Origin of the sequence: Okeania sp. SIO2C9, from assembly GCF_010672455.1 — a bacterium.
Lineage (GTDB): Bacteria > Cyanobacteriota > Cyanobacteriia > Cyanobacteriales > Microcoleaceae > Okeania.
The window spans coordinates 47,986-105,656 of sequence record NZ_JAAHGO010000010.1; the positions used below are offsets into that span (position 1 = coordinate 47,986).

55 protein-coding genes and 1 pseudogene are annotated in these 57,671 nt (G+C 37.4%); 23 read left to right on the forward strand and 33 right to left on the reverse strand.

Going from position 1 to position 57,671, the window contains the following annotated elements; genetic code table 11:
• Positions 1-925: 925 nt before the first annotated feature.
• On the reverse strand, positions 926-1,489 hold the full coding sequence (locus F6K23_RS09050) for a hypothetical protein (protein ID WP_293153620.1): 564 nt from the start codon (positions 1,487-1,489) through the stop codon (positions 926-928).
• A gap of 130 nt (positions 1,490-1,619) precedes the next feature.
• Complete coding sequence (locus F6K23_RS09055) at positions 1,620-2,387, reverse strand: DUF429 domain-containing protein (RefSeq protein WP_293153623.1); 768 nt, start codon at positions 2,385-2,387, stop codon at positions 1,620-1,622.
• Between the two features lie 764 nt (positions 2,388-3,151).
• Between F6K23_RS09055 and F6K23_RS09060 the strand changes: the two genes are divergently transcribed.
• Together F6K23_RS09060 and F6K23_RS09065 are read left to right on the forward strand one after the other, a co-directional pair.
• A complete protein-coding gene (locus F6K23_RS09060; protein ID WP_293153626.1) occupies positions 3,152-3,358 on the forward strand; it encodes a hypothetical protein in 207 nt (68 codons plus the stop codon).
• A 40-nt stretch (positions 3,359-3,398) separates the two neighbouring features.
• Entirely contained in the window at positions 3,399-3,521 is a 123-nt protein-coding gene (locus F6K23_RS09065; protein ID WP_293153629.1) for a hypothetical protein, read from the forward strand.
• Positions 3,522-5,097: 1,576 nt separating this feature from the next.
• On the opposite strand, the gene gntT is transcribed toward F6K23_RS09065, so the two are convergent.
• From gntT to F6K23_RS09080, 3 genes are all read right to left on the reverse strand, one after another.
• Positions 5,098-6,471 carry a guanitoxin biosynthesis MATE family efflux transporter GntT gene (gntT, locus tag F6K23_RS09070; RefSeq protein ID WP_293153632.1) on the reverse strand — a complete coding sequence of 458 codons (1,374 nt, stop codon included), beginning with the start codon at positions 6,469-6,471 and terminating at the stop codon, positions 5,098-5,100.
• 549 nt (positions 6,472-7,020) lie between these two features.
• Positions 7,021-8,040: a serine/threonine-protein kinase gene (locus F6K23_RS09075; protein WP_293153635.1), complete on the reverse strand. Its 1,020-nt coding sequence runs from the start codon at positions 8,038-8,040 to the stop codon at positions 7,021-7,023.
• An 81-nt stretch (positions 8,041-8,121) separates the two neighbouring features.
• Positions 8,122-9,255 (reverse strand): hypothetical protein, encoded by a 1,134-nt coding sequence (locus F6K23_RS09080; protein WP_293153638.1) that lies wholly within the window; start codon positions 9,253-9,255, stop codon positions 8,122-8,124.
• 170 nt (positions 9,256-9,425) lie between these two features.
• Between F6K23_RS09080 and infC the strand changes: the two are divergent.
• Positions 9,426-9,809: pseudogene (gene infC, locus F6K23_RS09085) on the forward strand (translation initiation factor IF-3); the annotation flags it as partial.
• A gap of 37 nt (positions 9,810-9,846) precedes the next feature.
• Here the strand turns inward: infC and F6K23_RS09090 are convergent.
• The 6 genes from F6K23_RS09090 to F6K23_RS09120 all read right to left on the reverse strand — a co-directional run bounded on the left by F6K23_RS09090 (position 9,847) and on the right by F6K23_RS09120 (position 13,089).
• Complete coding sequence (locus F6K23_RS09090; RefSeq protein ID WP_293154114.1) at positions 9,847-9,966, reverse strand: photosystem II reaction center protein J; 120 nt, start codon at positions 9,964-9,966, stop codon at positions 9,847-9,849.
• Between the two features lie 37 nt (positions 9,967-10,003).
• Positions 10,004-10,123, reverse strand: coding sequence for a photosystem II reaction center protein L (locus F6K23_RS09095; protein WP_009544126.1), 120 nt, complete (start codon positions 10,121-10,123; stop codon positions 10,004-10,006).
• 9 nt (positions 10,124-10,132) lie between these two features.
• Positions 10,133-10,267 (reverse strand): cytochrome b559 subunit beta, encoded by a 135-nt coding sequence (gene psbF, locus F6K23_RS09100; RefSeq protein WP_293153651.1) that lies wholly within the window; start codon positions 10,265-10,267, stop codon positions 10,133-10,135.
• A 25-nt stretch (positions 10,268-10,292) separates the two neighbouring features.
• A complete protein-coding gene (psbE, locus tag F6K23_RS09105; protein WP_293153654.1) occupies positions 10,293-10,538 on the reverse strand; it encodes a cytochrome b559 subunit alpha in 246 nt (81 codons plus the stop codon).
• 408 nt (positions 10,539-10,946) lie between these two features.
• Entirely contained in the window at positions 10,947-12,062 is a 1,116-nt protein-coding gene (locus F6K23_RS09115) for an aldo/keto reductase (RefSeq protein WP_293153658.1), read from the reverse strand.
• Positions 12,063-12,582: 520 nt separating this feature from the next.
• A complete protein-coding gene (locus tag F6K23_RS09120) occupies positions 12,583-13,089 on the reverse strand; it encodes a bifunctional nuclease family protein (protein ID WP_293153660.1) in 507 nt (168 codons plus the stop codon).
• Positions 13,090-13,508: 419 nt separating this feature from the next.
• Between F6K23_RS09120 and ribE the strand changes: the two genes are divergently transcribed.
• The 5 genes from ribE (at position 13,509) to F6K23_RS09145 (ending at position 18,379) form a co-directional block, all read left to right on the forward strand.
• Positions 13,509-14,222 (forward strand): riboflavin synthase, encoded by a 714-nt coding sequence (gene ribE, locus F6K23_RS09125; RefSeq protein ID WP_293153662.1) that lies wholly within the window; start codon positions 13,509-13,511, stop codon positions 14,220-14,222.
• A gap of 70 nt (positions 14,223-14,292) precedes the next feature.
• Positions 14,293-14,514 (forward strand): hypothetical protein, encoded by a 222-nt coding sequence (locus tag F6K23_RS09130; RefSeq protein WP_293153664.1) that lies wholly within the window; start codon positions 14,293-14,295, stop codon positions 14,512-14,514.
• Positions 14,515-14,721: 207 nt separating this feature from the next.
• Positions 14,722-15,528 (forward strand): hypothetical protein, encoded by an 807-nt coding sequence (locus tag F6K23_RS09135; RefSeq protein WP_293153666.1) that lies wholly within the window; start codon positions 14,722-14,724, stop codon positions 15,526-15,528.
• A gap of 654 nt (positions 15,529-16,182) precedes the next feature.
• Positions 16,183-16,773, forward strand: a complete 591-nt coding sequence (locus tag F6K23_RS09140) for a GNAT family N-acetyltransferase (protein ID WP_293153669.1) — start codon at positions 16,183-16,185, stop codon at positions 16,771-16,773.
• Positions 16,774-17,710: 937 nt separating this feature from the next.
• Positions 17,711-18,379, forward strand: coding sequence for an ester cyclase (locus F6K23_RS09145; protein WP_293153671.1), 669 nt, complete (start codon positions 17,711-17,713; stop codon positions 18,377-18,379).
• 456 nt (positions 18,380-18,835) lie between these two features.
• On the opposite strand, the gene F6K23_RS09150 is transcribed toward F6K23_RS09145, so the two are convergent.
• The 4 genes from F6K23_RS09150 to F6K23_RS09165 all read right to left on the reverse strand — a co-directional run bounded on the left by F6K23_RS09150 (position 18,836) and on the right by F6K23_RS09165 (position 24,662).
• Positions 18,836-19,534, reverse strand: a complete 699-nt coding sequence (locus tag F6K23_RS09150; protein WP_293153674.1) for a sugar transferase — start codon at positions 19,532-19,534, stop codon at positions 18,836-18,838.
• Positions 19,535-20,716: 1,182 nt separating this feature from the next.
• A complete protein-coding gene (locus F6K23_RS09155; RefSeq protein WP_293153677.1) occupies positions 20,717-20,932 on the reverse strand; it encodes a hypothetical protein in 216 nt (71 codons plus the stop codon).
• Positions 20,933-20,967: 35 nt separating this feature from the next.
• Positions 20,968-22,530, reverse strand: coding sequence for a hypothetical protein (locus tag F6K23_RS09160; protein WP_293153680.1), 1,563 nt, complete (start codon positions 22,528-22,530; stop codon positions 20,968-20,970).
• A gap of 401 nt (positions 22,531-22,931) precedes the next feature.
• Positions 22,932-24,662 carry a hypothetical protein gene (locus F6K23_RS09165; RefSeq protein ID WP_293153683.1) on the reverse strand — a complete coding sequence of 577 codons (1,731 nt, stop codon included), beginning with the start codon at positions 24,660-24,662 and terminating at the stop codon, positions 22,932-22,934.
• Between the two features lie 879 nt (positions 24,663-25,541).
• On the opposite strand from F6K23_RS09165, the gene F6K23_RS09170 reads away from it, so the two are divergent.
• The 3 genes from F6K23_RS09170 to cobT all read left to right on the forward strand — a co-directional run bounded on the left by F6K23_RS09170 (position 25,542) and on the right by cobT (position 28,888).
• Positions 25,542-26,246 carry a Crp/Fnr family transcriptional regulator gene (locus F6K23_RS09170; protein WP_293153686.1) on the forward strand — a complete coding sequence of 235 codons (705 nt, stop codon included), beginning with the start codon at positions 25,542-25,544 and terminating at the stop codon, positions 26,244-26,246.
• Positions 26,247-26,681: 435 nt separating this feature from the next.
• Complete coding sequence (locus tag F6K23_RS09175) at positions 26,682-27,341, forward strand: DUF2232 domain-containing protein (RefSeq protein ID WP_293153689.1); 660 nt, start codon at positions 26,682-26,684, stop codon at positions 27,339-27,341.
• A gap of 458 nt (positions 27,342-27,799) precedes the next feature.
• Positions 27,800-28,888 carry a nicotinate mononucleotide-dependent phosphoribosyltransferase CobT gene (gene cobT, locus F6K23_RS09180; RefSeq protein WP_293153692.1) on the forward strand — a complete coding sequence of 363 codons (1,089 nt, stop codon included), beginning with the start codon at positions 27,800-27,802 and terminating at the stop codon, positions 28,886-28,888.
• Positions 28,889-28,912: 24 nt separating this feature from the next.
• On the opposite strand, the gene F6K23_RS09185 is transcribed toward cobT, so the two are convergent.
• The 5 genes from F6K23_RS09185 to F6K23_RS09205 all read right to left on the reverse strand — a co-directional run bounded on the left by F6K23_RS09185 (position 28,913) and on the right by F6K23_RS09205 (position 36,828).
• Complete coding sequence (locus tag F6K23_RS09185; RefSeq protein ID WP_293153695.1) at positions 28,913-29,068, reverse strand: hypothetical protein; 156 nt, start codon at positions 29,066-29,068, stop codon at positions 28,913-28,915.
• The gene (locus tag F6K23_RS09190) at positions 29,038-29,181 is read right to left on the reverse strand and encodes a hypothetical protein (protein WP_293153698.1); all 144 of its coding nucleotides are present in this window, start codon (positions 29,179-29,181) and stop codon (positions 29,038-29,040) included. The genes F6K23_RS09185 and F6K23_RS09190 overlap by 31 nt, the downstream gene beginning before the upstream one ends.
• Before the next feature lie 155 nt (positions 29,182-29,336).
• Positions 29,337-34,967, reverse strand: a complete 5,631-nt coding sequence (locus tag F6K23_RS09195) for a hypothetical protein (protein WP_293153700.1) — start codon at positions 34,965-34,967, stop codon at positions 29,337-29,339.
• Positions 34,945-35,148, reverse strand: coding sequence for a hypothetical protein (locus F6K23_RS09200; protein WP_293153703.1), 204 nt, complete (start codon positions 35,146-35,148; stop codon positions 34,945-34,947). The genes F6K23_RS09195 and F6K23_RS09200 overlap by 23 nt, the downstream gene beginning before the upstream one ends.
• A gap of 255 nt (positions 35,149-35,403) precedes the next feature.
• A complete protein-coding gene (locus tag F6K23_RS09205) occupies positions 35,404-36,828 on the reverse strand; it encodes an ATP-binding protein (RefSeq protein ID WP_293153706.1) in 1,425 nt (474 codons plus the stop codon).
• 270 nt (positions 36,829-37,098) lie between these two features.
• On the opposite strand from F6K23_RS09205, the gene F6K23_RS09210 reads away from it, so the two are divergent.
• Positions 37,099-38,118, forward strand: coding sequence for an ATP-binding cassette domain-containing protein (locus tag F6K23_RS09210; protein WP_293153709.1), 1,020 nt, complete (start codon positions 37,099-37,101; stop codon positions 38,116-38,118).
• Positions 38,115-38,312: a hypothetical protein gene (locus F6K23_RS09215; RefSeq protein WP_293153712.1), complete on the forward strand. Its 198-nt coding sequence runs from the start codon at positions 38,115-38,117 to the stop codon at positions 38,310-38,312. Before F6K23_RS09210 ends, F6K23_RS09215 begins: the two co-directional genes overlap by 4 nt.
• Positions 38,313-38,394: 82 nt before the next feature.
• Here the strand turns inward: F6K23_RS09215 and F6K23_RS09220 are convergent, their stop codons facing one another.
• Positions 38,395-38,526 carry a hypothetical protein gene (locus F6K23_RS09220; RefSeq protein WP_293153715.1) on the reverse strand — a complete coding sequence of 44 codons (132 nt, stop codon included), beginning with the start codon at positions 38,524-38,526 and terminating at the stop codon, positions 38,395-38,397.
• A 464-nt stretch (positions 38,527-38,990) separates the two neighbouring features.
• Here F6K23_RS09220 and F6K23_RS09225 point away from each other — a divergent pair, with 464 nt between their 5' ends.
• Complete coding sequence (locus tag F6K23_RS09225) at positions 38,991-40,793, forward strand: sodium:solute symporter family protein (RefSeq protein ID WP_293153718.1); 1,803 nt, start codon at positions 38,991-38,993, stop codon at positions 40,791-40,793.
• Between the two features lie 551 nt (positions 40,794-41,344).
• Here F6K23_RS09225 and F6K23_RS09230 read toward each other — a convergent pair.
• Together F6K23_RS09230 and F6K23_RS09235 are read right to left on the reverse strand one after the other, a co-directional pair.
• The gene (locus tag F6K23_RS09230; RefSeq protein WP_293153721.1) at positions 41,345-42,151 is read right to left on the reverse strand and encodes an SDR family NAD(P)-dependent oxidoreductase; all 807 of its coding nucleotides are present in this window, start codon (positions 42,149-42,151) and stop codon (positions 41,345-41,347) included.
• A 252-nt stretch (positions 42,152-42,403) separates the two neighbouring features.
• A complete protein-coding gene (locus F6K23_RS09235; protein ID WP_293153724.1) occupies positions 42,404-43,195 on the reverse strand; it encodes an alpha/beta fold hydrolase in 792 nt (263 codons plus the stop codon).
• A 690-nt stretch (positions 43,196-43,885) separates the two neighbouring features.
• On the opposite strand from F6K23_RS09235, the gene alaS reads away from it, so the two are divergent.
• Both alaS and F6K23_RS09245 read left to right on the forward strand, forming a co-directional pair.
• Positions 43,886-46,510: an alanine--tRNA ligase gene (alaS, locus tag F6K23_RS09240; RefSeq protein ID WP_293153727.1), complete on the forward strand. Its 2,625-nt coding sequence runs from the start codon at positions 43,886-43,888 to the stop codon at positions 46,508-46,510.
• Positions 46,511-46,620: 110 nt separating this feature from the next.
• Positions 46,621-47,499, forward strand: coding sequence for a hypothetical protein (locus F6K23_RS09245; RefSeq protein WP_293153730.1), 879 nt, complete (start codon positions 46,621-46,623; stop codon positions 47,497-47,499).
• 32 nt (positions 47,500-47,531) lie between these two features.
• Here the strand turns inward: F6K23_RS09245 and F6K23_RS09250 are convergent, their stop codons facing one another.
• Together F6K23_RS09250 and F6K23_RS09255 are read right to left on the reverse strand one after the other, a co-directional pair.
• The gene (locus F6K23_RS09250) at positions 47,532-48,008 is read right to left on the reverse strand and encodes a type II toxin-antitoxin system VapC family toxin (RefSeq protein WP_293153733.1); all 477 of its coding nucleotides are present in this window, start codon (positions 48,006-48,008) and stop codon (positions 47,532-47,534) included.
• 2 nt (positions 48,009-48,010) lie between these two features.
• On the reverse strand, positions 48,011-48,754 hold the full coding sequence (locus F6K23_RS09255) for a hypothetical protein (protein ID WP_293153736.1): 744 nt from the start codon (positions 48,752-48,754) through the stop codon (positions 48,011-48,013).
• A gap of 467 nt (positions 48,755-49,221) precedes the next feature.
• On the opposite strand from F6K23_RS09255, the gene F6K23_RS09260 reads away from it, so the two are divergent.
• The 3 genes from F6K23_RS09260 to F6K23_RS41660 are packed head-to-tail and all read left to right on the forward strand — an operon-like array spanning position 49,222 to position 49,948.
• Positions 49,222-49,467: a UPF0175 family protein gene (locus F6K23_RS09260; protein WP_293153739.1), complete on the forward strand. Its 246-nt coding sequence runs from the start codon at positions 49,222-49,224 to the stop codon at positions 49,465-49,467.
• The gene (locus F6K23_RS41655) at positions 49,464-49,625 is read left to right on the forward strand and encodes a hypothetical protein (RefSeq protein WP_367267667.1); all 162 of its coding nucleotides are present in this window, start codon (positions 49,464-49,466) and stop codon (positions 49,623-49,625) included. The genes F6K23_RS09260 and F6K23_RS41655 overlap by 4 nt, the downstream gene beginning before the upstream one ends.
• 47 nt (positions 49,626-49,672) lie before the next feature.
• Positions 49,673-49,948, forward strand: coding sequence for a DUF3368 domain-containing protein (locus tag F6K23_RS41660; RefSeq protein ID WP_367267668.1), 276 nt, complete (start codon positions 49,673-49,675; stop codon positions 49,946-49,948).
• Between the two features lie 93 nt (positions 49,949-50,041).
• On the opposite strand, the gene F6K23_RS09270 is transcribed toward F6K23_RS41660, so the two are convergent.
• Both F6K23_RS09270 and F6K23_RS09275 read right to left on the reverse strand, forming a co-directional pair.
• The gene (locus F6K23_RS09270; protein ID WP_293153742.1) at positions 50,042-50,155 is read right to left on the reverse strand and encodes a PASTA domain-containing protein; all 114 of its coding nucleotides are present in this window, start codon (positions 50,153-50,155) and stop codon (positions 50,042-50,044) included.
• A gap of 74 nt (positions 50,156-50,229) precedes the next feature.
• Complete coding sequence (locus F6K23_RS09275) at positions 50,230-50,451, reverse strand: hypothetical protein (RefSeq protein WP_293153745.1); 222 nt, start codon at positions 50,449-50,451, stop codon at positions 50,230-50,232.
• A 22-nt stretch (positions 50,452-50,473) separates the two neighbouring features.
• Between F6K23_RS09275 and F6K23_RS09280 the strand changes: the two genes are divergently transcribed.
• On the forward strand, positions 50,474-50,986 hold the full coding sequence (locus F6K23_RS09280; RefSeq protein ID WP_293153748.1) for a Uma2 family endonuclease: 513 nt from the start codon (positions 50,474-50,476) through the stop codon (positions 50,984-50,986).
• 597 nt (positions 50,987-51,583) lie between these two features.
• Here F6K23_RS09280 and F6K23_RS09285 read toward each other — a convergent pair.
• The 4 genes from F6K23_RS09285 to F6K23_RS09300 are packed head-to-tail and all read right to left on the reverse strand — an operon-like array spanning position 51,584 to position 52,319.
• Complete coding sequence (locus tag F6K23_RS09285) at positions 51,584-51,751, reverse strand: hypothetical protein (RefSeq protein WP_293153751.1); 168 nt, start codon at positions 51,749-51,751, stop codon at positions 51,584-51,586.
• On the reverse strand, positions 51,726-51,893 hold the full coding sequence (locus F6K23_RS09290) for a hypothetical protein (protein ID WP_293153751.1): 168 nt from the start codon (positions 51,891-51,893) through the stop codon (positions 51,726-51,728). Before F6K23_RS09290 ends, F6K23_RS09285 begins: the two co-directional genes overlap by 26 nt.
• Before the next feature lie 45 nt (positions 51,894-51,938).
• Positions 51,939-52,106 carry a hypothetical protein gene (locus tag F6K23_RS09295; protein ID WP_293153754.1) on the reverse strand — a complete coding sequence of 56 codons (168 nt, stop codon included), beginning with the start codon at positions 52,104-52,106 and terminating at the stop codon, positions 51,939-51,941.
• Positions 52,107-52,151: 45 nt separating this feature from the next.
• The gene (locus tag F6K23_RS09300) at positions 52,152-52,319 is read right to left on the reverse strand and encodes a hypothetical protein (RefSeq protein ID WP_293153757.1); all 168 of its coding nucleotides are present in this window, start codon (positions 52,317-52,319) and stop codon (positions 52,152-52,154) included.
• A gap of 668 nt (positions 52,320-52,987) precedes the next feature.
• Here F6K23_RS09300 and F6K23_RS09305 point away from each other — a divergent pair.
• Together F6K23_RS09305 and F6K23_RS09310 are read left to right on the forward strand one after the other, a co-directional pair.
• The gene (locus tag F6K23_RS09305; RefSeq protein ID WP_293153760.1) at positions 52,988-55,723 is read left to right on the forward strand and encodes a valine--tRNA ligase; all 2,736 of its coding nucleotides are present in this window, start codon (positions 52,988-52,990) and stop codon (positions 55,721-55,723) included.
• A gap of 289 nt (positions 55,724-56,012) precedes the next feature.
• The gene (locus tag F6K23_RS09310) at positions 56,013-56,195 is read left to right on the forward strand and encodes a hypothetical protein (RefSeq protein ID WP_293153763.1); all 183 of its coding nucleotides are present in this window, start codon (positions 56,013-56,015) and stop codon (positions 56,193-56,195) included.
• A gap of 159 nt (positions 56,196-56,354) precedes the next feature.
• Here the strand turns inward: F6K23_RS09310 and F6K23_RS09315 are convergent, their stop codons facing one another.
• Positions 56,355-56,537, reverse strand: coding sequence for a hypothetical protein (locus F6K23_RS09315; protein WP_293153766.1), 183 nt, complete (start codon positions 56,535-56,537; stop codon positions 56,355-56,357).
• A 91-nt stretch (positions 56,538-56,628) separates the two neighbouring features.
• Here F6K23_RS09315 and F6K23_RS09320 point away from each other — a divergent pair, with 91 nt between their 5' ends.
• A complete protein-coding gene (locus F6K23_RS09320; RefSeq protein WP_293154117.1) occupies positions 56,629-56,793 on the forward strand; it encodes a hypothetical protein in 165 nt (54 codons plus the stop codon).
• A 140-nt stretch (positions 56,794-56,933) separates the two neighbouring features.
• Here F6K23_RS09320 and F6K23_RS09325 read toward each other — a convergent pair whose 3' ends face one another.
• Positions 56,934-57,530: a hypothetical protein gene (locus F6K23_RS09325; protein WP_293153769.1), complete on the reverse strand. Its 597-nt coding sequence runs from the start codon at positions 57,528-57,530 to the stop codon at positions 56,934-56,936.
• Between the last annotated feature and the right edge of the window lie 141 nt (positions 57,531-57,671).

A 57,671-nucleotide genomic window follows, 5' to 3' on the forward strand; every position in this document is an offset into this window, starting at 1 on the left:
ATATGTTGGGTGGCAATATCCCTGAACCCAACTTAGGATATTCCCGACTTTGACACAGGAGAAAATTCCGACAAAAAATTTACCACTTGTCGGTTTGGTTGAGGTGGGAAACCTAACAAAAATAGAGATGTATCTCAATCTTTTTTCCTCTTCCCTTTTGCTGATAACTGATAACTGATAACTGAATATGTTGGGTTGCGCTGTCGCTTAATCCAACCTACGGTATTACTGACTTTTACAGGTCATAAAATTAGACAAAAAATTTACCATTTGTCCGTTGGGTGGATAAAAAAAACTCAACAAAAATAGAGATGTATCTCAATCTTTTTTCTTCTTTCCTTTTACTGATAACTGATAACTGATAACTGATAACTGAATATGTTGGGTTGTGCTGTCGCTTAACCCAACCTACGGTATTCTCGACTTTTACAGGTCATAAAATTAGACAAAAAATTTACCATTTGTCCGTTGGGTGGATAAAAAAAACTCAACAAAAATAGAGATGTATCTCAATCTTTTTTCCTCTTTCCTTTTACTGATAACTGATAACTGAAATTCCCCTTACCGAATAGTTAATAAGTAAGCATTCAGCCGTCAGCACTTCAGCTATCAGCTATTGCTTTTTGTGTAGTTTCAAAGCTGTATTAATCTAATCATATTTAAATCTTACGACAAGAGTTGTTAAACTCTATATTCATTTACACTCCTTCCTTTAAAGCAAGGTCTTATTGCTGATAGCTGACAGCTAATAGCTGAATGCTTACATTAATAATTAAATAATTCGCGCCTTGAAGCCTCCCCTTTTAAGGGGAAAAAAACAGTCGATAGATGGATGGGTTTCCTAATCATATCCAATCGACCAAGAAAAGAAATAATATTTCCTTATATTAAATCAAGAGCGGTTTTAACCAGAGGTAATTATCAATTATCCATTATCCATTAATGAATCTATTTCTTTATTTCCAAGTTCAAACCCATTTTTTTTAACATAAACATAAGGAATAGTTTTAGCCTTAAAGTCAACTATATTAGCTGCATTTTGTACCCACTCACAATAAAGTGGATTTAATTGTTGATAAATTTGCTTAAGATTTTGTATTTCCGCTTCAAGTTCATTAGCTTTTTCGTTGACTTTTTTAACTTGCTCCTGTAATTCTTTTCCCCCTTGATAAACTTGTTCTTGTAGTTCATGCCATTCTAGTCGAGATTTTTTTGGTGCTAATGTAATTTTCTTCTGATTAAGTTGTGCTTCTAATATTTTGAGAGATTGATTAATTTCTTGTAATTCTTCTTGCCACTTTGCAGCTTCTTCAGCATTTTTTTTATGAAATTCTGCTAGTGTTTCAGGAGTATTATCTGGAGGAAAACTAACATCTATTCGGAAAGAAGAACGTTGATGACGAAGAGTATCTACTTCGGTCTGTAGAGTTTCTATTTCTGCTTGTAAAGTTTCTACTTCTGATTTTAGTTCTGCTATATTTTCTTTCATATATTTGAAAAGGGTTTAATTTAGTAGAAGAAGGCGGGGATAACTAACCAGTTATAAAATCCTAAAAGCCTTACTAATCAATATTTTTGACTGTCTTGAGTGCGTCTTACATTCTAAGGGGACCTCAGAATTACGCACTCGCTTTTGACTTTTGACTTCCGCGTAGTGGCGCTAGTCTTTCAGGAACTACTATATATCCGGTGGTGTCATCGCCCAAAACTAAATTTTTTGCTTGACCCCAATACCACCAGTATGCACCAATATAAGCACAAATTAGACTATCTAATTTATCTTCTGTAATTTTGAGAGTAGCTATACTATTTATATTTTCAGTATCTAGGAAATTTTCGGAAATTTCTAGGGTTGGTTCCAGGGTAGTTAAGATATTTGTTATGTATTGGTGCAGTTTCAAAAGTTCTGATTTACGGTCTGCTAATTTCCCTTTTTTGTATTTCAAAATTTTTTCTAAACCAAATAAATTAACTATAGCTGGATGGGGATAAACTTCTATTTGAAAACGTCCTGGTTGTTGCGGTTCAATTGTTGGTGCATGAATAAATCCTTTAGCTGCCAAACTCATGCCAAAATTTACGGTTTTCTGAGCAAAAGGACGGTTAAGATTTGCCGGATAACATCCTGCATGATAACGACCAAAATATTTATGAGTAAGTTTATCTGGTAGTCTAGTTCCTGTTTGATTGGGAATTATTGTTGGAGCATCTACGGCAATTAGAGCAGGAGTTAGTAAAGGAGTAAAATTATCAATCCAATTGAGAATATCTTCAATTTCTAGTATGCAGTCTAAATCTAATATTTTTAACTTTTTGTCTGAGTATTGTAGACAGCACAAACCACTTTTTCCCGAACTCCAACCGAGGTCTATTCCTATAAATTTCATAGTGTTGTTTTGGTAAATAGGGTTTGCTGAAAAAGTATTTTTTCAGGGTAATTTAAGTTATCAGTTATCAGTACCTATGCAACAAGGAGGCTTTAAAGTAAGCATTTCCTCCGGAATGCTGCGCAAACAGCCGTCAGCTCTCAGCTATCAGCTAATATCTACTATTTGTCAATGACTAGAATTACCGAAAAGCGACGTTGAAGGCCGCCGTGTTTTAACCGGGGGATGAAAACAAGCGAGTCGTTTAGACTAGACAACTAAAGTTTTCCTGTGCTATGATTACCTACAATAACTTTTCGGTCTGCCCGTTTCAAATGTACTGTTGTCAGCAAGTTTTAGTAGGTAAAAATCCTGAATTAATTCCCATTTTAACATTCTTGTGCGAACAGTCTCACAAGCTCACTAACATGGGAATATATTATGCCAGACAATTATATTTTAAGTCTCACAAAACTCTGGGTAAGTATGACGCAGGAATTAGTCTACAAAAAGAGCAATCACTATAAAGTTTTATATTCGCTCTTCAGCACAACAAATATTGAGAACTGTAGCTGAATCATTTCGCTCTTATTATGGTCTTATAATTGCCTACAGAGAAGGTAAAATCGCAGACAGACCAAGGATTCCTAACTACAGAAAAAAAGGGGGAATGGCTACAGTTAGTTACCCCAAGCAAGCATTAAAACTTAAAGGTAATCAAATTAGAGTACCACGCTTGTAATACTTGTAAGCGCTGGTTTTGTCTAGATTGCTTTTATATTCCTATGCCGAGTAATCTCGAATTTTTATCTGTTAAAGAACTGAGAATATTACCGAGAAACAGATATTTTTATTGGGAATTTGTTTATGAAAAAGAAGTAGTAGTTAAACCTCAATTAAATCAAGAAAATGTATTAGGAATAGGCCATGGTTTAAATAATTGGTTGACCTGTGTATCGAACGTGGGTACGAGCGCGGGTTGTAGATGGTAAACACCCACCCCTATCCCCTCCCGGGAGGGGAACTAAAGGGGTGGGTTGGTACAACAAACAGATATCAACTATTAAAGAAAATCAACCGACTGGATTTTGGTCAAATAAACTAGCTGCAATTACAGAAAAGCGTAACCGCCAAATGCGATTTGGGTATAAATAAAGCAGCCAAAATAGTCATTAATCATTGCGCACAAAAATTCTATTGGTACAATTGTTTTTGGTTGGAATAAAGGTCAGAAAAATCAAATAGATAAGGGTCATAAAAAGAATTCAGAATTTGTACCAATTCCTACTGCTAGACTGAAAGAAAGAATACCTCAGTTGTGTTATGAATATGGAATAATATTTATAGAAACACCAAGAAAGTTATACAAGTATTGCTTCATTTTTAGATGGTGACTGTCTACCTAATTATGGTGAGAAACCCAATGATTGGAAACCATCACCGAAAAGAATAAAGCGATGCAGCGCGGTCTTGGGGGTTTCCCCCATGAGCGACTGCATCAAGACAGCGTGGTTTGTATAGGAGTAGTAATAATTGTTTTGTGAATGCAGACTGTAATGGGGCTGCAAATATCATCACAAAAGTAAGCCGCAAAGCTGTAGGGGCGTTAACGATAGTTATGCGAAGCAAACGGCCGTTCGCCCCTACTTAAGCCGACTGTGTAGGGGCACTTTGACTTGTCCCCAGAGAGCGTATTTCAGCTAAGAACAGATGGAGCAACACGGATTTATCCTGTTGCGTAGTATCTGCGCTTGTTTCCCCGTGACTTGAGTCCGGGGAGTAGTCAATTGGGTATTTGTACTTGTTCAAAATTTGTTTTTTTTGAGGCTATACCTCTCGACTGAAAATTGGCATATTTGAGGTGTTATTAACGTAAATACTAGCTTGTAGCCTTGTATTGAAGAGTCTATTCTTAGGTTTAGGCACAACATTGGCACAATATCTTATGTACAAACTATGTACCAAATCGCTGAAACAACGCAAGTTCGTGAAATATTTTGTAATAATTTGGGGAAAATTAGACTACTTTGATTTAGATAAATAATATTAAAAGCTGATTTGATTAGTCAAAGCTATATCGAGCGGTCGCGATTTAGTTTTGTTTTTGAAAGTTACTTTGCAATATCCGGAAAAAGTAGAACGGGAAGTAGTAATGATTTTTTAATTGTTTTGTCATACTATTAGCACAGATAACTTTAGGTTTATTCGTCCTACCTATTTTTGAGTATTACTAAGAGGTTGAGAAAGCGATCGCTATATCTTTTGACTTTTTATCCTTTGAGCTTTAAATATGGAATCTTCTTTTTTTGATCCTCTGAAAAGAGGAGGCTTCAGACTTAAATTTATTGGTGAAGTAACAGGGAAAGCCAACTTAAATTAAGTTATTGTTAGGTTGATTTTTCTGAGCAAAAACTGATTTTTTATAATTAGGTAATGGTGAAATTAAGAATCAGGGTAAACCAAAATATATATCCTTGAGTTTCTTTCCTCAACCTCACTGACAAAAGCTGCAATTTCTAGTATGAAGCCTCAGTCTAATATTTTTAACTTATTATCTGAGTATTGATATGCAAAACAACTTTTTTCCGAATGCCAACCTAGGTCAATTATGATAAAATTCATACTGTTATTTTGGTAAAAAAATATATAGTGTCGCTTGAGTAAACCCACAGGGAAATTCAACTTAAATTAAGTTATTGCTAGGTTTATTTTTCTCAGGATAAATTGAACCCTACTCCCTACTCCCTAAAACAAAAGTTTTTTCATTATTGTCTTTGATAAGTTCTATTGAGGGAGAAATTTTTTCAACGATTATATTAGGAATAGCTTTACCTAAAGTAATTGCCCTAGCTGCCATAAAAATTGCTAAAGCTAACCATAATATATGATTACTTTTTAACAACCAACCCACCATAGCAAAGGGTAAAAATCCTACTAAACTAGCAATTAAAGTAGAATTGCGTAATAAATTTCCTTGAGTTAAACCGAGAAAATATCCATCTAACATATAAGCCATTCCTCCAAACCCCAAAACAGGTATTAGCCAAAAAACATAACTATTAATATTGTGAATAATTTCAGTATAATTAGTCAATAAACTAAATAAAGGAGTAGGGAATAAACAGAATACTAGAGCAAAAGTCAACCCAATACTCACACTAATTATTCCTGAGAATTTTACTAATACCTTTAATTGTTCCTGATTTCCTTCACCATAACTTTTTCCTGCTAGACTTTCTGTGGCAAAAGCTAAACCGTCAATAAAATAAGCGGCTAATGTCACTACCTGTAATAACAGGGTATTAGTTGCTAAAACTAAAGTATTTATGTATGAACTTAAATTAGTAAATACAGCAAAAGTAGAAATTAGGGCAAAAGTGCGAATCAGAATATCTCGATTGAGAATAAAAGTTTCTCTAATTACTTGAGGTTGCCAAATATCTTTGATTAACTGAGGAATTTCTGTTAAAGATATTAAGTTAAAAACACAAATTATGCCTACGACTAAAGTCATATATTGACTTATTGCTGTAGCACTACCAGCACCGCTACTTTCCCATCCCCAACGGACAATAAAAATATAATCTAAGATAATATTTGTGCCTTTATTAAATACTGATAGTAGTAAAACTTTTCCTCCTTGTTCTAGTCCTAAAAACCAACCTATTAATACGAAGTTTAATAAGGTAGCAGGGGCACCCCAAATTAAACTTTGATAGTAGCTAATACCACTAGCTTTTACTTCTGGAGTTGCACTAAGTAAAGTAAAGCCAATTTCTCGCAAAGGATATTTGAAAATTATAATTATCGTGGCAATAGCTAAAGCAATTAAGCAATTGCGTAGACAAATTTGTTTTACTTCCTGATGGTTTTCACTTCCTCTAGCTTGAGCAGTTGTACCAGTAGTACCCATGCGTAAAAAACCAAAAGTCCAGTAAATATAGTTAAATAAAATTGTGGCTAGGGAAACTCCTGCTAAATGATGAATTTCATCTAAATAACCTAAAAAAGCTAAGTCTACTAGACTTGCTAAAGGCACCATTAAATTAGATAAAATGTTGACTAAAGCCAATCTGAGAAAGCCATTGTGAATAACATATTTCATATTTTGAAGAAGAATGGTTAGTTATCAGTTATTCGTTGTTAAATTTTACCGAAAAATTGTGGTTTAAAGCCTCCCCTTTTAAGGGGATAATAAATAAAAAATTTCCTTTGAGTCAATCCTCTTCTTTTCAAGGAGAGGTAATTATTATAGCAATCAGGAATCAGTTGTGAGAATTGAAGTGTTCCTTAAAAGTACAGAATATAGTAATTATTACATTCATATTATACGTTTTTTTCTTCTTCTCTGTTGCCTTCTGGAGCTGTTGCCTGTTGCCTAAAAGTTTCCAATATCTCACAAATCAAATCATATTGCTATAATTGTTGAAAGCTTTTCAAGAAGATTATATTGACGACTGATAATAGAGTTGATAAATTTTTTAAAGCCACTGCTGTAAAAAGCTTGTTAAGAAATAATTATTCAACTTCGAGAAAATCAAAGTCTACTTCTAGCATTTTATTGAAATGGTGAAGTACAGTTTTTCTGAGTATATTTCCTTTGTTTATGAATTTCTCAAACTTTGTGCTTCATAAACTAAAAAAACTGCTGTAACTATTTTCGATGATTGAGGCATTTCCTTTTGTTTTGAAATGGTTTGTTTTGAGCTTGAGATGAATCTTCTATTTTCGTGGATACAAGGGGTTCATTTAGTTGAATATTATAAGCTCTGAACATAGCAAAAGCAGCACTTAAAATTGCCATATATACAATAGTCGTAATTAATGCTGTTTGAGTCAATTTTTGTCTTCGAGAAGGGGGCAATACTTCTAAAGGAATTAAAGCGTCAAGGGCTAATTCTGCTGATGAATACCTATTTTTATAATTGGGTTGTACCATTTTTTCTAGCCAGGCAATAAAGTCTTGATTGAGATTTTTTACTTGCTGCTGAAAATTAATTTTTCCCATGTCATCCATGAGACTGCCTACTTCTGTTGCAGGGGTGTTTGTTAATAAACAAATTAATGTTGCACCGAGACTATATAAGTCTGATGCTGTTGTTAATTCACGATTAAACATTTGTTCTGGAGGCATAAATCCTAATGTACCTTTGACTACGCTACTAACAGCAACTTCTCCTCCTCCTATTCTGGCAAAACCAAAGTCTACTAGGCTAATGTTCATCTGGTCATCTACTAGAATATTTTCTGGTTTTAAGTCTCTATGAATTACAGGTGGAATTCTATTTTGAAGGTATTTAAGAATTTCTAGAACTGAAATTGCTATTTGTTTAATTTGTTGGGGTTGCCATTTTTGAGAGGTTGCTAAGTTTGCTAAAGAAATGGCGTTTTTATATTCCTGTACCATGCAAAAACCTGATGGTGTTTGGAAGGAATCTAAGTAGTGGGGAATGTTGGGATGGTCTAGTGTTTTTAATACTTGAACTTCTCTTTCATAAGCTTGATATTCTGACCAATGCGCTCCGGTTGTAGCAAATTGAAATTGTTTAACTACTACTGTTTTTTGAGTGTTAATTTCTGTGGCAAGATAGGTTACTCTTCCACCTGCACGGTTGTGTCCGAGTTCTTTGATTATTTGATAGCCGTAGTTGGAAAAATTGGGGTAGTTATTCATGGGTTTTTAGTAAGTTTTTAGGGGACAGGGAATAAAAAGGAATTAAATTTTTACATGAGATTCCGAGTCGATATATTTTGATTATGCTTTAATTAAGTTTGGCTCTGCTTTTCTGTATTTATAAGTTATTTTGAGAGGTTTCAATATTAAATAAATTAGGGGTATTAGGGCAATAGAAAGAGTAGCGATCGCTCCTCCGACTAAAACTGAAATCTCTCCTAAAGTTAGGCAATGTAGTACAGATATGACTTTATGAAAAATAAAAAAAATTGTACCTAAGCTAAAGTAAAATCCTATTATTGAAAAACACATAATTCCTTTTTTATCATCAGAAGAGACAGAGGATAATTTATTAAAGTTGTTTTCAGTTATAATTCCAGTTGTTTTTTTTGGTCTAAATTGATGTTTATCTGGTTCTAGTACATTTAAAACATAAGCTACTATCGCTAGTATAGTTATCCAGGATAGTTGGATTAATGCTTGCAAAGAGTAAAGAGTGAAAAAATGGAAAAAATTTTTTCCTAGACTTCTATAAAAATCATCAGACATCAAGAAATTTGACCTAAGCGCTACCCAAATACTTAATGTTATTATCAGACTAACAAGACCAAGTATTAAAATTTTAGCAGTAGTACTCATCTTATTCAATAAACCAGATATTGCTATAGGTATTACTGATAACAAAATAAATAGAGGATTTAATTTTAATAATATAAAACTGCCAAATATACAAGGAAACATCAGTACAAACTGACCAAAAAAGAACATGAAGTTAGGTATCAATTTAGGCACACTACCAGTTTCTACCTGAATATTTATCTTGTGAGTTTCTAATTCTGAATTATTATGTAAAATTATCTCCCTTTTATAAATTTCATTTTCTACTAACTTACTGGTATCTACTGTTATTTTACACTCTATATTATTACCTTCAAACTTATGAGGTAAAAATGAAATCCAACTATGGTCAGAAGGAGTATGAGGAGGGTCACTTACATGGGGAGCAACTTCCCATCTACCAGATAAAATTGTCTCTGGAATTGGATTACTAACTGTAATAGTTTTTATTACTTTTTCTCCCCATTTATCGCTATAAAAATTTAGATTTTCCTGACTAATTCTAACTTTCGGTAAACGATTAACATCTAAAGGTTGAAGAATAGCTAAAGCTACCTCAGCATTTTCATATCTATCACTAAATTTTGGTTCTACCATCTTTTCCAACCAATTAATCCAACCCCTTTGTAATGGTGGAACTAAATGACGAAAAATTATCCGATAATTCGCATCTATTAAATTTCCAATATCTCCAGATTTTATCCCAGTTAATAAACAAATTAATGTCGCACCAAGACTATATAAGTCTGAACTTCTTGTTAATTCCGCTAGATTTAGTCTTGGTGAGTGATAAGGCTGATCCGCCAGTGTGTCGGATCATGGACTATGGCAAGTACAAATTTGAACAGGAGAAAAAAGCCCGCGAAGCCAGGAAAAAGCAACACACTGCTGATGTCAAGGAAGTGAAGATGCGCTATAAAATCGATGATCATGATTATCGGGTGCGTGTCAATCATGCAGAACGCTTTCTTAAATCTGGAGATAAGGTCAAAGCAACGATTACTTTTAGAGGCAGAGAAATCCAGCATTCTAACTTAGCAGAGGAGTTACTCAAACGCATGGCAGTGGATTTGCAAGATATTGCGGAAGTTCAGCAGGCACCCAAAAGAGAGGGTCGCAACATGATGATGTTGCTTTCTCCTAAAAAATGATGCTCATGTTCATTAGTCATTTGTCAGNAACCGTTGACTACATAGAAGATCCAAGGCCAGCATAGGCCCCGTAGAAAAATAGACCAAGTACAGAAATTGCTCCAATACCAGCAATTAAACCAACAAGCCAAAGGGGGATTCTACCTTCTGCAAAAATGATGATACCTCCAAGATAAAACCAAAAAAAAAATGAATTAGTTAAAGAAATAGCTAGAAAAGAGAATGCCAAGAACCGCGATTAAAAGTAATCCGAGATAAAGGGATGTACGGTTTAATTCGACAGGTTGACGGTTAGGGTTTTGATTTCTATCCATGAATAACTCCTATCGTTGAATAAACTGCATAGCGGCGATCGCACCGACAAAGAAAACTGAAGGAACAGCTAAAGCGTGAACTGAAAGCCATCTTACGGTAAAAATGGGATAAGAAATAGGTTGATTAGGATTGTTGTCTGCCATTGTTTTAAACCTCTTCTAAACTAAACTAGTTATTAAACTCTGTGATTTGGTTTTTTGCTTCAAAACGGTCTTGAATAATAGGTAATTCTTGACGCTCTTGAGTAAAATACTGATCAGGACGAGGAGTCCCGAAAGCATCATAAGCTAAACCTGTGCTAACAAACAGCCAACCCGCGATGAATAACATGGGGATGGTGATGCTATGAATAACCCAGTAACGAATACTGGTAACAATATCGGTAAATGGACGTTCTCCGGTAACACCTGACATTTTAAGTTTCTCCTCTGAAATCAATTACGAATGGCAAAATCTAGTCNCCCACACTCCCACACTCCCCATCTCCCCATCTCCCCATCTCCCCATCTCCCCATCTCCCCCTCTCCCCCTCTCCCCATCTCCCCCACTCCCCATCTCCCCATCTCCCCATCTCCCCATCTCCCACACTCCCACACTCCCCATCTCCCCATCTCCCCATCTCCCCATCTCCCCATCTCCCCATCTAATTACACCGATGCTACCGGATTTGATATGAGATAGGTTCCTAGCTGAGGAATTTTCATAGCAGTCGAAGCAAAGGTTAAAACATATCAAAAGCTGAAAACTCAGACAAAGCAAGATTTTTTCCTTCTTGCTTCTGCCTTCTGCCTTCTGCCTTCTGCCTTCTGCCTTTTGCCTTCTTTAATCCCATAACCGACGACCAGAGGAACCCTTAAGTTTTTGATGGGTATCTTTCAACAAACTTGGTATATCTAAATTTTCTGGACACCTGGGTAAACACTCTCCACATTCAGTACATCGACTTCCTTTATTACCTGGAAACCAATGACCTGCATTTTCAAACATCCCATATCGATACTTACCGAATCCTGTCATATCATAGGCTACACTCAAATTTCTTAATCTCAGGACTTCTGGAATGTGAATATTTTCTGGACATGGCAAACAAGCATAACATTGACTACATTTTTCTGTGCCTAACTTTGTTAAAGCCTGATTTTCCAAGCGCTCAAATATTTCAATTTCTTGAGTAGTGAGAGGTTCTGTGCGATCGCTGATACTTAGAGGCCATTCTAATTCTTGTGGCCTAGCAGCACCTACACTTAAGGTTGTTATTCTCGGGTCACTTAACAAAAATCGATAATTTAATTCCAATGGAGAAAAAGGTTGACATAATTTCTCAAGAGTAGAAGATGGTGTATATAATTGCCCACCTTTATCTGCTGGAGAAATAATAAAAATGCCCATATCTTTTTGTTTGGCTAACTCTATTGCAGGGGCATTATGTTGGAAAAAGTAGTAGTAATGTAAGTTAATAAATTGAAAAAAGTCAGTATTAATAGTCGCTAAAATTACATCTAAAGGGCCATGGGTAGAAAAACCAATGTGTCTAACTCGCCCATCATCGATCATTTTATGTATTGCTTTAATTCCATGATGGGTAATTTCTAAATGTTCCCAAGTATTAATGCCATGAATAGCCAAAAAGTCTAAATAGTCTGTATTTAGATTTTCTAGAGATTCATTTATATAGCGTTCTATTAAACCGACATCTCTTGTGGGTGTAATTTTTGTTGTGATATAAAGTTGGGTACGCTGCAGATCACAGACCAACGCCGCACCCAGATATTTTTCACTTTTACCATAACCTCTAGCTGTTTCTATGTGGTTAATTCCCATATTTACAGCTTGCTTGATTGTTTCTACAGCATTTTCCTGAGATACCAAGTATCGCATAGTTCCCAAAGAAAAAACTGAGAGGTTTAAGTTCGTTTTGCCAAACCTGCGGTAGTGCACCTATATATTTTAGTTTTTAGTTTTTAGTTTTGCTATTGAGCGATCGCTTCTTTCTACCTAATCTTTTTATACTCTCAGGGTTAAATAAGTGCGATTATAACAGGAGATTCTTGCCAGTAAATAGATTCAAGTACTAGATAACAAATCAAATAAACTGAGTTGCACCCTTGTCAGACCATCCACACAAGTCTTCTTGCTCTGTCTTTAAACTCAGGAAACCTCAGGGCAGGCGGTGCGCTTTTATTTAACCGTGTGCCCCACGGCTATTGATAAAATTATAACACTAAAAATGCGCGCGCGTATTGCTCAATTATTTTTCTGCTTGAAATTCATCTCACCGTTAAATAAATGCGATGATAACGGGAGTCCTCTTTCAAAATTTATGATAGAATCTGGCATAGGCAATACCTGAGTCCTAACTACTATTGACCCTTTGGCCAAGGTTCAAATAAACTTGAAAAAGTTTTCAGCTAAATAAATCTTCTTTGACTTTTGCATTTTTAATTCTATTAAAATAGTACTAGGATAATTCACCAGTGCTAGAACCACCACGTTTGATTAAATCTTCAGGGCGAAGCTTTGATATAAAGTCCCTAAAAGCTTGCCTTTCTGCCTCATCTGCATCTCGGTCTACTGGAATAGAGGCATCTGCTACGACTTCTTCCATTACCCAGATGGGACTATTGGTACGTAGGGCAATAGCGATCGCATCACTGGGCCTAGCATCAATTTCTTTTCTAGTTTCTCCTTGCTTCATGATTAGCACTGCATAGAAGGTGTTATCTTGCAATGAATGAATTACCACCTTTTCCAACACCCCACTTAGTGATTCTAAAATACTAACCGTGAGGTCGTGAGTCAATGGACGTGGTGGTTGATGGTTTTCCAGAGCGCTGATAATTGCCTTGGCCTGGTCTTGACCTATATAGATGGGCAAAGCACGTCGCTCGGTACCATCTCTTAACAATACAATTGGATTGCGTGTTGATGCATCCAATGCTATTCCAGCAACTTTCATTTCAATCATTGGCTCGGCCTCATTTTATAATAATTTTTGTCAAGCTATATAGAATGTAAGTCAGTATAGATAAGGATCAAGTAATTTTTAGTATGACTTGATATTTACCTATTTACCTATATGAGTCATTTTTACATTTTTACATTTATTTATTATCTTCGATTTTTGAGAGTATGGTGTCTACCTTGACTAATGGCTAACCATGATATAACAACCGTGTAATTTCAAGACTATAGCGCTTCGCCCAGGCAACAGGCAATAGGGGAAATAAATTGCTGATAATATAAGATTTTAGCTATTGGGGAGTTCCTGCAATTTGTAAATATACGCCTAGCGCGCTGCTATAGCGTTGCTGTTAACGGAATATTAATAGAGTTTGCGTTCATAAAATTTAACTAATCTTTAATTAATTAATCAGAGGAAAAACAGTGTTTACAGGATTGATTCAAGCTTTAGGAAAAATTAAGCTTTTAGAAGAAAGCCAAATTTTAGTTTCTCTGGGATCATCTAGTGGCAGTAAAATTATTTTGGAAGATTTGGCCATTGGTGATAGTGTAGCTGTAGATGGTATTTGTTTAACAGTAATAGACATTTTAGCTCAAGGATTTGTGGCGATCGTATCACCTGAGACCTTACAACGTAGTACATTAGGCCAAATATCGGATAGGTATGTGAATCTTGAGACTTCATTGCGAGCAGGTAGTAAGTTAGGAGGCCATTTTGTTACTGGTCATATTGACGGGGTTGGACGCTTGGAAACCTCTGTGGAAACGATTAATGCCTGGGAAATGAGATTTACAGCTTCACAAACAAAAGACGAGAGGTGGCAACGTCAGATAGCTCCCTATATTGTATCTAAAGGGAGTATAGCAGTAAATGGTATTAGTTTAACTGTGGCTGATTGTGATGTGGATGGCAATTGGTTTGAGGTAGCAGTTATTCCTCACAGTTTTAATGAAACAAACTTGTGTCATTTAAAAGCAAGTAGTTTAGTGAATATTGAGGTAGATATTCTTGGTAAATATGTGGCTAAGTTTCTACGTCATGGTTCTAATAACCATTCAGTTTTGGCAGTAAATTCTCATGTTAATAGTTTCAAAGAAATTACACCAGAATTTTTGAGTGAAAACGGTTTTATTTAAAATGAGGGAACATTTTTCCTAGTGGTAAGGTCTAATTCAAGCAAAAAAACTTATTTAACTGAAAAAAAGTATGGCATTTTTTGAAAGTGAATACTTACTAGAAAACTCTGATGTTGCAGCAGCAGTAAATAGCGGTGTGCTTAGTTCTGGTTTTGAACATTATCTACTATTTGGGTTATTTGAACAACGATCTGCTGCTTTTACTGGTACCACTGGCAATGACTTTCTCCCAGAATTTCCCGTGGGTGTACCAGGAACAGAAATAGACTTGATCGGAGCACCTGTCGCTTGAAATGCTGCAGGCGATCGTATTTATCAAACGGGTGTTGCAGGTGATGGGGGTGGTGCTTTTGATGCTCTAGTTGGGGGCGACGCTACTGATATATTTGTCTTAGGTGAGTCTGGTCAAAATTTTTACAATGGCATAGATAGTAATGTTCGGATTAGCAATTTTGACCCCAGCGTTGACATTATCCAGTTGGGAAAAGAAAATAATTCATTGATTAGAAACTACTCCATTAATTTTGCACCAGGAGAAACTGACGCTACCATTATTGCCCGTAGCACTACAGGAATAGGGTTAGCAGTGGTGGAGAATGTTGTCGATCCTTTTACTGGTGAGTTACTTTTGGATGACAGTAACTTCCGCTTTGGTTCTCAAAACCCCCCGAATGACGAACCTTTACCTCTAGAAATATCTTTTGTAGAAGGCGAATATTTAGCAAATAATCCTGGGGTTGCTGAAGCTGTCAATAATGGGTTCATTAGTTCTGGTTTAGAACATTATCTCAACTTTGGTATTAATGAAAATCGTGCTGCTTTTTTTGGTGGTACAAATGGTAGTGATATTGTTAGACCAGTGGGAGAAGAAAATAATTTTGTGGAAGTAACTGGAGTTGCAGTAGATTACTTTTTTGAAAGAGATTACCTTAGTGATGGTATTGGTGAGTTCGATCGCCTCATTGGCACTCCTGGAGTAAATGAGTTTATCCTGGGAACTACAACTGTTATTACTCCTGTCATAGTACCAGTAGCTGTACCTTTCTACTTAGGTGAAGGTGAGGCAACAATAGTAGATTTCAACCAATTTGAGGGAGATTCTATTGAGCTATTTAAGCAGTCAATAGATAATATTCAGCTTTTTCCAGTGGGTAATGATTTAGTTATTGAGTACCAATCTTTAGAGAATAATGTTATTGAGGTAGATACTGTTGCTGTAATTGAGGGTGGTGCTAACTTAAACCTAACTCAAAATATTGAAACAATTGACGATTTTTTCGGCATTGATAGAGTTATTTTGTTCTAATATTTATGTAGGGTTGATATAGTTATAATAAAATTTGTCGTTGGTGATTTTAGCTATGATTTTTTTAAATGGCGATCGCCTAAATATTAATTAAAAAGCATTTTATACTTGATAAATTTAGCTTTCATAGCTTGATTCACCAACGGCTAAAATTTTTGCCTGTAGTTGGACTTTAGTCCTTTAAATACTTGTCTTAGAGCTGATTTATAAAGTAAATATTAAGGCGCTGAATGAGTTGCTATATTTAGCTTTCAGGGTTTTTGTTAAGTAAATTTATAATTGCTAAAAGCTAGGTAATATAAGACTTTTGGGGAAGTTTACAAATCAGCTCTTATATCATGTCTCTTTAAATACCCACAAATAACACTGATTAGGCAGCAGGGAGTAGGGGGAAATTTGATAGATTCTCAATTATCTTGGGAATATCATTTTTACCCTTGTCTAATTAATGAGACTTGATATTAGGGCTAAAGCCCAACTACAAGCCAACTACAAGCATAATTATAACTGTTCTACCGAACAGGATATAATTCATAATTTAAGACCTATCAGTAAAAGTTTTAGTTAACATAAAAAATGGGAATTTAAGAGATTTTATTTTTAGAGATAAAAACGTTTTTCTTATAATTAATTAATGAAACTTGATATCAAATAATGAAGATTTTTCTAGAGACAGAAAGATTAGTTTTACGACAGTTTACCGAAGCTGATACAAAGTTATTATTTGAGTTGGATAGTGACCCAGAAGTAACTCGATTTACAAAATTAGGCGATCGCTCAGGAACACCTACGACTTACGATGAGATTAAAAATGGATTTTTGCCTAAAGTTTTTAGGTATTACCAACAATATCAGAGTTATGGTTTTTGGGCAGCTATTGAAAAGTTAAGTAATAAATTCATTGGTTGGTTTCATTTTCGACCAGGTTTAGATAGTTATATGGGAGCAGCATTGTATCAAGAAAATGATATTGAACTTGGTTATCGGTTACAGAGAAAAGTTTGGGGAAAAGGATATGCAACGGAAGGATCAAAAGCTTTAATTCGGAAAGGTTTTTTAGAGTTGGAAATACAGCAAGTAGCAGCAAGTGCATTGTTAGAAAATAAAGCTTCTATTCGAGTAATGGAAAAAGTAGGATTAAAATTTGAGCGAAATTTTGTTTATTCAGGATCTCAGCAACAAGGTGTTAAATATAGTTTGAATCAAGATGATTTTTATTTGTTGGAAAAAGCAAGAGGAAAATAAGGAGTAAAGTTGATTAATTTTTTTTATTCCCGTTTATTTGTAATATGAAATACTAAAATTTTTGCTACAAATATTTAGGGTTTGCGCTTCACTAGTCTTTTAGTAGAGATAGGAGACAACCCACCCGCGCGCCCCTCCCAGGAGGGGAAAGACCGAGACAGGAGAAACGGGGAATTTAGAGGAGTTAGGATTCAACAATTAATAATGAATAATGAATAATGAATAATGAATAATTACCTCTCCTTGAAAAGAAGAGGATTGACTAATCATGAAAATTTTTCTTCACAGGAGTCGATTGGATATGGTGAGGAGACCTCGCCATCCCATCCTAACGGACTGCTCCGCAAACGACCGCTTATTATCCCCTTAAAAGGGGAGGCTTTAAACCACAATTTTTCGGTAAGAATTGTCCCAAGATTGTTCTGCCCAACTATGCGCCTAAAATACTAACTTTTTGAGCGTTTTATACTGAAAACCAGGCACTTTTTTCGACAAAAAAATGCTAAAGTCTTTATCTGTCAATGCTTTTAGATTTAATCAGCAAACCATATTTAGGCTGTTTCAAGAACTAAGGTAGGGGATCTGTCAGATTTGCGACGTAGAGAATTAAGTACGAATAGCCCATATATTATTTATCTGGAGTCAAACTCTGTTTTTAGTCAAATAAAAATTTCTAGGTAAAGTATTTTAAGCAGGGAAATTATTCGTAGCATTTTTTTTATATTTCATATAATCAAAAAAATTAAATTATTATGTAATAAACTATGGTCGCAAAAAATCATCTAGTAAATTAATCAAAGTGTGAATCCATTCAGATAATTGAGGACAAATATAGCCTTTTTAAGGTCTATAAAGTAAAAGATTATACTTTTTTTATCATGTTGTATGTTCTCTAAAATCAAAAAAAGTTGTACTTCATCCTAGCAATAAAAATTATATGACTAATACTAATTCTACAAATATACCCCTATGGGTACAAGACCGAGAAAAAGTAATTTCTAATGATATAGGTGTGGAATGGCGAGGCGGAAAACGACCAGATTATTCTCACAATGATCGAATTTTTCAACAAGAGAGTAAATATGATCATCCAGAAGGGTCTTTAGAAGCGATCGCTCATAACCTAGTCAGAACTTTTGAGATGGAAGCATCTAATAAAACTAATCCTGAACAGTGGTTATCTGTTGTTGCCGATAAATTTCGCATGAGTAGTAATGGAGGAAAAGAATATACTGCTCAGGAAGCAGGAAAACACGGAACATATAATCTTTTTATTACTAAAAATAAACATTATGACCCTGACAAAGAAACCTTTGAATCATCCTTTGAAACCTTTAATAAAGCTTTTCCAAAAGGGTTTCTCTGGGAAGTAATAGAAGTGCTTTGCGGACCGCCAAATGTTACTTTTAAATGGCGACATTGGGGGACTTTTCAAGGTAATTTTAAAGACTATCAACCTACTGGCGAAACAATCGAAATTATTGGTATGAGTATTGCTAGAGTAACTGAAGATTTAAAAATTTTGTCTGTAGAACATTATTTTGATAATAGTAAATTTATCAAAGATTTAACGGCTGGTGGTTGCCCATTTCATAGTCAAAAATAAGAGAATTATTTTACAAGACTTAGGCTATAATTCAAGACAGAAAATATAGCCTTGCTGAATACTGGGATGATTTTGGCGCTCCACGGAGACAGGGAGACAGGGAGACACGGGAATTATGGTTTGTGCTCTGTGATCAAAATCATCCCGCAATTATGCAATGCCGAAAATATAGTAGTGGTCTGTCAAAATTTCATTATTAATAAGTAGTGGGAGCATATTGCTCCCATCTTGATTAAAGATAACCTACGCTTATTTGAATAATTAGGAGAAGCTCTGCGCCAGCAAAGGTAGTGGGTCAACAATTTCATATAATATAACTAATTAAATCTAATTTGCTACGGAATAATCAGATTTTTTTTCTTAGTTTAAAAATAACTTCTATTCTAGTCGCATTAAACAGAATCTCAAATCTATTTCTGAGAAATGCGACATTGAACTCCGAGCAAAAAAGTAGAACTAACACGCACCTGACTTATTAAATACCACCCAAATTGTTTTCCATATTAACTTGAGATCGTATGCAATAGACCATTTTTGCTGATAGTCAATATCCATACGTACTATTTCTTCAAAGTCTTTCACACTAGAACGACCATTAACCTGCCATTCTCCAGTCATACCAGGTTTTATATCCAGTCTGTGCCAGTGATGAGCTTCATAATTTTTGACTTCATCAAGAGTAGGAGGGCGAGTTCCCACTAAACTCATATCTCCTTTGAGAACATTCCAGAATTGAGGTAGCTCGTCTAAGCTAGTCCGACGCAGAAAGCGACCTATACGAGTAATTCTAGGATCTTTCTCATTTTTAAAGATGTTACCTTTTGCTTCGTTTTTGACAAGGTGCTTCAGTTTTTCTGCATCAACAACCATTGAACGAAACTTCCTGATCCAAAAAGTTTTGCCCTTAAAACCACAGCGAACCTGACTGAAAAATAGCGGACCGGGACTATTAAATTGCATAAATATAAATACAGGAATTGCAAATACTCCTGTGATCGCTAATCCCACTAAGGCTCCTAAAATATCAATCAGACGCTTGCTTGGACTATTGACAGACGGATGAGCTACTTGTTTATACAAGTTAGCTGAGTATTTGTGTTCTAGAACTGCTATAGAATTCATATTTGAGGAGACTGATAAGTTAGATGTATTCATAATATTTGCACTCTGACATTAATGTTTTAATTTATGGAAAACTTTTATACTTACATCTTAGAATAACTAAATTCAAGGTGGTAGGCTAAAATACCCAACTTTACTCAATCTTCACAAATATCAGCCGTTTTTTAAAGTTTATGTGTTGTTTTCCTTATTCATCATCAAATCTTCCGGAAAGAGAAAAAATATTATGTATAATTAAAAATTTTGCTTTTTATGTTTTCTGGTGTTTGTAGATCGAATTAAGTATTATGTAATTAAAATCACAAAAAATAGTATATTTTAATACAATTATTTGTAACGAGAAACCCTTAGATGTTTTTTTAACAATATGTTAATAGGACTTTAGATAAATATTTGCTGCTCCATATTCCGTTACCGAAAAATTGGGGTAGACGCCTCGCCCTTGTAGGGCGACTTTTTATTTTAGAAGTGAATTGAATATATGCTACATTTCTATTAGTTGTCGGGGGGCACTTGGAAACTCGTGCGTGGATGTAGAGGGAAGCGTAACCCACCCCCATCCCCTCCCGGGAGGGGAGCAAGAGGGGTGGGTGCAGCACCCTGTGTTAGCGGCAGCTATGGGAAGCAAAGCGTCAACCCGCCGAGGAGCTACGGCTCAGTAGCAATCACCGTGCCTTTAGGCCGGGGAGGATGTCAAAAGGGTCAGGAAGACCGAGTTATATCAAATCCGGTAGCATTGGTGTAATTAGTGTGGGGAGTAGGGGAGTAGGGGAGTAGGGGAGTAGGGGAGTAGGGGAGTAGGGGAGTAGGGGAGTAGGGGAGTAGGGGAGTAGGGGAGTAGGGGAGTAGGGGAGATCAAGAAAGATTTGGCAATGGCGCTTGTGATGGAACATTTTTTTATACCGAATTAAACGGATTTGATATCAGGAGATGGAGGGAAGGCATAAGGGAAAAAGGTTGAAAAATACTCCCCATCTGTTTTTAAATAGATATCAAATAGGTTCTATAAACAAAATATTGTAATATTTTTGTATTAAGCTTATCAGCGAACTATTTTTGACCAGGAAAACTTGTAGAGCAAGCGATCGCTAAATTACGTTTTCTGCTAACTTTATAGAACCCCTGAGTGGTATTTTTACTTAGAGGCAATACAGGAAAAAGTGGATGCGACCCCGCGCCCTTCGGGTATCTCTTTCCTCCGGAGGAGGAGCTATGCTAACAGAGACGCTTTGCATACAGCAGTAGGGAGTTTTCCATTTCAATAGTTCTGGTCTTGGCGATCACGACTGACTCTGTGACATAAATTTTTTCTGTGTAACCATGATAATTTAGGGGAAAAGACCATGAAATACTTGAGTATATGGCCAAACTTGTACTCCTCAATATTTTTCTCTGGCGACAATGAATTAGCCCTGCCCACACTCCCCACACTTCCCCTATATTTCTAAAGAGATCCCAAATGAATTCTATAAGGGTTCCTCAAATTTTTGCCTAGTATTAGCCACTAGCTTATTTAAGTATTCTCTTACATATTCTGCTTGTTCATTACTCAAACGATATCTACTACCATCAGTTTCTTGGCAAAAAAGTGGCTTTGCTCTCAAACTTTGATATTCAGAATTTTGTCGAGAAACTTCACTCAATAGCATGACATCTTCCTCCGAAGGCATTAAACCTGGAGGTAGTTTATTTTCTAAAATAGTCTTAATGTTCTCCTGACAAACACGAGTATTTATTCCTTGTTCCTCTAATAATTGATAAACTTCTTTTAGGGATAAAAGACGATTTGGAAAAACTCGCAGTATTTCCCAAAGTAAAAAATAGTCGTTGTACTGTTGCTGAGGTATATCTATAATTTGTGGATAAAGAGGTAAAATAGCTAAACCATAAGCAACCCTACCTATAGTTAATTTAATATCTTCAATCTCAGATAAACAATTATCCGATCCCTGCGGCTTTTCCTGCCCTAACTCTACATTTTCAGAATTAACTTTTGCATCTTGAACAATAATTGCATTAGGTAATTTTTGACGTAACCAACGAGATATCCCACTCCAACTCCCACTACCTCCAGTACATAAAGCGCGGTTAATTCCCACCGGAGATATTCCCACCCTACTCAAAAAATTATTTAACTCCTGATTTAATTTTTGTATAAAAGGTTCTAATACTTTCTTTTCTAAATCTTGTTGTTGTAAACTCCATTGCCGATCGCCTATATTCAAAATAAATTCTTTTTCGGATGGCAGAATTACTTTTAAATTACGAGCTGCTGCTAATAATTCTTGTCTATAGGATGAACTTTGTAACCATTGCTGTAGTTGAGACCTAATTGACAAATCTGGATAGCCTGGCCGTGGCCATGATTGAGTAGATTGTTCTTGATTATTTTCTGTCTGGGTCTGGGGCGAAATATTTTCGTTTTTTAGTAATAGTTGACAAACAATATCTTGATCTATGGCCTGACCCCCATAAGCAAAACTATGGCAATGGAAGTGAGAGTAAGTTAAATTTTGGCCATCATCAGGGAAGTTAACTAAGACCATTTCTGTTGTGGTTGCTCCCACATTCACAATTAAAATTTTGCCCCTTCTAAATTCTGAGATCGTAGATGTTTTTGGATCTTCTGTGACTGAAGTTAATTCTGATAGGGCAGTAGCGATCGCGTCCTCTATCACAATTACTTGACTGACTTCTTTGACCAGACCTGCTTCTAAAACTGCTTCTTTAAGATTGAAGCGATAGGCTTCTGGCCAATTAGTCGGACTACCCATCAACACACATTTTAATTGTGCCAAAGCGGAAAAAAATGTTTCTTGGTCTAGTCCTACTGCGCCACAAGTATAATAATGAGGTAAAGTAACTATTGTTTGAGTTTCTCTATCAGTTAAAGAAATAGATTCTTGGCCAAAAGCTTGGGGCTGAAGGGTTGTCAATAAAGTTACTAATCCTTGATTAACTAACTTGAGAGGAATTTGTTCATGTTCAGACAACTGTAAAATTGGTTCATGGGCAGTTGTAGCAATCAAGTTAGAACCTAGAAGAACAGATTTGTCTGGTTTATCCTGCGATTTTTGTTTTTCAAATTTAATTGAAAGGTAGGGAATAGTAATTTTTAAACCTGGTTTAAAGTTTTGTAGTAATAAGGGTTTTTCTTCTATATTTTTCTGTTTAGATGATTTTTGATGTATGTATAAAGTTGATGGTAGGTGATATATTTTTTTGGTAGAACTTTCAGTCCTTTGGCCTATTTTTGTTGAGAGAGTAAATTCTTGATTTGTTTGAGTAACATCGAACTCTTGTTGAGTTGGTAATCTCTCCCAATATATAGGATAAATTTCACTGCTGCTACGATTAAATAATGCGGCAGAAATACCTGTAGTACCAAAGTCAATTCCTAAATACCATAGTAAAGCTGTTTTATCTGGTGTTATATCTGTCTGTTTTGATAAATTAATTTTTTTTTTTCTGTCTCTTGAGGGTCTTGAAGTAGAGTTTCTAGCGGTAAAAATTCTCGATCATCTGTTTCTATTTGTTCTACTTCTATTGAAGATGTTAAGCTATCTAACATATCTTCTAAATTTTGTTCATTTTCTGTATTTTCTGCTGAATTTTGAGTATTTTCTTGGTTCGTTAGATTTAATTTTTCTGAAACATCACCAAGATCTGTAAATAAACCCTCTAAGTTAGTAACTTCTGCTTCTGAAGTCGAAGTAACAGAATCATTAGTCGATTCGAGATTACTTTCTGCTAAAGATACAGATGAATATTCTCCTAATTGAAACTCAGTTTGTTGCGGATCATCTGCTAATTCTTCTAAGTCAAATTCTTCTAAATTTTCTAAATCAGAACGCAAATTATTGAGGGTATTACTATCTAATAATAATTCTATATTTGGATTTTGTTCTTCATCCGATTCTTGTATTGGTAAGAGACTTTCTTTAGCCGATGCCTGAAGATACTCTTCTTCTTCTGATTTATTGCTGTAATTTCTTTGTTCTTGTGTTTGTTCTTGTTCTTGTTTAGATTCCAGAGAAGCAATTAATTGGTTAGTTTGTGCTTCATTTATCTCTAGTTCACCGAAAAGATGACTGAGAGATTCGATAATTTGGGTGCTTTCTACATCTTCTGAGTTGTCTAACTTTGACCCTGAATTTAGTGGTGATTCGATCAAATTTGCTATTTCTGCATCTTCTATTTTAGCAGTTGAATTTTGATCTTTTTGCCACTGTGTGTAATTCTCTTCAAAACTAGGAGCTTCTAGTTGAGCAACAGTTTTATTTTCCTGATTTTGACTTTTAATAACTTCTAAATCTTGCTGTTTATCAAGATTAAGTTGATTTTGAATTGATGATTCTTGAGGGTTTGAATCATCTGTTTCAGTTGTATTTGATTCTATATTTACTTTTGCAACAAACTCATATCCCGGATAAGGTAATACTGTTGTATCGGTTGACTCATATAATTCATTTATTTGAGAAGATAGGTTTTTATGTTGAATATTTTGAGGACTAACATTGGATGCTATAAAATTTTCTGACTCTTGCTGTATTTCCTGATTATCTTCTGTATTGAAATCATTAATAAATGACCGATCAAAGTTAGAATCTTCTCTAAATTTATCCTCTGAACTTGTCACCATCTCAGAAGGTTTAATATTCTTAGAAGTCTGTGGATCGATATTTTGCTTAAAAGGTAAAGCACTTTGACTTGGATATGGATGCTGGTTGGTTAAATGAGACAAATGTTCCACCAATGTTTCTTGCACTGGGCCAAGTAAAGCTTGAGAAAACTCAGAGATAATTTGCTCCTGTTTAGCATATTGTTGAGCTAGGGAATAATTATCTTGTCTTTGCTTCTCCAGTTGCCTAATTTCTTGTTGCAAAGCTCGTCGTTGTTCTTTAAGAATTTGAAAATCTTCTTGTAGATATTGATTAATAGGATTCAAAAACTCTTCTAGCTGTTGTGGATGTTGCTTTGTGGTCTGGTCAATAATATTTTCCGAATTTGAAGGTGGCTCAACAGAGAGTAGCTGTAGACTTGAGATGGTATCCACATTCTGACTCAGATAGTTCAGCACCTGCTTTAGTATCTTTTGAGATTTTCTGAGTGTTTTTTCTAGAACTTTAGGAGAATTTTCAGTGCTAGGATGATTTAACACCTGATCTATTTCACTAATTATTAATTTGATTTGCTTATTCTGGAAATTCAAGAGTTTCACCTCTGTCGCTCACCTTCATTAAGAATTATAAAACTGATGAGAGCATAACTGACTTTAAAATTACTCTTTCATGCTGGATATACAAATTGGAGATTAATTCAATTAAAAGTGTTAAGGTTTTTTCAGACTCTTTAGTCTAACGTATAGCTTTATGTGGCAATAGCAGGATATGATTAAATTAATAATTTAAAGACTTTTGCTTTCTATCTTTTACAGGGTATAACGGTTATCAATGCAATGCTGAGTGGAATGCTTCTCAAAATATTGGTCAATGGTTAGGTGTTTTATGTCCTTTGAATCTTGAGAAAGCTGTATCGGTAATGGGCATGGATGATTTAAAGGTAGGGGTCAATAATAGTCCCTAAACTAATGAAAAGTTTAAACAGGAGATAAATCCACCTGTTTAAATTAAACGACCTTTAGAATCAAAACGGATTTATCTCATGGAGTGTCAAATAAATAATATTTATTAACTATAATAGTCCTCAAATTGAGCTGTTTAGACAATATCTTAGGATTAGGAAACAGTATTATGACTCTGTGGATGTTTAATCCGTAAAGGAGCGCTTAACTAGAAGCAGTAGTAAAAGTTTCTGGATTTATTATTTATATTTTGGATTTTTGACAAATCTTTTACGGATATCTATGTACTACCATACTGTAAAAGCCCTTTCATAACTTCCACAAAGTTGTTGACTTTCAGGATATTTAAAATTGGCCAATTGGCTACTAATATAATATGTATTAATTTTAACTATTAATTTATAGTTGCTCTGTGGGCTAAATATACTGCCCTATTAATATTGAAAAAATAACTTTATGGAAGAAAGGTATAATCGCGACCCCCAATTAAATATTAAAGAATTAATGCTATCTACCTCATTTTTTGAAGGTTTACCAGAAGAAGCATTAGAAAAAGTAGTAATTCATGTAGTCAGTCGTCAACATCCACCAAATCAGGTAATCTTGCTGGAGAATGATTGGGGGACATCTGTATACTTCATTCTGGATGGGTGGGTAAAAATTCGCACCTATAATTTGGATGGTAAAGAAGTAACGCTGAATATTTTAGGTAAAGGCGAATTATTTGGAGAAATGGCCGCTTTGGATGAAGTACCTCGCTCTACTGACGTAATTACCTTAGCCCCCACGTTAATTGGTAATATGCCAGCTCAGGATTTTGCTCATCTAATTCATACTGAACCCACAGCGGGAATTCGATTAGCCCAATTAATGGCCAGACGTTTGCGACAAGTGAATCGACGACTTAGACTACGAGAAGCAGATGCTCAGGCCAGGGTAGCAGATATTTTACTATTTTTAGCAGAAGGGCAAGGTATAGATTCTCAACAAGGAAAAGAAATTCCTAATTTGCCTCATAGAGAGCTAAGTAGTTTAAGTGGGTTGGCCAGAGAGACAGTGACTAGAGTCTTAAGTAAGTTAGAAAAAAAGTCATTAATCAAGCGCGATCGCGATACATTATGTATTCCTGACATACACGCATTGGAACGTACACTTGTTTAATTGGGCTTGCTGAATAAATGTATTATTTTACAGGAGTCAGGAGACAGGAGACAAGAGTCAGGAGTTAGGAGGCAAGAGTCATGAGACAGGAGACAGGAGTCAGGAGAAATAAAAGAGTTTTTCGGTGACTTTAAAATCAGAAATAGATATAATTCTGACTATTGTTTTGGGTGAAAATTTACCACTAATTGAATTTCATACATCAAATCAAAATCAGCAACGCCGTTTAATCAAGAAGTAAATTAAAAGTTAATTAAAGTTCACGAGTGCAGGATGGCAGAAATAACTAACCAGTTACAAAATCCTAAAAGCCTTACCAATCTTTACTTTTGAGGGCGTTAGCGGAGCTTGGCGCTAGCCAATGCCATTCGCCCCTACGACTTTTAACTTCCGCGTAGCGGCACTAGCCAAAATTTATAAGGCCAAACCAATTCTGTGAAAACAACTTCAGATCGAATACCATCATCCACCAGCAAAGAAGATAAACCAATAGTTCTGGTAGAAACAGCTTTTCTGGCCAGTACAGCTAGTTTAATTTGGTTTATCAATTATTATTTTCCCTTGGGACCATTATTAAGAGTTTTCTTCCCAGTACCAATTGCCTTACTATATTTACGATGGGGAAACCGTGCCGCTTGGATGGGCGCAGCAGTATCAGGATTACTTTTATCTGTGCTTATGGGGCCAACTCGTAGTATTTTATTCGTCATTCCCTTTGGTTTGATGGGAGTAATGTTAGGGGGGGTGTGGAAACGAGGAGGAAATTGGTTAACTTCTATTGGTTTAGGTTCTATCCTCGGCTCTTTTGGTTTCTTTTTTCGATTTTGGTTACTTTCACTTTTGTTGGGACAAGACCTCTGGATCTACTTAACTACACAAGTTACAGAATTCCTAGAATGGGTATTTATCAAATTGGGATTATTAGCTCAACCTAGTTTGCCTTTAATTCAAGCGCTTGCTCTAGTGATGGTATTTGTGAATAATGTTGTGTATTTATTTGTTGTACATTTGGTAGCTTTATTGTTGCTAGACCGGATCGGTAACCCTATTCCTAGACCTCCTAAATGGGTAAGAGTGTTGCTTGATTATGAGTAGTGCAGCTACGCGGAAGTCAAAAGTCGTAGGGGCGAATGGCATTCGCCCTCAAAAGTGGTAGGGTGTGTTAGCGGTAGCGTAACACACGAAACTCTTTTGTAGGTATTAGGTATTAGGTGGTAGGTAAACTTTTCTCCTCTCCAATAGACATCTCCAAAAATCAAAAATAGGTAGTTCTGCATAATAATGATATATGCAGATGAACAATTTCTAGTGCGGGCATCCTGTCCTAGCGTGGGCATCCTCAAAGCGAGGGAGCAAGATGTTCCCACTACTGTCTCTGGTAACAACAATAATTACAATGTACGATTATGACAATGCACCACCACTCCAAAATCAAATCAATTGTTATCCATAAATATTTTAATATTTCTCCCTGTTCCCTATTCCCTATTCCCTATTCCCTCTTTTCTGAAGATATCTCATAATCTATTACCTACATTTACTCAACATTAATAATGATTCGTGTTTATACTCAGGTGCAACAGGGAAAAAATTGGCTGCAAAGGTATCGGAGTCGCCAACCAATTTTTGGCTGTATATTAGGATTTACAGATACAGGTCTAATACCGGGAATTTCTGCAGCAGGGGCGACTCCAAAAGACCGCCAATATACTTGTTTGGCAGATGTAGAATTTTTATATAACGGTTTTCAACCACAACCTAAATATCCATTACCACCCCTTGATGCTGGTGCTTCTCCAGTTTTAATTACAAAAGCAATTGTTGATGCTCTCAATATTCCTCTCTACTTATTTAATGCTGGTTTAACTCATCAACCCACTGTACCAACAATTAATTTGGGAGGTACTCCAGCTCGTTGTTTAACTTCCGGTCATGCTTTAGATATGGCAACTGTGGAACATTTACTAGAAGTTGGAAAGAGTTGGGGATATAAATTAGCTGCGGAAGCAAAAGATAGCTATTTAATTTTAGGAGAATGCGTGGTTGGAGGTACAACTACAGCTTTAGCAATTTTGTTGGGTTTAGGTATTGCTGCTGCGGGTAAAGTTAATAGCAGTCATCCTCAATGTAATCATGCTCAAAAGTTGGCTGTGGTGCGCCAAGGTTTACAAGTTTCTGGTTTTAATTCTGTACCTCCCCTTTCACAACCCCTAAAATTGGTGGCGGCAGTGGGAGACCCGATGCAAATAGTAGTAGCAGGAATGGCAATGGCAGCAAGTCTCAAAGTAGGGGTGATGTTAGCTGGTGGTACACAAATGTTGGCAGTTTATGCTTTGATGCAAGCATTAGCTGCAAAATATTCTTTATCTTGGTTGCCTGAGAATATTGTGGTGGGAACAACTCGATGGGTTACTGAAGACCCGACAGGCGATACTGTGGGGTTAGCTAGAGAAATTGGTTTTGTGCCTTTGATGGCAACACAACTTAGTTTTGCTGAGTCTTGTTATCCTCAATTACGAGCTTATGAACAGGGTTATGTTAAGGAAGGTGTGGGTTGTGGAGGATGTGCGATCGCGGCTCATTTATATCAAGATTGGAGTCAAGACCAGTTGCTTCAAGCTGTTGAAAGTTTGTTTGTATAGAACCCCCGATCGTATCTCGAAAAATTAGGCGATCGCTAATCTCTTGAGCATTAGTCGAATCAAACAAAGATTAATTTTTGCGGTAGCATTTTCCAGAGTTCTTTCAAAATTTGGTAGTCCTGCATGGTAATGGTGAGGATATATATTTTTTAATTTTTCCCACACTCCCCATCTCCCCACATTCCCCTCCACCGGAGGGGTCCGCGGGTGGGTCCCCATCTCCCCACACTTCCTTTACCATTACTATGCACCAGCACCCGAATAGCTAGGGTATTTCTTACAGCGCTTTTCAAATTGATGAACCACATCTTCACAAGCAAAACCTTGTAGGGACGTTCCATGGAACGTCCCTACTGTGGTCTACCCAAATGAAAACCGCTGTAACTTATCTTTTTCGTCAAATAGTCATTTCCAATAAATTCTTTCTATCAACTCTACTAAATAACAATTAATTTCTCAAACTCTCCAACACCTCATCAGTCAAGGGGTTTTCACCTGCCTGGAGCGCTTCGATCCATTTTTGCCGTTGTGCTTTTTTCTTCTCACCATCAGTCCATTCTACATATACCTGAAAATCTGCGATCGCTCCTTTAAGATCCCCTGTTAATGCCCTAGCAAGTCCGCGACTGTCAACAATAGAGCCATTTTCAGGGTCAAGGGTGACTGCTTTCTCACAGGCAAACATAACATCAGCAGCTTTGTTATAAAGACTGCCATACCAACAAAGTGTACCCCAATTATTAGCAGGAATTTGAGTAGAGTAGATTTTTTCTGCTTGTTTGTAAGAGTTAATTGCTTCCTTAACTTTACCCTCTTTCACAAGTTCCTTTCCTTTATCCAAAAACCCATTTACTGCCTGATATCTAGCTTTAGCCTTAGCAATATTTTGCAGAGTAGGCATAAATGCTAGCTCGTCCAGTTTTGCTATTGCTTCTTCATACTTTTCTACTGTTGCTTCTGCTATAACTTCCTCCATCAGCTTTTCTGCCTTAAATAATGATTCTGCAAGAACTTTTGGCTTGAGGTTAAGGTCGGGGTTCCATGTTAGTGCTTTCTTAAATGTGACAACTGCCTCGTTAACCTTCCCCTCTCTTGCCAACTTCTCTCCCTCCATCACCCAACTACGAGAGGCTACTTTCTTACGTCCGTAGGTTTGGCAAATTTTAAGTTCCTCTAACTCTTGGGGATGGGAAATCAGGTAATCCTCTAACCAGTTGCAAACATGCTTGGTTAAATCTTCTCTCCGCCAAGTCCACAATTTTACCGTTTCGTCAGCACTAGCGGTAGCAATAGTCTCTCCATCCGGACTAAATGCTACACTATAGATCTCATTCTCATGTCCGGTTAAAGTCTGCAACAACTGCCCCTGAAGGTTCCACAATTTCACCGTTTTGTCAGCACTAGCAGAAGCAATAGTCTCTCCATCCGGACTAAAGGCTACACCATTAACCCAATCTTCATGGCCGTTGAGAGTCTCTAACTCCTTCCCCTGAAGGTTCCACAATTTCACTGTATTGTCAGCACTTGCAGAAGCAATAGTCTCTCCATCCGGACTAAATGCTACACCATTAACCCAATCTTCATGGCCGTTGAGAGTCTCTAACTCCTTCCCCTGAAGGTTCCACAATTTCACTGTATTGTCAGCACTTGCAAAAGCAATAGTCTCTCCATCCGGACTAAATGCTACACCAAAGACTGAATACTTATGCCCAGTTAGAGTCTCTAACTCCTTCCCCTGAAGGTTCCACAATTTCACTGTATTGTCAGCACTTGCAGAAGCAATAATCTCTCCATTAGGGCTAAATGCTACACCACTGACCCAATTATTATGCCCGGTTAGAGTCTGCAATAGTTGCCCCTGACGGTTCCACAATTTTACTGTATTGTCACTACTAGCAGAAGCAATAATCTCTCCATCGGGACTAAATGCTACACCCATGACCAAATCATCATGCTCCTGCAAAGTCTGCAATAATTTCCCCTCACGGTTCCACAATTTCACTATATTGTCAGCACTAGCAGAAGCAATAGTCTCTCCATCAGGACTAAATGCTACACCCATGACGAAATCATCATGCTCCTGCAAAGTCTGCAACAACTGTTCCTTTTGCTTCCACAATTTCACTGTATTGTCAGCACTTGCAGTAGCAATAGTCTCTCCATCAGGACTAAATGCTACACCCATGACCGAATCATCATGCCCCTGCAAAGTCTGCAACAGTTGCCCCTTTTGGTTCCACAATTTCACTGTTTTGTCAGCACTAACAGTGACAATAGTTTTTCCATCAGGGCTAAATGCTACAGAGTAGACCCAATTTTTATGCCTCCTCAGAGTCTGTAATAACTGCCACGAATTCCCCAAAGGAATTAGCCACAACTTCCCCTTTTGGCTCCACAATTTCACCGTATTGTCAGCACTAGCAGTGGCAATAGTTTTTCCATCAGGACTAAACGCTACATCCCTGACTTTATCCTTATGCCCAGTTAGAGTCTGCAACAGTTGCCCCTTTTGGCTCCATAATTTCACCGTGTTGTCAGCACTAGCAGTGGCAATAGTCTCTCCATCGGGACTAAATGCTACACCCAAAACATCATTCTTATGCCCAGTTAGAGTCTGCAACAGTTGCCCCTTTTGGCTCCATAATTTCACCGTGTTGTCAGCACTAGCAGTGGCAATAGTCTCTCCATCGGGACTAAATGCTACACCCAAGACATCATTCTTATGCCCCACTAGAGTCTGCAAAAAATCTCCCTGACGGTTCCACAATTTCACCGTATTGTCAGCACTAGCAGTGGCAATAGTCTCCCCATCAGGGCTAAAGGCTACACTATTTACCCACTCCTTATGGCCTAGCAGAGCCTGCAAAAAATCTCCCTGACGGTTCCACAATTTCACTGTATTGTCAGCACTTGCAGTAGCAATAGTCTCTCCATCGGGGCTAAATGCTACACCCACGACCCAATGTTTATGTCCCTGGAGACGGTTAAGCTCTCTAAATTCTTCTTTGTTACGTTTGTAAACTGCTACTCGAAAAGCATCTGTAGTGTTGTGTTTTTCATCTGTTAGTTCAAATTTACCAGCTATTTTTTGCCTAACTTTCATGGCTTTTATCAACCCATCCCATCGCTGATCTGACACCAACAAAGTTATAGACTCATTTGTCTGAGCAATCATGGTTTGCTTTTTTGCTTCTTGACTTTGTCCTAGTGCCAGGAAGCCAAATATTGTCATCCCTCCTGCCAATACTGCCATCACTAAGGAATAAGCAACCGAACTTCTAAGCAGTTGCTTCTGCAACTTTTGTCGTTTTTCTTGCTCCTGTTTCAGTTCTTTAAGTACTTCTTCCAACTGCCGTCGTTTTTCCCGTTCCTGTTTCAGTTCTTCTAATATTTCAGGGCCTTTCCTTTGCCGAATAAAAGCAACTAAATAATCATGCACTAACTGATAACGTTTTGCTGGTTTTTCTGGCAACAAAAATACTAAACTAGCCTCGACAAAAATTTTTAATACTAACTCTAACTCTTTCACTTTAAACTCACTTTCTTTCACCAATTCAGCCTGAGTTTTTAGTGGACGAGTATTGTTTTCATCGGTCAACAACATCAACACCAACCAAGCCAGTTTTTCATTTTCTTCACCACAGTCTTTCACTACTGATGCTAAATATCGGTTTACTAATTCTGCCTTGGGATAATCTCCGAATTCTTGATATTTTTCGACAGTGGTAATACTCTCTGTCTGTAGTTGTGCCCCCACAATTTGTAACTCAATCGGACGAATATCTTCTGTATCCTTGTCTAAGTCTTCTACCAATTTTTCTGTCAATTTTGAATCGATTTTAAATTGAGAGTTTTCGGTTAATTCTTGAATAACTGATTTTGCCTGATCCTGGGAAAAATTTCTCAATTCATAACGAATATTTTTACTTAAAATATCATTGTTGATTGTTTCTAAGTTAGCTAAATAATTAAATTCTAATAAATAATGAATATAATCCTCTCGCAGGGATAAAACAATTTTCACAAAAGGAATTTCCAAACATTCTTGCAGAAACTGAGCAAATTCTCTTTTCTGCTCTGTCTCTGAATTAACAAAGAAAAATTCCTCAAATTGATCGAAAATAATAACCGTCAGTAGATTTAATTCAGCATTATTTCGTAACTGCTCAAAAATTGCCTCAGCCCAATTAAGCATCTGTAAATTAACTGCTAATTGGGGATTTTTTTTGAGTCTTTTAGCTAAACTTTCCCCCAATGCTGAAATCCAATTAACATAAACTCGCTGCAAGACCACTACTACATTACGGGTATCAATTGATTTTTTTTCTAAAGCAGGTATTAATCCCGCCTCCAAAATTGAACTTTTACCAACTCCTGATTGTCCATGAATCACGATCAGTTTATAGTCAGGGCGACTAATTCTTTCTAGCAATTCTTCTACATTAAATTGACGCCCTGATGCAGAAATTTCTTGAGTAACTTTTCGTCTATTCCGTTGAGGTAAAGCCGGATTGGTATTTGGTTTTCTATATCCCAAACGATTTGCACCGATAAATGCTACAAACCCAAATTGTTGTTCTATTTGTTGTCGTTCTTGCTTTAATTTAAAAGCTACTAAATATGCCTTTTGTTGGCAATATATTTCTCGTAATTCTGTGATGATATCAATATAAATTTCGGCACTGTATTCAGGTTTTGTCGTTTTTTTTGCTTGTTCAAAATTGGCTATAGATGCTTCAAACGTACCTAAACCTTTTTCGGCTTTTGCTAGAGCAAACAAATATTTTCCTAGATGAGAATAGCGCTCCCAATTTAAAGTGATTTTGTCTTTTTCTGAGCTATAAGGAGATACAGCATCTAGAGTTTTGTTGCAAATTTCTATGGCAGTTTGAGCAAGTTTTTTTGCTTGTTTATAATGATTTTTTGCCAGTTCAAATTCTGCTAGAAAACTATAAGCACGAGCTAGTCGAAAAGATGTTTGAATATCCCCCCTCATTCCACCTTTGGTAAGGCGATCCCCCCTCATTCCCCCTTTGGTAAGGGGGGAGGAAGAAGAAGAGTCCAACTCCCCCCTTGGTAACGGAGGTTGGGGGAGATCGAAAACTTTTATTGCTCTATTGGCAACAGTTTCTAATTCATCCCAACGCCCCAAAGTCTGCAAAACTTCTCCCCAAGCATTGATAAATTTAGCAACTAAGTCTGGGCGGTTAACTGTCTCAAAGCCTTCTACTGACTGCTGAAAATATGAACAAGCTCTCTCATAAGCCATATTTTTCTCAACCCGATGTCTAACTGCATAACTACGCCACCATAACCCCAGATAATAATAAGTGTGAGCCACCCGCACTAAGTTATTAATTTGTTGCCAAAGTTCGAGACTATGTTGATAATGCTCTAGTGCTGTTTCGGTAGAATTATCGGTTGCCCTGCCTAAAACAAATTCCAAACTTGCTTCTAATTCAAGCTCTAAGGTAACTTCTCGGTTTAACAATTCTTGCCTTGCGCTCACTAACTCTTGATAAGCAGACTCTCCCAAACCAAGGACAGCATCATCTAAAAATATTCCTGCTCCACTTTCTAAAACTTTCTGATAAACACTCTCACTGGTCTGCTGAATAAAATCAATTAATTCTTGAGTCGCAGTTTCAAAAACGGTCAGACTTGACCAATTTTCAAAGTCAGGAATTAACCGAATAAATTTACGAGAAATTTCTGCGTCTATCCATAAAACTATGGGATAGGGACAATTTTTCCTAAACTCTTCGCGCACTAACCCCATTGATACGAGCAATTTATCAATATCCCTGACAGACTCTAAACCCCAAACCATCAGAGCATCTGGTTGTTTGCCTCCTAACCGTTTTCTGATAGTTGCATAAAGTTCATCGACAGACTCATCCAACTGCAACTGTGCCAAGTCTCCAGAAAAAGATTCCCGGAGTTGTATAATTAGGCGATCGCGCTGGTTGAGATTATTGCACTGTGCCAAAAACAGCCGAAATTGTCCTTGAGACATTTCCATGCCTCGGATTAATTTATGCAATAATTTTTGATTGTTAATTTCCAAATGTGTAGGCATATTTTTGTTTGTAGTTGGGCTTTAGCCCATCAAATACTGAATCTTCGGGTTCAAGCCGTACTGGACTGACACGCCTAAAACTGTGTAATAGATTTTTGTTTCTAGGTGTCCCCATCTCCCCATCTCCCCATCTCTCCATCCCCCCATCCCCCCATCTAACCCACCATTTTAGGTGTGCCATTCCACTACGCTTATTGAACAGTTTTAGCTGTGTCAGTCTACTACAAGCCTAATTCGGGCTAAAGCCCTACTACAAGCCTAATTCGGGCTAAAGCCCTACTACGAGCCTAATTCGGGCTAAAGCCCTACTACGAGCCTAATTCGGGCTAAAGCCCTACTACAAGCCTAATTCGGGCTAAAGCCCTACTACGAGCCTAATTCGGGCTAAAGCCCTACTACGAGCCTAATTCGGGCTAAAGCCCTACTACGAGCCTAGTTATATCTTTAACTCCGGTGCATCTTTCAAGAGAGGATTAATATCAAACCAAGGGCCTATTTCATCTTGATACTCATAAACAAACATACTCCGAATTAAAGTTTGGTATCCATCATATCCCGTTACTTTTTTTGTCTGAGCAACTTGGCGTAATAATTCCCACTCATGGTCATCTACAGCCAAAAGTCGCTGATTACGATAAGTTTTAATTACATTGGCAACACTAGCACGGGAGATTGGAAGATCCCCTTCTTCCATAATAGCTTCATTAACTATGCGCAATACATTCCTCACATGGCCACCACTGAAACGACATAAGTAATCTAAAGTTTCCTGACTATCAAAAATTTCGGTAACTTTTTCCAAACGTTGCTGTGGTTCTAATTCTGGAAATGCCCTTGCCAACACTAACTGTCGCATTAACTTCATTCCTTCAGCACATTCACTACCATCGCGCAACTGTGTCGCCACCATTGGCAATATTTGAGGGTCTTTCTTAAATCTTTGAGTTAATGTGTCGTAGTCATTGGAAAATCTCAGTGCCATAGGAAGAGTATAAATCATATGACAATGGAGACTCATCAGTTGTTCGCCTCGGTCAACAAATAGATATTCTGGTTGAGGTCGCCCCCAAGGTTTAGGTGAGCTATCAACTTTTTCCAAGTTGTCAACGATAACCACTAATCCTTTTTTACCATACTGTTTCAGCTTTTCGTTAGCGGGTTCGAGCAATTCTTTGTTAATAGTTTCAATAATTCCGCTGGTGCGGGGTCCGAGATATTCTCTGAGTTTAGTACGAAGTTCGGGACTAGCTTTTGCCTGGGCAGTAATTTTACCAATTCCTAAAGCTACAAATTCTAATCCTTTTTCGCCAGCTTTGACTTGACCGACTCCAGGCAAACCAACTTCTGCTGAAAATGAACCCTCACTACTAGCTGCCACTTTACCCACACCAGGAATATTCGCTTCTGCAGAGAGTTCAATTTCTGTCTGCAATAATTTTGCAGCTCCCTGAAGTAGACCTTTTAACCCTTTTGGTTCCTCCAAGTTAAGTTTTTCCAACTTCTCCAAACTTCTGCCGATCTGTTGTGCAATAGTTAGGAAAATATCACCTACATCTACATCTCCCATTTCTAGGTTTTTGTCAGATTCAAAATAGACAACGTGAAAGCCTTCTGCTTCTAACTGTTGCTTGAGTTGCCATAATTCTGTAGATTTGCCACAACCAATATGTCCGGTGAATAGTTGGCAAGTGGATTGGTCTGAAGACCAGAGAGTAATAGTATTTTTTAATTTTTTAATAACTTTTCCCCCACGCACCGTCGAGAAGTCAATGTAGTATTTCTTGTCAATTTCTACATTATCTATAAACAGAGGAATGCCAGGGTTTGTTGCCTGAAAAAAGGCTTTAATATCTACGGTCATAACTATTTTCTATTTATGAGTAGCTACCATCTATTTTATCGCAGGGAACATTCAAGAATTTAGAATTTAGAATTTAGAATTTAGAATTACCTCTTCTTTTCAAGAAGAGGATTGACTAATCATGAAAATTTTTATTTATTATCTCCTTAAAAGAGGAGGCTTTAAACCACAATATTTCGATAAGAAAAACTTTTCTATCTGCTGGTTTTCTGCCGACAATAATATAAACAATTACAATTATCAAAGAAAACTTTATACTTACTCATAATCATGGCACCAGCAGTTTTAATAGAAAACCTTCAGAAAAGTTATGGTTCAGTTACAGCAGTTAAGGACGTTTCCTTTCAGATAGAACCTGGAGAAATATTTGGTTTACTTGGCCCTAATGGTGCAGGTAAAACAACCACACTACGCGCTCTGTGTACTCTACTTACACCAGACGCTGGACGTTTAGAAGTATCTGGTATTTCAGTAGTTGACCAACCGAGAATAGCTAGACAACGTCTTGGCTATGTTGCTCAGGAAGTGGCCATCGACAAGGTACTGACAGGCCGAGAACTACTGGAACTACAAGCAGCTATATACCATATTCCAGGCAAATTGGCAAGGGAAAGAATCGAAGGAGCGATCGCCCTCCTGGGAATAGAAGATTGGGCGGACAAAAAAACAGGCACTTATTCAGGGGGTATCCGCAAACGTCTAGATTTAGCAGCGGGTTTATTGCATCAACCAGATGTTTTAGTTTTGGATGAACCGACAGTGGGTTTAGATATTGATAGTCGGGTAGCAGTTTGGGATTTTTTGCGTCAGTTGCGAGACTCAGGTACAACAGTTTTGATTACCAGTCACTATCTGGAAGAAGTCGATGCTTTGGCAGATAGGGTAGCTATTATTGACCAAGGTGTGGTTATTGCGACGGGTACTCCTTCAGAACTTAAAGACCGGGTGGGAGGCGATCGTATCACTCTCCGTATTCGGGAATTTTCTTCTACTGAAGAAGCTGAAAAAGCAAAAGTATTACTAGGAAACCTGCCAATAGTTCAAGAAGTTATTGTTAATGCTGCTCAAGGCAATTCTTTAAACTTAGTTGTGACACCCCAGAGCGATGCTTTGATCGAAATTCAACAGTCATTGCAGTCAGCAGGTTTACCAATTTTTGGTATTGCTCAAGCACGACCAAGTTTGGATGATGTTTACCTGGCAGCAACAGGAAAAACTTTGATGGATGCAGAATTAGCTGCTGTGGGTAGTCGCGACTTAAAAGCTGAGAAAAAACAAAGTATGCGTTGAACGTTTTCGTAAATTGGCAGTTTGTAGGTTGGGTTGACGTGAACGGAAACCCCACGGTAGTAAAGAGGGTGGGGAGATGGGGAGATGGGGAGATGGGGAGATGGGGAGATGGGGAGATGGGGAGATGGGGAGATGGGGAGATGGGGAGATGGGGAGATGGGGAGATGGGGAGATGGGGAGATGGGGTGTGTTAGCGACAGCGTAACGCACCATCAATAGCTGGAATAGGCGGTGCGTTACATTTCAGACGCACCCTACTTCTACTTCTAGCGATCGCTATCTAATCAAGAAACCTTCTTGTGCTAACTCTGGTATATTTGTTAAAGTGGCAAATTGACCTCCATTACCAAAACCAGTTGCGCTACCGTTGGGGTTGTAGAATAAGTTTCCATTGTCACTATTAGACATCTCCAGAAAATAAACTTGCCCTTTATTTGCTATAAACTAGAGTGTAATAATACCAAATTGATAAATGTTTGCTACAAATAGCTAGGATATTTATTAGGAGTCAGGAGTCAGGAGTCAGGAGTCGTATAAGAATGGCTTTAATACCATTTTTTAGAACGTAAATTATCTTTTTTATCAAAGGGATATCTCCTGTAAAGTTTTTTGATCGCTCTTACTATTCGTAGCATTAGACATCTGGTAAAAATCAAAAACAAAATCAATTATTATCCATAAATTATCAATTATTCTTCTCTGTTGCCTGTTGCCTGTTCCCTGTTCCCTGTTCCCTCTTTTCTGGAGATGTCTATTCTTTTTTCAAATTGGTATAACTCAAAAAATCATTTTCCGTATTTTTTTCCTAAAAACATCTTCCCTGTTCCCTGTTCCCTGTTCCCTATTCCCTACTTTTATAAGTTGAGTAGTTTATGCATTTAATTGATTACACTATTGTCGTCATCTACCTGCTGGCGATTGTCCTGTTTGGCATATTTCTCCAACGCAAAGCATCCGCTGGTATAGACTCTTACTTTCTAGGCGATCGGAATATGCCTTGGTGGGTATTGGGGGCATCTGGGATGGCTTCCAATACGGACATTGCAGGGACAATGTTGATAACTGCCTTAGTCTACGCTTTGGGAACAAAGGGATTTTTTCTGGAACTCCGGGGTGGCATTGCCTTAATTCTAGCAATGTTCATGATTTTTATGGGCAAGTGGAACCGCCGCGCCCAAGTTATGACCTTAGCGGAATGGATGCATTTGCGTTTTGGAGTTGGACGGGAAGGAAATCTCGCCCGGATAGTTAGTGCTGTTGCTGCTATTATCTTGACCATTGGCAGGATTAGTTACTTTGCCATTGGTGGGGGCAAATTTTTAGGAGAATTTATCACAGTGGATGCCCGTCTGGCCTCAATTTTAATGATATTCCTGGCATTGATATACACTGTCCTTAGCGGTTTTTATGGGGTGGTGTTAACAGACCTGTTTCAGGGAGTTTTGATTTTTGTGGCTATCATCTATATCTGCGCGATCGCTCTCCAACTTCCTCCTCTCCCGGAGACATTTGCCATTTCTATTCCGGGAACTGAGCAATTGCACGAGTGGAATTTTAGCGAGTGGAGCAGTATATTCCCCTCCATGGAAGTAGATTTGCCAGGAGACTATGGTCGTTTCAACTTGTTCGGCGCTATCCTTTGTTTCTATCTGCTGAAAGTATTGATGGAAGGGTTTGGCGGTATCGGTGGTTATATGATGCAGCGTTATTTTGCTGCCAAAAGCGACCGGGAAGTTGGGTTAATGTCCCTCTGGTGGATATTCTTGCTTTCCTTTCGCTGGCCTTTGGTAACCGCTTTTGCTATCCTAGGTATCAATTACGGCATTACTAACCAAGTAATTCCTGACCCGGAACTGGTCTTGCCAACAGTTATCGCTACTTACCTACCAGTGGGAATTAAGGGATTGGTATTAGCTTGTTTTATCGCCGCCGGGATGTCTACTTTTGACTCCTTAATTAATGGTGGTGCTGCTTACTGGGTGAAGGATATTTATCAAGCTTATCTCAATCCGCAAGCTGACAACCGCAAACTGCTGGCTCAAAGTCGTTGGGCATCGGTTATCATTGTTATGGTGGGATTGCTATTTAGCTTCAGTATCTCCAATATCAATGAAATTTGGGGATGGTTGACTCTGGGATTGGGTACGGGTTTGGCGGTTCCTCTGCTGTTAAGATGGTATTGGTGGCGGTTTAATGGTTATGGATTTGCTACGGGTATCGCTGCTGGTATGGTGGCCGCAATTGTGACTAAGGCGATCGTTTTACCTTCTTTGCCGGATCTGCAACTTGCCGAATTTATCCAATTTCTAATTCCTAGCAGTTGTTCTTTGGCAGGATGTATCGCTGGCACTCTGTTAACCCCGGCAACGGAACGGTCAGTTCTGGAGAATTTTTATACTGTCACCCGTCCCTTCGGTTTTTGGAAGCCGATCGCTGTTAATATTCCCCGCAATCTCACGGTCAATATCGCATTAGAGAATCGGCGAGATTTACTGGCAACTGCGATCGCGATTCCCTGGCAAATAGTTTTGTGTCTCACGGGAATTATGTTTATGATGAAACGTTGGGATAATTTCCTAATTCTATCTCTGTTGCTGGTTGTACTCTCTATCTGTTTGTACTTCGCCTGGTACAGATATCTGTACGGAAGTCAAAATTCAAAAGTTAAAAGTTAAAAGTAAGAAAAACGGAAGTCATTATATCAAATCCGGTTAAACAGTTATAGATTGGTTAAGTAAGGAGGAGTAAACCCACCCCTCGCCCCTCCCCCTCCCAGGAGGGGAAGTCAGGAGGACAAGTCAGGAGGAGAGAGAATTACAAAGATGAGCGTAGTTATGACGATTGGAGAAATTTTTTATGTCCAATAAAACGGATTTGATCTCAAAAGTCAAAAGTCAAAAGTAACAAAAACGGAAGTCATTAATACACATCTCCAATTCTGGAGATGTCTAATAGACATCTGGTAAAAATCAAAAATAAAGTCAATTATTATCCATAAATTATCAATTATTCCCCTCCCAGGAGGGGTTCGGGGTGGGTTCCCTGTTGCCTTCCGGAGCTGTTGCCTGTTGCCTCTTTTCTGGAGATGTCAATTATCCGGACATGATATAATTGCTAACCTCTGAGGAAGAAATCTTCTGCTTCTATCGATGGAATATTTGTTAAAGTTGCAAATTGACCTCCATCACGAAAAGCAGTTTCACTGCCATTAGCGAATCTATCAGCTTTAACGCGCTATGTATCCGCCATCAACCATCAAAGATGTCGCAGTGATAAATGAAGCTTCCTCTGAAGCAAGAAATAAGATTGCGAAAGCAACTTCTTGGGGTTTTCCTATACGGTTCAAAATGTGAAGGGGTGCCTCCTGTGCTAGAAATTGTTCCTCAGTTATCCCTATGTTTGCCAGATGACGATCTATTGCCTGAGTGCGGATAGTACCTGGGCACACACAATTCACTCGGATTCCATAAGGAGCAAGTTCCAGAGCCATACATCGGGTCATATTGACTATAGCTGCTTTTGTCGTACTGTATGGGAGAAATTCGGGTTGAGCAATGAAAGAAGAAATGGAACCCAAATTTACGATTGAGCCACCACCATGTTTCTTCATGACCTCTGAAGCATATCGTGTACAAAGAGACGTTCCAATAATGTTGACATTCAGAGATTGATGCCATTCTTCAACAGTGGCATCGAGTCCCTTTAAGACAAAGACAGCAGCATTATTGACTAAAATGTCGATACGACCATACTCGCGCTCAATGTTTGTCATCGCCTGCTTAACCTCTTCTTCTTGAGAGATGTCAGTCTTAATGAACGTTGCAGTCCCTCCCAAGTCAACGATTTCGTCAGCGACGTTACTCCCCAGCATTTGTTTGTCCAGGATAATTACCTTGGCGCCTTCTTCAGCAAAGAGAGTTGCAGTCGCTTTTCCAATCCCCTCTGCTGCCCCTGTTATCACAGCAACTTTATTTTTAAGTCTTATCCCCATAATATAAACTTCCTTCAAAAGACGAAAAAGAACAGATTCCATTAAATTTTGTGTTAAATCACTTTAGCAGTTAATGCCGTTGAGTGCTAATGAAATAAATAGACATCTCCAGAAAAGAGGGAGTAGGCAGCTTTGCTGTAGGCAGTAGGGAGAAATAATTGATAATTTATGTGTGAGAATTGATTTTATTTTTGATTCTTGGAGATGTCTAATAGTTACCAGCAGAAGTCCTATTTATCATAATGTAAAGTTTTGCAACAAAATTCAACACTTCTGGGGTCTAGCATATCGACCTCAGGAAATTTTTAGAGAGTCTATAAACTCTTTTACTGCTTTGTGAAAGTCTTCAACAGCGTCAAAGTGGATATTATGACCACACTCTGAAAATTCAATTAAGCGAGTATTGGGACGCTTTACCGCCATTTCCCTAGCGTGCTTTGTGGGAAGTACCTTGCTAAGTTGACCACACATTAACAGTGCAGGACAAGATGAACCTAACCAATCAGGCCACCAGTCACCATTCAATTGTTGTTGTGACACGACCATGTCTTTGTATCGGAATCTAAAACCCCATCCATCTGAGTATTCTTTTAAACTCTCCATAAAGTATTTTCCGCCATCAATACAAGCATCTGTAAAGAAAGCATTTACAGTTTGCAGAGTGGGGAAACGCTGAGGCCATGATAATACAAAACTCAAATCGTCCTGGGTTATTGCACCAATGTCAACAATAATCATACCCTGTACAAGTTGAGGGAAGCGAGCTGTAAGCTGATAAGCATTGACCCCCCCTAGAGAATGACCAATTAAAATGACTGGCTGAAGTTTGAGCAAGTGAATAACCTTAAGCGCATCATTAATGTAAGCCTCCCGAGAATATTCTTCTGTTTTATCACTCCAACCATGACCACGCTGGTCAAGAGCGATGACACGATAGGATTCCCCTAGATACTCTGCGAGAGAGGCAAACCAACGCCCACAACCAAAATGGCCGTGCAAAGCAAGAATATTAACTCCTACTCCACCGGAGTCAAGATAGGAAAGTTTCATCTCATCAATGTGGAGTTCTTTTCTTAATAAGATCATAACCTCCTGATTCGCTAAAGGTAATTTTTTTTACTCAACATGAAAGTTGGCGTTGAATATTGGCTAGAAGGGCACAACTATCGCTTACACTAGTATGAATTTTCACATTGGATATGTGGTAATCGGATGTTGTGAATATACCATCTACTACCAGATTTATTTGACCAGCACGATGCAAAGATTCATCGATTGTAGAATTTATTTGGCAAGTTCAATCATTTTATTGGCATAGCTATCATCATCTCCCTTAATCATAGAATGGCTATTTTGTCAATTTGTTAACTGATGACACGCCCTAGTGCAGGATGGCGGAAATAACTGACCAGTTACAAAATCCTAAAACAATTACAAATCAAAAATGATTGACTTTTAACTGTCTTGAGTGTGTCTTACATTCTGAGGAGACCTCAGAATTACACACTCGATGCATGACTTTTAACTTCCGCGTAGCGGCCTTAGTCCGTTTCTTATAGACTGATTAGTTAACTATATTAGACATCTCCGATAATTTACCTGAAACTCCCAACAAGGTTGTTAAATCTTAATTTCCGGAGAGGTCTATTGGTTCAGAAGCTAAAATATAGCTATCTTAATGGTCTATAACACCTAGTAGCTACTAAAGTAAAGTAACAACAGAAAAGGTAAAGTATTACCTGGATCGACTGAAAATCAAAATCAAGTATCTTAATTATGTCTACCCAAAAACTCACAGGTAACGAAATTCGACAAACATTTCTCGACTTTTACGCACAACGGGAACACAATATTTTACCTAGTGCATCCTTAGTCCCAGAAGACCCCACGGTCTTACTAACTATTGCGGGAATGTTACCATTCAAACCTATATTTCTCGGACAACAACCCCGGAAATATCCCCGCGCTACCACTTCCCAAAAATGTATCCGTACCAACGATATTGAAAATGTTGGTCGCACTGCCAGACATCATACTTTTTTTGAGATGTTGGGTAACTTCAGTTTTGGCGACTATTTTAAACCAGAAGCGATCGCCTACGCTTGGGAACTTTCTACAAAAATCTTCGGTTTACCTCCAGACCGTTTGGTTGTCAGCGTGTTCCGAGAAGATGATGAAGCATTTGCTATTTGGCGCGACAAAATTGGTATTCCTGCACACCGCATTCAACGGATGGATGAGGAGGATAATTTTTGGGCATCGGGTCCGACTGGTCCGTGCGGTCCTTGTTCGGAAATTTATTACGACTTCCATCCAGAATTGGGGGATGAGAACATTGACCTAGAAGACGACAGCAGGTTTATCGAATTTTATAATCTGGTATTCATGCAATATAACCGGGATGCAGAAGGAAATCTCACGCCATTGCAAAACAGAAATATTGACACCGGGATGGGGTTGGAAAGAATGGCGCAAATATTACAAAAAGTGCCGAATAATTATGAAACTGACTTGATTTTTCCGATCATTAAAACTGCTGCGGATATTGCTGGTATCGACTACAAAAAAAGTGATGACAAAACCAAAATTTCCCTGAAAGTTATTGGCGACCATGTACGAGCAGTTGCACATTTAATTGCCGATGGTGTCACCGCATCTAATGTTGGCAGGGGTTATATTCTGCGACGGTTAATTCGTCGGGTTGTGCGTCACGGACGTTTGATTGGCATTTTTGGGGAGTTTACATCCAAAGTTGCTGAGAAAGCGATCGCTCTTTCTGAGGATGTTTATCCTAATTTGCGGGAGCGGGAAAGTGCTATTAAAGCTGAGTTGCAACGGGAAGAGTCTCGCTTCTTGGAAACATTGGAGCGGGGTGAAAAATTGTTGGCGGAAATTATCGCAAAACCGGAAACTCAGAAAACTAAACAAATTTCGGGAGAAGATGCTTTCAAGTTATACGACACCTATGGTTTTCCACTGGAGTTGACTCAGGAAATAGCAGAAGAAAATGGTTTAACTGTTGATGTCAGTATGTTTGAAAAAGAAATGAAACTGGCGCAAGAACGTTCTCAGTCAGCGCACGAAACTATTGACTTGACTGCTGAAGGTGGGGTGAAATTGGATGTTGACAAAACGGAATTTTTAGGGTATACAGATTTGATTTCTTCAGCGCAAGTAATGGCGTTAGTAGCTGAAGGGGAACAGGTTGAATCTGCGGAAGCGGGTACTCAAGTGCAGGTTGTGCTTGACCAAACACCTTTTTATGCTGAGTCTGGAGGTCAAATAGGCGATCGTGGTTATCTGAGTGGGGATAATGTGGTCGTGCGGATAGAAGATGTGCAGAAGCAGAATAATATTTTTGTGCATTTCGGTCGCGTGGAAAGGGGTACGTTACAGTTAGGGATAACGGTGAATGCTCAAATAGATGCTGCTTGTCGTCGCAGAGCGCAAGCAAACCATACCGCAACACATTTGTTACAAGCGGCTTTGCGGTCTCTGGTAGACCAGTCTATTTCTCAAGCGGGTTCGTTAGTATCTTTTGACCGTTTGCGATTTGATTTTAATTGTCCCCGGGGGTTGAAACCGGAGGAAGTGGAGCAAGTGGAAGCTCAGGTAAATAGTTGGATAGCTGAAGCACATCCGGCAACTGTTGCAGAAATGCCATTGGATGAGGCAAAGGCAAAGGGAGCTGTTGCTATGTTTGGTGAAAAGTATAGCGATGTAGTAAGGGTGGTTGACTATCCGGGAGTGTCGATGGAATTATGTGGGGGAACTCATGTGAATAATACGGCAGAAATTGGGGTGTTTAAAATTATTTCTGAAGCTGGTATTTCTTCTGGGGTGCGACGTATAGAAGCAGTTGCTGGTTTGGCAGTTTTAGATTATTTGAATGTCCGAGATGTTGTGGTTAAAGAATTGAGCGATCGCTTTAAGGCAAAACCTGAGGAGTTATCGGAGCGGGTGAGTAATTTGCAGCAGGAGTTGAAGGAGTCGCAAAAACAGTTGGAAGCGTTGAAAGGTGAGTTAGCAGTGGCGAAGTCCGACCAGTTGTTAGGAGATGCTGAGACTGTGGGTGAGTTTCAGATATTAGTAGCGGAAATGCCTGGTGTTGATGCGGAGGCGTTGAAAACTGCTGCGGAACGGTTACAACAAAAGTTGGGCGAGAGTGCTGTGGTATTGGGTGCTGCATCTGGGGAGAAAGTGAGTTTAGTTGCTGCTTTTAGTAAGTCTGTGAATAGTAAAGGTTTGCAAGCAGGGAAATTTATTGGTGGGATAGCGAAAATGTGTGGAGGAGGCGGCGGCGGGCGTCCGAATTTAGCGCAAGCAGGAGGTCGCGATCCGAGTAAGTTGAAGGAAGCGTTGGAGAGTGCGAGGAAGCAGTTGGTTGATGGGTTGAAGTAGGTTATAGTTTTTGAGGTGGGTATACCCCACCTTTTTTTTTCCTAAAGTTTCGTATTAATATAAATAGAATTTTTCTAGAAGTTTTTAAGTGGAGATAGTCAATATAAATAATGGCAGATTTTGGTTATAAAATTGATTTTGCAAGAGATACAGAAGACCCTGAAAGAGTGTTTCGTGCTATGTTGGGACTCATAGAATTTTCCAAAGTAACAGATAATACTTTAATAAAATATCTTGATGTTGAAATTGAGTCTACTTTAGTATTAGAGAATATAGAGCAAGGTTCATTTATTGTTTGGTTCAAAAACATTTTAAATCCTGTTGATCCTAACCAAAAAATAAATGTTAAATCTATTTGTTCATATCTGGGAAGAGGAAAGCTTGATATTATTAAATTCATGAATGATAGAAATACAATAAATAATCGTTCTGAAATATTAGAGTTACAAGAAATACTAAAAGAATCACCACCAGAAACTGAAAGTAATCCTTTGGGTATTTATACAGCACCAAGCGACAAAGAGTTATTATCAAATATAGATAAATTTTGCAAAGCCAGTTCTGAACTTAAAAAATCAGATCAGTTATTTTACTTAATTAAAAAGTCAACTTTTCCTGTTAACCGCCATTTTTATCTTTCTGAAGAATCCAAGGAAAAATTGTTGTTCAAAGAAGTTATAGAAAATGAATTAACAATGATTTTAAAAGTCAAAAAACCTGACTACCTTGGAGAATCAAAATGGGAGTTTAAACATGAAAAAAGAAGGATAGAGGCAAAGATCGCTGACTTAGAATGGTTGCAATCTTTTAGAAATGGAGATGTTTTTATCTTTCCTCGTGCATCAATAAAAGCAATAGTTAAAATTGTCTCTAAATATGATCATGGTGGAAAATTAATCTCCAGTCAGTACACTATTAAAAAAGTTATTGAAGTTATACCTCCATCTCCACCGCCAGGAACCCAATTATCTCTTTTTCCTGATGAATAATAAATAATATTTTTAGTTGTTGAATTAAAAAACTAAAATTTAATATCCCGCCAATTTTTAGCATTCTCTCCCACAAATATTTTCAAGTGTTTAAGATTAGTAGTAGCAACATATATTCCTTGACCAGGAGCTTCTTGACAAAGAATATTCCATTGAGCAGAAATAATCATATCTGCATCAATATTTTGATTATCAGTTGTCGGGATATGATTTTGACGTGCCTCAGCCCAAAACTCAGCAGCTTTGTTCATAACTTCTGTTGTAAGTGGGAGAAAATCTACTACATCCTTAAGACTATCTAATCTTTGTAGACTTTTACTTTTAATCCGAATTAATTCCCGTCTAACTTCATAATCAGAAATTTGAGAAGTTACTACATATATACTTTTAGCTAATAGCTCATATAGCCATTCATTACATTGGGAAATTTCACTATATTTCGTTTGAGAAATATCTTTAACTGAGCTAGCAAGTAAACCAAGCACTCCTGAATCTAAAATTACAATCATAACTATAAATTCTCTCCATTGTACTCTTTTTTAATTTCTTCCATTCTGGCTTTTGCCCAAGCCATAGCACCTTGGTTTTTCTCTAGTTGCTCTTCAGGAGTACGCCCCAAATGTTTCAAATATGGTAATAAAATTCCTTTTTCTGAATTATCTATTTCTGTTGCCTTATTTAACAAATATTGACCTTTCTCCCATAACTTAGAAGTAGATTTTGACTTTCTCAATTCAATTGCTTTAGCTACAGCTTTTGGAATTATCAAAAAAGACTTTTGATACTTACTAAATAAATCTTCTTTTTTTTGTAGGGAAGGCAAAATTAATCTCAATCTAATTAACAAACCTTGCCATCCGTTACATTTAGAACTTGCCTCAGTAAAACTATAAGCTATTTTTCTAAAATATTGACGACTTTCTCCTGAAAATATATCCCAACAAGACTCAATACCAGCAGCTAATTTCTCTATCTTATCCACATACTTATTTATATCTTTAGGGATATCATTTTTAAATTCAATTTCTGTATTAATTGCCTCCAAATATTTTCTCGTACCTGCCATCATCTCCTGTAAAGTTGCCTCTGCACTCTGACCTTTGAGAGCAGCAACTTCTCGAAAAAACTCCTGTACTTCATCAGTTAATGAATTAGGAGAAATACAATTTTCTAAAAACGATTTTACTTTCTCAATATTGTCTTCCGTCCTTTTAAGAGCTTCTATTTCTTGCTGTGAAGTTAGTCCATTAAGCATTTTATTTTTCTCCTTCAAAGACACTAAACTATGATTATTCTATTTTATACCGCTGTTGCCATAAATTACAATATTTTAAAAAATGTATTATATCTATTAAGAACATTATAGACGTTCCTTAATTGCAATTTGGAACGAGTAAATTACAGAATTAGCTGACCTCAGAGATGCTGAAGTTAAAATATTAAATAGAGCAGTTTTATTTCTTGGTTTTGTAGCTATTATATCAGCAATAGATGTGATATTAGCATCAATACTTGAATAAGTTGTCTTATTTGATTGAGACTATCAACCTATTGACATATATAAATAAAAAGGTAGAAGCGAGCGTCAAACCGACCCCCAAGATCATCTGTACATCCGTGCCATAATCAGTGTCTAGCTCTAGGGAGCGATCGCTAATAATATGTTAAAATCTATATCAGTCTATTTGCACTATTCCAGAATCAAAAGGAGGTAAGAAAAAAATGAGTGTGGTTATTCCTGATGACGTGCTGAGAGCAGCTAAAATGTCTGAAGCACAATTAAAGTTAGAAATTGCCATTATGTTATTTCAACAAGATAAAATTAGTATTGGTAAAGCTCGTCGTTTAGCTGGAATTAATTTATTAGAGTTTCAGCGAGAAATTGCTGAACGCGGTATTTGCATCCATTATGATGTTGAGGAGTTTGAAGAGGATATTAAAACTTTGCAGGAAATGGGTAGGTTATGATTGTTGTCAGTGATACTTCACCTATGACTAATTTGTCAGCAGTGGGAGCTTTGGAACTTCTTCATCAACTTTACGATCGCGTCATTATTCCTCAAGCAGTTTATGATGAAATGGCTTCTTTAGAGCAATACCAGGTACGGTTGAGGTTCAAACTTTAGATCGGATTGAAAATCGGACAGTTGAAAATCGCCAAGAAGTTGAGGAGTTGCAGGTTGATTTAGATATAGGAGAAGCAGAAGCAATTATTTTAGCTTTAGAACTGGATGCAGATTTGTTGCTGATAGATGGACGCAGAGGAAGAAGGGTAGCTTTGGAGTTGGGAGTCAGGAAAATAAGTGGGTTGTTAACTGTATTGCAGGAAGCTAAGAGAAAAGGTTTGATTTTAGAAATTAAGCCAATTTTGGATCGGTTGATTTCTGAAAATAATTTTCGGATTAGCGTTAGTCTCTATAATACGGTTTTACAATTTGCTGGGGAGTGAATTTGTGTTGGTTTAATAGCGATCGTTTCTAAAATCTGCTTGGTTTGGGAAGGAGCGATCGCTAATCATACGTCAAAATTAAAATAAGTCTATTTAACCAACCCTAGTTTGTGTTTGAAATTGAAACCCATAATTTGACAAAATAGTGAGAGCTTCTGATTTAGTTTTTCCTGTTAAGTCGGGAAGTTGTTGTGCTGCAGGAATCATCAATTAATTTCTAATTAAATATCAACAAAAAGATAGCTTTTAATATTAGAGCGATCGCCAACCTTATTTACAAACTAAAATTTCATATCCCAACAATTTTGAGCATATTCTCCCACAAATATTTTCAAAAGTCCAGATATTAGAGGTACTGATAACTGATAACTGAAATGGCGTGCTTCAGCCCAAAAATCAGCAGCTTTGTTCATAACTTCTGTTGTAAGTGGGAGAAAATCTACTACATCCTTATAACATTGAGGAATAACTATGGAATTAGCAACTGCATTTATTTCAAGCACAAATTATCTGGAAGGGGAAAAAATGAGTCCCATTCGCCATGAATATCTCGGCGGTCAAATATTCGCTATGTCTGGTGGTAGTGAGGAACATAACCGCATTTCGTTAAATATTGCTAGTTTTTTGCGTTTGAATTTACGCGGCAGCGGATGTAAAACTTTTATTGCAGATATGAAAGTTAAAATTGCCATTGCCGAAAATAGCTCGGATATTTTTTATTATCCGGATGTGATGGTAACTTGCGACCCCCAAGATATAGAAAAATATTACAAGAGTTATCCTTGTTTAATTGTTGAGCTACTTTCTCCTTCTACTCAAGATTTAGACCGACGAGAAAAACGGTTGAATTATCAAAGTTTAGCAAGTTTGCAAGAGTATGTATTGGTTTCTCAAACAGAAATGAAAGTAGAAGTTTATCGTCCGTCAGATAATGGTTATTGGTCTAGGGAAAGTTTAGGAAAAGAAGATTGTTTAGAATTAAAGTCGGTGGGGTTAACTTTAACAATGACTGACATTTATGATGAGGTTTTGATATAGCGTTCAGGATTTCCTACGGAATGCTCCGCAAACAGCTTAAGTCAAAACTTTAGCGGTGGTGCATTTTAATGGTCATGTATTGTCCGGCAATATTTGTTACGAGAACAGTGGGAGCATCTTGCTCCCGTGCCAGATATTCTTTTTTGCTGTATACCATTACGCGATTGGGACTACCAAAACTTTGTAGGTAAAGGATTTCAATTTTATCAATGCTCTAATATCATGTCCGGTTGAACAGTTATAAATAAATAACGATGGAGTCCTCAAGAGTCAGGAGTTAGGAGGTAAGAAAGAAGAAGGAAGAAGAAGAACTGGAGTTGAAGGAGAAAGTTTTTTTATCACTAATTATCCAGACATGATATAACACTTTAAATTTGTAGTGCTATATTCAACAATTAATAATGGCTTTGTTGCATGAAAGTATATCGCTGCCGCACTTGCTCCGCATATGTACTTCATAATGTGCGGAAACTGCTTTCAATAATTGATAATTGATAATTACCTCTCCCTAAAACGGAATAGAACATCAATGTTTGACAGAAAAAGGCTGAAAATTTTACCTGTAAAAGCTTTGAGATTTAATCAGCACAGTAATAACTATTGGACAATAGTAAATAGAACATCCATAATCCCGAAAGATAGCGATCGCTTTTTCAGCAGAGTAATAACTATTGGACAATAGTAAATAGAACATCCATAATCCCGAAAGATAGCGATCGCTTTTTCAGTAGAGTAATAACTATTGGACAATAGTAAATAGAACATCCATAATCCCGAAAGATAGCGATCGCTTTTTCAGCAGAGTAATAACTATTGGACAATAGTAAATAGAACATCCATAATCGCGAAAGATAGCGATCGCTTTTTCAGTAGAGTAATAACTATTGGACAATAGTAAATAGAACATCCATAATCCCGAAAGATAGCGATCACTTTGGAGGTAGAGTAATAACTATTGGACAATAGTAAATAGAACATCCATAATCGCGAAAGATAGCGATCGCTTTTTCAGTAGAGTAATAACTATTGGACAATAGTAAATAGAACATCCATAATCACCAAAGATAGCGATCGCTTTTTCAGTAGAGTAATAACTATTGGACAATAGTAAATAGAACATCAATCATCACCAAAGATAGCGATCGCTTTTTCAGTAGAGTAATAACTATTGGACAATAGTAAATAGAACATCCATAATCACCAAAGATAGCGATCGCTTTTTCAGCAGAGTAATAACTATTGGACAATAGTAAATAGAACATCCATAATCGCCAAACACAGCGATCGCTTTTTCAGCAGAGCAATAACTATTGGACAATAGTAAATAGAACATCAATAATCGCCAAAGATAGCGATCGCTTTTTCAGCAGAGTAATAACTATTGGACAATAGTAAATAGAACATCCATAATCCCGAAAGATAGCGATATAGCTGCAGAATGGATGTTAAGAACGCTACTTTCATGCAAAAAATGGGAGCAAGATATGAGCATGGGAGCAAGATATGAGCATGGGAGCAAGATACGAGCATAGGAGCAAGATGCTCCCACTGCTTTTGTCCTTGATAATAGACCATCATTACAATGCACCATCGCCAAAAAACTTATCCAGAACAAATTTCCCTACTCCCTTATTTATAAATATTCAAGGGGAGATGGTATAATTTTAAGTTTTAGCTTTTGATAACTGATAACTGAAATGACCTATAAATTATGGCACAATATTGACATACTCCCGACGTTGCCCTTACGGGAAAAATAGGGATTCTTCAGTCTGGGAAACCCTGACCGCTGTTTAGACAGAGGTGATGTCCTCCCCCTGTGTTGGACCTTACGATAACAAAATGTACCTAGCTTGTCAAGGGCATATGAACGTTTAGCTGATGAAGGTATCCGAATCTTGGCCCTGGCTTGACCATACGACGCTCCCCTGCGGGAGAGCGCGGGACTTCCCCGAAGGGAAGTTAAGGACAATTAAACAGTCCAAATAATCCATATTATCTATGACCAAAACCATACCAGAATTACCAAGCAAATACGACGCATTCTCAACCGAGGCGAAATGGCAGAAATATTGGGAAGAAAACAATACTTTCAAAGCTGACCCCAACCACCCAGGGGACCCCTACTGCATTGTCATCCCCCCACCTAACGTTACAGGGCGCCTCCATGCAGGTCATGCTTTTAACAATTCCCTCATTGACGCTCTCATTCGTTACCATCGGATGCGTGGCGACAACGCTCTCTACCTCCCCGGTACTGACCACGCTAGTATCGGTGTACAAACTATTCTGGAACGCCAACTAAAAACGGAAGGCAAAACCCGCTATGATATTGGGCGGGAGAAATTTCTGGAACGCGCTTGGGAATGGAAAGCTGAGTCTGGCGGTACTATCGTTAACCAACTACGTCGTTTGGGAGTTTCTACAGACTGGACTCGCGAACGTTTTACTCTAGATAAAGGCTTATCAAAAGCTGTTATCGAAGCGTTTATGCGTCTCTACGAAGAAGGTCTCATCTATCGCGGTAACTATCTAGTCAACTGGTGTCCAGCTAGTCAGTCTGCTATTTCTGACTTGGAAGTTGAAAATAAAGAAGTTAATGGCAACCTCTGGCATTTTCGTTACCCTCTTACCGATGGCAGTGGTTATGTGGAAGTCGCTACTACTCGTCCGGAAACAATGTTGGGAGATACTGGTGTCGCGGTTAACCCCAATGACGACCGCTACAAAAATCTCATTGGCAAAACTCTCACCCTACCAATAATGGAACGGGAAATACCTATTATTGCGGATGAGTTGGTTGACCTTGAATTTGGTACTGGTTGTGTTAAAGTTACCCCTGCTCACGACCCCAATGATTTTGAAATGGGTAAACGTCACAATTTGCCATTTATCAATATTATGAATAAGGATGGCAGTTTGAATGAAAACGCCGGACCGTTTGTTGGTCAAGACCGTTTTGAAGCGCGCAAAAATGTTGTTAAACGGTTAGAGTCAGAGGGTGTTTTGGTTAAGGTGGAGGAGTATAGTCATAGCGTTCCTTATAGCGATCGCGGTAAAGTACCTGTCGAACCTCTGCTCTCAACTCAGTGGTTTGTCAAAATTCAACCGTTGTCTGATAAAGCGCTGGAATTATTGGATGAACATAACCAACCAAAATTTGTTCCGGAACGTTGGACGAAAGTTTATCGCGACTGGTTGGTGAAAATTAAGGACTGGTGTATTTCCCGACAACTTTGGTGGGGTCATCAAATTCCAGCTTGGTATGCGGTGAGTGAAACTAATGGGGAAATTGCTGATAACACTCCTTTTGTTATTGCTCGTTCGGAAGCGGAAGCGTTGGAGCAAGCAAAAGCAAAATTTGGTGCTGATGTCAAAATTGAACAGGACCCAGATGTGCTTGATACTTGGTTTTCATCTGGTTTATGGCCGTTTTCAACATTGGGCTGGCCTGAAAACACTCCCGACTTAGCAAAGTATTATCCTACTAGCACTCTTTCTACTGGTTTTGATATCATCTTTTTCTGGGTAGCTAGAATGGCAATGATGGGAACTCATTTTACTGGCAAAATGCCGTTTGAAACTGTTTATATTCACGGTTTAATGTTAGATGAAAAGGGGAAAAAACAATCTAAATCTGCTGGGAATGGTATTGATCCTTTATTGTTAGTTGAAAAGTATGGAACTGATGCTTTACGTTATACTTTGATGCGAGAAACTGCCGGAGCAGGGCAAGATGTGAGAATGGATTATAATCGAGAAACTTATGAGTCGGCATCGGTTGAAGCGTCTCGAAATTTTACTAATAAAATTTGGAATGCTGCTCGATTTGTAATGATGAAATTAGAGGGTAAATCTCCTCAAGAATTAGGGGAACCGGAGGCGGATAAATTAGAGTTAGTTGACTGTTGGATTTTGTCTCGTTTCTATCAAGTTGTAGAGCAAACTTGTGATTATTTAGATAATTATGGTTTGGGGGAAGCTGCGAAGGGTCTTTATGAATTTATTTGGGGAGATTTTTGTGATTGGTATCTGGAATTAGTTAAGTCTCGTCTTCAGGGTGAGGATGAGATTTCTAAGTTAGTGGCACAGCAAACATTGGCTTATGTTTTGGATGGAATTTTAAGATTATTACATCCTTTTATGCCCCATATTACCGAAGAAATTTGGCATACTTTGAATCAAGTTGGTGAGGAAGATTGTTTGGCTTTGCAGTCTTATCCGAAGTTGGATAAATCTTTAATTAATTCTGATTTGGAAGCGGAGTTTGAGTTATTAATTGGAGTAATTCGGACTATCAGAAATTTACGGTCTGAGGTTGATATTAAACCAAAGGTAAAAATTACGGCAATTTTGCAGAGTGAGAATGAAAAAGAACGGGAAATTTTGAGTAAAGGTGAGGTTTATATTCAGGATTTAGCTAAGGTCGAAAAGTTGAATATTACTCCCAGTGTTGATGCAGAAGTTGGTCAAACTATTGCTGGTGTTTTTGGTACAGTGCAGATTTTAATTCCATTATCAGGAGTAGTAGATATTGAAGCTTTATCTGCTCGGTTGGAAAAGAAATTAGGAAAGTTAGAAAAAGAGATTTTATCTACTTCTAAAAGGTTGAGTAAACCAGAGTTTGTTAAGAAAGCTGATGCTCTCTTTGTAGAGGAAACTAAGAATAATTTAGCTGAGGCAGAAAAACAAGCAGAAATATTACGCGCTCGCCTACTTCAGTTAAAGTCAAATTAGGTTTATTGGGTTGGGTTTAGTTATTAGCTAGCCCAACCTTTTGATTTTGAGAATAAGGAAAGCAAATTTCTTTGCTAGTCAGAGGTATTTATCATTCTGTTGTTAAACAAGTGGATTTTCTATAAACTGAATAAATTGTTTTCCTAAATCTGTTGTGATACTTTCTTGGGAGTTATATTTAACATCTGAGATAATTTTGTCAATATTTTTAGTATGTTTGACAGTTCTAAAATTGTTTTCATACTTACGACTATCAGGAGTGGTAGATATTGAAGCTTGATCTGCTCGGTTGGAAAAGAAATTAGGAAAGTTAGAAAAAGAGATTTTATCTACTTCTAAAAGATTGAGTAAACCAGAGTTTGTTAAGAAAGCTGATGCTCTCTTTGTAGAGGAAACTAAGAATAATTTAGCCGAGGCAGAAAAACAAGCAGAAATATTACGCGCTCGCCTACTTCAGTTAAAGTCAAATTAGGCATAGTTGGTTGGGTTTAGTTATTAGCTAGCCCAACTTTTAATTTATTTCTAGCAAAAACTTTTTCTATTTGGCAGTAATTCAGGAATTTTGATTATTGTTTTGGGAATGCAGGTATTAGAAGTTCGACCTTACACAGTTGATGGATTAGCATTTGATTTAATCCATAACATTTTGATCGTACTCAGTATATTTAATCATCTTATTAACAGACTCTTGAGAAATTTTTAGATGAACGTTTGGACTATTCAGACGACAACGTTGAATAGGAATACCTAAAGAAATAGCTGCTGCTATAAATGCACCGTTACAAACATATCTACGAAAACATCCTTCTACCATATGTTTATAGCTATAGCTTCCTTGTTTAGTATTAAAAGTTTCAGTTTTATCTACTTTACTTAGCTATTCTCGACTATCAGGAGTAGTAGATATTGAAGCTTTATCTGCTCGGTTGGAGAAGAAGTTAGGAAAGTTAGAAAAAGAGATTTTATCTACTTCTAAAAGGTTAAGTAAACCAGAGTTTATTAAGAATGCTGATGCTCTCTTTGTAGAGGAAACTAATAATAATTTAGCCGAGGCAGAAAAACAAGCATAAATATTACGCGATCACTTACTTCAGTTAAAATCAAATTAGTTTTATTTGGTTGGGTTTAGTTATGAGCTAGCCCAACCGTTTATTTTGAAAATAAAAAAAGCAAATTTCTTTGCTAGTCAGAGATATTTATCATTCTGTTGTTAAACAATTGGATTTTCTATAAACTGAATAAATTGTTTTCCTAAATCTGTTGTTCTACTTTTTTGGGACTTATATTTTACATTTGAGATAATTGAGTCAATATCTTCGGTATACTTGACTGTTCTTACGTCAATTTCTTCTATTTGATTAGCTAGGGAAAATGATGTTGCAACTATTGGTTGAGGAACTGGACTGATAAATGGGCTTTTTTCCTCTTTAAAATTTTTATATACTTCTATCAACTCAATTAATTCTTTATCATTTAGTTGTTTTAATATTTGATTATAAAAACTATGATTTTCTTCTAAATCTTGCAAGTTAGCCAAAAATTCTTCGTAATTATAATTATCTATATAATGCAGCATTCTGAGCAATCTAATATGAGACACAGTAAATTCGTCAATCCATTTAAGGAAAATTGCTTGAATATCATCTTTAAGAGAGTTAGGAATAGCCGAATTTAAAACTGCATTTCTCAATACCTCTAATTTTTCTTGCTGATGCTCACAATCGTCAATACGGATAGCTTTTTTGAAAGTTGTTTTAAATGTAGGATTATCAAAACTTACTGCTTCAATTTTTTGCTGTAAAATCAATAAATATTCTACTAATTTATCTGAAAAATCATGCAATCTTTGACTGGAAGGTTCTTTAATATAATTCTCATAAAAAGTTACTGCAAGTGAACCTATTGCCGGAATAGCACTAACTAATGCTTTCTTATGTCTTGGGAATCC

Bases quoted from the DNA above. Each gene is read 5' to 3' on its own strand.
- F6K23_RS09050 (WP_293153620.1), bottom strand. From the start codon at position 1,489: ATGAAAGAAAATATAGCAGAACTAAAATCAGAAGTAGAAACTTTACAA.
- F6K23_RS09055 (WP_293153623.1), bottom strand. From the start codon at position 2,387: ATGAAATTTATAGGAATAGACCTCGGTTGGAGTTCGGGAAAAAGTGGT.
- F6K23_RS09060 (WP_293153626.1), top strand. From the start codon at position 3,152: ATGCCGAGTAATCTCGAATTTTTATCTGTTAAAGAACTGAGAATATTA.
- gntT (WP_293153632.1), bottom strand. From the start codon at position 6,471: ATGAAATATGTTATTCACAATGGCTTTCTCAGATTGGCTTTAGTCAAC.
- F6K23_RS09075 (WP_293153635.1), bottom strand. From the start codon at position 8,040: ATGAATAACTACCCCAATTTTTCCAACTACGGCTATCAAATAATCAAA.
- F6K23_RS09080 (WP_293153638.1), bottom strand. From the start codon at position 9,255: ATGGTAGAACCAAAATTTAGTGATAGATATGAAAATGCTGAGGTAGCT.
- F6K23_RS09095 (WP_009544126.1), bottom strand. From the start codon at position 10,123: ATGGATAGAAATCAAAACCCTAACCGTCAACCTGTCGAATTAAACCGT.
- psbF (WP_293153651.1), bottom strand. From the start codon at position 10,267: ATGGCAGACAACAATCCTAATCAACCTATTTCTTATCCCATTTTTACC.
- psbE (WP_293153654.1), bottom strand. From the start codon at position 10,538: ATGTCAGGTGTTACCGGAGAACGTCCATTTACCGATATTGTTACCAGT.
- F6K23_RS09120 (WP_293153660.1), bottom strand. From the start codon at position 13,089: ATGATTGAAATGAAAGTTGCTGGAATAGCATTGGATGCATCAACACGC.
- F6K23_RS09130 (WP_293153664.1), top strand. From the start codon at position 14,293: ATGGCATTTTTTGAAAGTGAATACTTACTAGAAAACTCTGATGTTGCA.
- F6K23_RS09140 (WP_293153669.1), top strand. From the start codon at position 16,183: ATGAAGATTTTTCTAGAGACAGAAAGATTAGTTTTACGACAGTTTACC.
- F6K23_RS09145 (WP_293153671.1), top strand. From the start codon at position 17,711: ATGACTAATACTAATTCTACAAATATACCCCTATGGGTACAAGACCGA.
- F6K23_RS09150 (WP_293153674.1), bottom strand. From the start codon at position 19,534: ATGAATACATCTAACTTATCAGTCTCCTCAAATATGAATTCTATAGCA.
- F6K23_RS09170 (WP_293153686.1), top strand. From the start codon at position 25,542: ATGGAAGAAAGGTATAATCGCGACCCCCAATTAAATATTAAAGAATTA.
- cobT (WP_293153692.1), top strand. From the start codon at position 27,800: ATGATTCGTGTTTATACTCAGGTGCAACAGGGAAAAAATTGGCTGCAA.
- F6K23_RS09195 (WP_293153700.1), bottom strand. From the start codon at position 34,967: ATGCCTACACATTTGGAAATTAACAATCAAAAATTATTGCATAAATTA.
- F6K23_RS09200 (WP_293153703.1), bottom strand. From the start codon at position 35,148: ATGGCACACCTAAAATGGTGGGTTAGATGGGGGGATGGGGGGATGGAG.
- F6K23_RS09205 (WP_293153706.1), bottom strand. From the start codon at position 36,828: ATGACCGTAGATATTAAAGCCTTTTTTCAGGCAACAAACCCTGGCATT.
- F6K23_RS09210 (WP_293153709.1), top strand. From the start codon at position 37,099: ATGGCACCAGCAGTTTTAATAGAAAACCTTCAGAAAAGTTATGGTTCA.
- F6K23_RS09220 (WP_293153715.1), bottom strand. From the start codon at position 38,526: ATGTCTAATAGTGACAATGGAAACTTATTCTACAACCCCAACGGTAGC.
- F6K23_RS09225 (WP_293153718.1), top strand. From the start codon at position 38,991: ATGCATTTAATTGATTACACTATTGTCGTCATCTACCTGCTGGCGATT.
- F6K23_RS09230 (WP_293153721.1), bottom strand. From the start codon at position 42,151: ATGGAATCTGTTCTTTTTCGTCTTTTGAAGGAAGTTTATATTATGGGG.
- F6K23_RS09235 (WP_293153724.1), bottom strand. From the start codon at position 43,195: ATGATCTTATTAAGAAAAGAACTCCACATTGATGAGATGAAACTTTCC.
- alaS (WP_293153727.1), top strand. From the start codon at position 43,886: ATGTCTACCCAAAAACTCACAGGTAACGAAATTCGACAAACATTTCTC.
- F6K23_RS09245 (WP_293153730.1), top strand. From the start codon at position 46,621: ATGGCAGATTTTGGTTATAAAATTGATTTTGCAAGAGATACAGAAGAC.
- F6K23_RS09250 (WP_293153733.1), bottom strand. From the start codon at position 48,008: ATGATTGTAATTTTAGATTCAGGAGTGCTTGGTTTACTTGCTAGCTCA.
- F6K23_RS09255 (WP_293153736.1), bottom strand. From the start codon at position 48,754: ATGCTTAATGGACTAACTTCACAGCAAGAAATAGAAGCTCTTAAAAGG.
- F6K23_RS09260 (WP_293153739.1), top strand. From the start codon at position 49,222: ATGAGTGTGGTTATTCCTGATGACGTGCTGAGAGCAGCTAAAATGTCT.
- F6K23_RS41655 (WP_367267667.1), top strand. From the start codon at position 49,464: ATGATTGTTGTCAGTGATACTTCACCTATGACTAATTTGTCAGCAGTG.
- F6K23_RS09270 (WP_293153742.1), bottom strand. From the start codon at position 50,155: ATGATTCCTGCAGCACAACAACTTCCCGACTTAACAGGAAAAACTAAA.
- F6K23_RS09280 (WP_293153748.1), top strand. From the start codon at position 50,474: ATGAGTCCCATTCGCCATGAATATCTCGGCGGTCAAATATTCGCTATG.
- F6K23_RS09285 (WP_293153751.1), bottom strand. From the start codon at position 51,751: ATGTTCTATTTACTATTGTCCAATAGTTATTACTCTACTGAAAAAGCG.
- F6K23_RS09290 (WP_293153751.1), bottom strand. From the start codon at position 51,893: ATGTTCTATTTACTATTGTCCAATAGTTATTACTCTACTGAAAAAGCG.
- F6K23_RS09295 (WP_293153754.1), bottom strand. From the start codon at position 52,106: ATGTTCTATTTACTATTGTCCAATAGTTATTACTCTACTGAAAAAGCG.
- F6K23_RS09300 (WP_293153757.1), bottom strand. From the start codon at position 52,319: ATGTTCTATTTACTATTGTCCAATAGTTATTGCTCTGCTGAAAAAGCG.
- F6K23_RS09305 (WP_293153760.1), top strand. From the start codon at position 52,988: ATGACCAAAACCATACCAGAATTACCAAGCAAATACGACGCATTCTCA.
- F6K23_RS09315 (WP_293153766.1), bottom strand. From the start codon at position 56,537: ATGGTAGAAGGATGTTTTCGTAGATATGTTTGTAACGGTGCATTTATA.